The organism is Achromobacter sp. Bel (assembly GCF_012928505.1).
GTDB lineage: Bacteria > Pseudomonadota > Gammaproteobacteria > Burkholderiales > Burkholderiaceae_B > Achromobacter.
Genome location: NZ_JABBJN010000018.1, coordinates 55984 through 113123, shown reverse-complemented (window position 1 = coordinate 113123; position 57140 = coordinate 55984). Strand labels below are relative to the sequence as shown.

Sequence of the window (57140 nt, the reverse complement as noted above, 5' to 3'; positions counted from 1 at the left end):
GCGATAGACCCAGGAAGTGGGCGCGCGGGATGTCCAGGCTGTCCAGCAGTTCAAGGACGTCGCGGCCCAGCCGGTCCATCGAATAGGCGCCTGCCGGCACGCCGGATGCGCCGTGGCCGCGGGTGTCGTAGCGCAGCACGCGGAAGTGGCGCGACAGGGCGGGGATCTGGCCGTCCCACATGTGCAGCGTGGTGCCGATGGAGTTGGACAGCACCAGCACCGGCAGGCGGGCGTCGCCGTCGATGCGGTAGGCGATGCGCACGCCGTCGCCGGTGGTAAAGAAGGAGAGGTCTTGCATGGCGGGTCTGCCTGGTCGGGTGAAGATGAGGCAAATCGTAGTTGCGCGCCCATCCGGAAGAAACTACAAAGTTCTGACCATCATTGTCAGAAAAACAGACATCAGAGGCACGCATGAGCGACTTCACCCTGCACGACCTGCAGTGCTTCGACGCCGTGGCGCGGGCGGGCGGCTTCCAGGCCGCCGCCGCCGCGCTGCATCGTTCGCACCCCGCGGTGTTCGCGGCCGTGGCCAAGCTGGAGCGCCAACTGGATCTGGCCTTGCTGGACCGCAGCGGCTATCGCGTGCGGCTGACGCCGGCGGGGCAGTCCTTCCACCGCCGTGCGCAAGGCCTGCTGCGCGAACTGGAAGGCTTGCGCACACACGCCGCGCAATTGGCGATGGGCGAGGAAAGCGACCTCCATGTGGTGATCGGCGACTTCTGCCCGCGGCCGTGGATGCTGGCTGTGTTGAGCCGCTTTTCCGCGCAGTGCCCCGGCACGCGCCTGCATCTGCACTTCGAGGCCGTGGGCGGCCCGGCCGAACGCCTGCTCGATGGCGATGCGGACCTGATCCTGCATCGCGTGGACAGGCAGGATCCGCGCATCGAATGGCTGGACCTGGCCAAGGTGCCGTTCGTTCCGGTGGCGGCGCCGGGGTTCCTGCCCGCCCGGCGCGGCCGCGGCATCAGCTTCTCGCAATTGCGCGAGGCCACGCAATGCGTGATGCGCGACACGGCCCGCCATACGCCGCCGCGCGATTACTTCATGGTCGATGGCGCCCCGCAATGCACGGTGCCTGACCAGCTCATGAAGAAGGACGTCATTCTGCAAGGCATGGGCTGGGGCCATCTGCCGCGTTTCCTGATCGAAGACGAATTGCGCGACGGCCGGCTGGTGTCCATCGCCAGCCGCCATCTGCCCGGCAGCATCGAGGACCTTGTGGCCGCCCGGCGCAGCGACCGTCCGCAAGGCCCCGTCGCGAACCGGCTGTGGCTGGCTTTGCACGCGGCGTCCGCAGAAATTCGAAAGCCTTAGTCCCAAAATCGAAAGCCTTTTCGATTGCCCGCAATTCCTCCGTTGAAGATGATTATCAGTCTTATTTGAAGACGGATCGTCGGAGGGAATTGTGGGTATCAAGACAGGTGGGGGCCGGCCGGCCCGGCAGGGCGGGGCGCGCGCGGGGCGCGCGGTCTGGCTGGGACGCGGCGCCATGATGTTCGGTCTGGCCGCGGGAGCGGCCTGGGCGCAGACGGTGCCGGAGACCACCACGCTGGCGCCGGTGACGGTGCGGGGCGAGGAAGCTGGCGTGACCGAAGGCAGCGCGTCCTACACCGCGCCCAGCGTCACCATCGGCGGCAAACTGCCGCTGTCGCTGCGCGAGATCCCGCAATCGGTGTCCGTCATCACGCGCCAACGCATCGAAGACCAGAACATGACGTCGCTGGAAGACGCCATGGCGCAGACCCCCGGCATCACCACCGACCTGGCGGCCACCGCGGCCATTCCGCAGTTCTATTCGCGCGGCTTCCAGATCGAATACTTCCAGTACGACGGCGTGCCCATGCAGACGGGCGGCGCCTCCTGGGCGCAGCCCGACCTGTTCATGTTCGATCACGTGGAGCTGTTGCGGGGCGCCGCCGGCCTGTTCAACGGCGCCGGCCAGCCGGGCGGTGTGATCAACCTGGTCCGCAAGCGCCCCACGCGAGAATTCCAGTTCTCGGGCTCGACCAGCGCCGGCTCCTGGGACAACTACCGCGGCGAAGCGGACTTGTCTTCGCCGCTGAACGCCTCGGGGTCGGTGCGCGGCCGCGTGGCCGCCGCCTATGAAGACCGCAAATATTTCTACGACGTCGCCAACTCGCAGAAGCAGGCCTACTACGGCATCCTGGAAGCCGACCTGACGCCGGACACGCTGCTGACGTTGGGCGGCAGCTATCAGCAGCGCGATTGGCTGCCGTTCATGATGCAGATGCCGCGCTACAAGGACGGCGGCGATCTCGGGTTGACGCGTGGCACCTACCTGGGCGCCGACTGGAATCGGTGGGATTTCGAGAACACGCAAATCTTCGCGGAGCTGGCGCACCGCTTTTCGTCGGACTGGACGGTCAAGCTCAACGTCAACCAGGCCGAAGAGACCAGCAAGTTGAAGTACGCCTATGTGCGCGGCGCGGTAGACCGCGCAAGCGGGCTCGGCCCGCGCCTGTACGGCGGCGGCAACCAGTACCGCAACCGGCAACTAGGTGTCGATCTGATGGTGTCGGGCGCGTTCGAGGCGCTTGGCCGGCGCCATGAGCTGGTCTTCGGCGGCAACTGGTACGACCGCAGCGCGCGTTCGTACAACGCCTATTCGCTGCCGGGGTTTCCGCCGCAGCCGGTAGACGTCTTCCACTACGACGTCCGCGACTATCCCGAGCCTGGCGATCCGCAATGGGGCAGCCAAAGCGACGTGAAGACGCGTCAGTCCGGCGTCTACGCGATGGCCCGCCTGAAAGTGGCCGACCCGCTGACGCTGGTGCTGGGCACGCGCATGAGCTGGTGGCGCACGCAGAGCGAAAACCTGATGACGGACGTGACGGCCCCGGCCGTCACTGAACATGGCCGGATGACGCCGTATGCCGGTCTGGTCTACGACATCGACGACCACTGGAGCGCCTACGCCAGCTACGCCGACATCTTCCGCGTGCAAAGCGATCTGCGCACCGCCGACGGCGGTTCGCTGCCGCCCGTGGTGGGGTCGAACTACGAAGCCGGCGTGAAGAGCGAATGGCTGGACGGGCGCCTGAACACCTCGTTCGCGCTGTTCCGCATCACCGAACGCAACCGCGCGCAGAGCGACCCCAACTATCCGGAAGTCGGCGACTGCTGCTACCAGGCCAGCGGGCAGGTGCGGAGCCAGGGCTTCGAGGCGGAAGTATCCGGCCGGCTGGCGCCGGGCTGGGAAGTGGCGGGCGGCTACACCTTCAACACCACGCGCTATCTGAAGGATGCGGAGAACGGCGGCGCGCCGTTCCGCACCTTCACGCCCAAGCACCTCTTCCAGCTCTGGACGACCTATCAGCTGCCCAGCCAATGGAACCGCTGGAGCGTCGGCGGTGGCGTCAACGTGAAGAGCGGCGTCTATACCGAAAGCGCGGTGCAGGGCCCCGTCTCGGGCAGTTCGGTGCGCGTGTCACAGGGCGGCTACGCCATCTGGAACGCGCGGATCGGCTACCGCGTGAGCGACCACGTGTCGCTGGGACTGAATGTGAACAACCTGTTCGACAAGGTCTATTACCAGCGGCTGGGCAACGCCGACATGGGCAACGCCTACGGCGAACCGCGCAGCGTCATGCTGAACCTGCGCGTCAAGTATTGATCGAACCCTCAGGAGAAAAGCGATGAAGATTTCCTTGCAACAGGCGCTGCGCGCCGCTGCCTTCGGCGTTGCGTTGTGCGCGGGCTTGCCGGCGCAAGCCGCACCGGCTGCGCCCACCCCGCAGGCGGCCGCGGCGTCCCCCATCTTGTCTGCCGGCGAGTACCGCTGGACGATCGACGACGGTCAGGGAGAACCGCCCTACACCCTGCGTCTCTATGTGCAGCCGCTGCCCACGGGCGACTACGCGCTGACCGGCAGCCTGCTGCTGGACGACGCCGAGCTGGGCGCCTCCGGGTCGGCGCGGGTGCGCGACGGCAAGCTGGTGCTGGACCTGACTGCCAGCGGCGGCGTGCTGCAAGCGCCGATGGAAGACAGCAAGCGCGCCCTTTATCCCAAAGGCGGTGCCCCGGCGCGCGTGGACTCGGCGGGTTTCGCGACGATGCGCGCGCTGTTGGACCCCACGACGCTGGGTGGCGTCATGCAGCGTTATCAGACCAACGTCATGACCGGCCATCTGGTGCAAGGCCCGATGTACGCCAATAGCGTCATCCGCCGCCAGCCGTAGCGCGCAGGTGGGGCGGCGTTCACCTCAGGCGAAGGCCGCCCTCCAGATTGCAGAATAGGCATTTGCCCCCGCCGCGCCCACACTCTGTCTCCACAAGTTGATCAATCAATGATCACGTCGGGAGACAAGCATGTTGCACGCGCATCGCTGGCTGGCTGCCGGCGCGGTGGCATTCGCCCTGGCAAGCCAGGCCCATGCCGCCTGGCCTGAACGGCCGATCACCCTCATCGTTCCGGCCGCGCCCGGCGGCACTACCGACATCGCCGCGCGCCTGATCGCCGACAAGCTGGGCACCCGGCTGGGGCAGCAGGTCATCGTGGAAAACCGCGCGGGCGCCGCCGGCATCATCGGCGCCCAGACGATGGCGCGCGCCAAGCCCGATGGCTACACCTTGCTGATGGGCAACATCGGCCCCAACGCGATTAACTACGCGCTGTACAAGACGCTGCCCTACACGCCCGCCGACTTCGCGCCCGTGACGCTGGTGATTTCCGTGCCCAACGTGCTGGTCGTGAACGAAGCCTCGCCCGCTCGAACGGTCGCCGACCTGCTGGCCTTGGCCAGGAAGGACCCGGCCAAGGTGTCGTTCGGCAGTTCCGGCGCGGGGCAGTCGCCGCACCTGTCTGCCGAACTCTTCAAGCAGCGCGCCGGCATCCCTGGCACGCATGTGCCCTACAAGGGCGCGGGCCCCGCGGTGGCCGCGCTGCTGGGCCAGCAGTTCACGTTCATGATCGACAACCTGCCCAGCTCGATGCCGTTCATCCAGTCCGGCAAGCTGCGCGCGCTGGCCGTCACCAGCGATCGCCGGCTGGCCGAGCTGCCGGACGTGCCGACCATGGCCGAGGCCGGCGTGAAGGACATGGTGGTGACCGCCTGGTTCGGGCTGGTCGCGCCTGCCGGCACGCCGGAAGACGTCGTCGGCAAGCTCTACGCCGCCACGCGCGACGTCGTGCAGAGCCCCGAAATCAGCGACCGCTTCAAGGCCATGGGCGGGCAGGCGGGCGGCAACACCCCCGCCGAATTCGCAGCGTTCATCGGCAAGGAGCGCGCTCGCTGGAAACAGATCGTGGACACGGCCGGACTGGCGCAGGAGCAATAGACGTGATCGACAAGATCCAAGCATCCATGGCCGAGGCCGTGGCGGTGATTCCCGACGGCGCCTCCGTGCTGGTGGGCGGCTTCGGCGAAGCGGGCGTGCCTTACGAACTGCTGCAGCGCCTGGCGGAATCGGGCCGGCGCGACCTGACCATCATCTCGAACAACGCCGGCACGTTCGAGCGCGGCATCGCCGCACTGTTGATCCGCAAGCAGGTCCGCAAGATCATCTGCTCGCATCCGCGTCCGCCCAATTCCGATGCGTTTGCGCGCGCGTTCCGCGCTGGCGAGGTGGAGCTGGAATGCGTGCCGCAGGGCACGCTCGCCGAACGGCTGCGCGCCGCGGGCGCGGGGCTGGGGCCGTTCTACACGCCCACCGGCTACGGCACCGAGCTGGCCGCGGGCCGGCGCCAGGAAGTGATCGACGGCGTGGGCTATGTGCTGGAGCATCCCCTGCGCGGCGATTACGCGCTGATCCGCGCTCATCTGGGCGACCGCTGGGGCAACCTGATGTACCGGCACGCGGCGCGCAACTTCAACCCGGTGATGTGCATGGCCGCCGGCCACGCCATCGCGCAGGTCGACGAGGTCGTGCCGCTGGGTACGTTCGTGCCCGAGCAGGTCATGACGCAAGGCATTTTCGTGAAATCCGTGGTGCGGGTGGAGGCCTGACATGCAAGACATCACCGGCTTGACCCGCCAGCAGATCGCAGAGCTGCTGGCCAGCGACATCCCCGATGGCTCCATCGTCAACCTGGGCATCGGCATGCCGACGCTGGTGGGCGACTACCTGCCGACCGACAAGGACATCCTGCTGCATAGCGAAAACGGCATTCTGGGCATGGGTCCCGCCGCCAGCGGCGACAACGTGGACCCGGATCTGATCAACGCCAGCCGCCAGCCGATCACGCTGCTGGACGGCGCGTCCATCACCGAACACACCGTCTCGTTCGCGATGATGCGCGGCGGCCATCTCGACTACGCCGTGCTGGGTGCCTTCCAGGTGTCCGAATCCGGCGACCTGGCCAACTGGAAGACCGACGCCGCCGACGCCATTCCCGCCGTGGGCGGCGCGATGGATCTGGCCGTGGGCGCCAAACAGGTGCTGGTCACGATGGAGCACCGCGGCCGCGACGGCGCGCCCAAGGTGCTTCGGCAATGCACCTATCCGCTGACCGGCAAGGGCGTGGTGACGCGCATCTACACCGACCTGGCGGTGATCGACGTGACGCCCGGCGGCCTGAACGTCCACGCCATGAAGGCGGGCGTCAGCGCGGCCTTCCTGCGTTCCGTGACCGATGCGCCGCTGCACTTCCCGAAGACGCCGCGCGTCATCGTGCTGGACCCGGCGGGCGCCCCGCGCTACGCCTGACAGGTTGACGCCCGCCTTCGGGCCAAGGAGACCCCTGATGATCCGTTCCCTTCTGATCGCCGCGTCGCTCGGCGTCCTGTCCCCGGGCGCCGTAGCGGCCGCGCCCGTATACCCGGACAAGCCGGTCACGTTGCTGATCCCGTATCCGCCGGGCGGCAGCGCAGACATGCTGGCCCGGCCACTGGGCGCGGAACTGCAGAAAAAGTGGGGCCAGCCCGTGGTGCTGGAATACAAGCCGGGCGCGGGGGGCGCCATCGCGTCCGCGCAACTGGCCCGCGCCAAACCCGACGGTTATACCTTGCTGATGGTGTTGGCCGCGCACGCCATCAATCCCAGCCTGTACCCGTCGTTGCCCTACGACACCCGCCGCGACTTCGCGCCGGTCTCGCTGGTGGCGACGTTGCCCATGCTGGTGGCCGCTCCCTTGTCCACGCCGGCCAACACCATTTCGGAACTGATCGCCTACGGCAAGAGCCATCCCGGCAAGCTCAGTTTCGCCTCGGCGGGCAATGGCAATACCAGCCACCTGGCTGCCGAGATGTTCAAGCGCCAGACAGGCGTGGACATGATGCACGTGCCGTACAAAGGCAGCGGCCCGGCGGTCGTCGCCCTGCTGGGCGGCGAGGTGTCGCTGATGTTCGACAGCATCTCCACGTCGTTGCCGCAGGTGCAGGCGGGCAAGCTGAAGGCGATCGCGGTGACGGGCGAGCGCCGCTCGCCCTTGCTGCCCGAGGTGCCGACGGTAGCGGAAAGCGTGCCGGGCTTCGTGGTGAACGGCTGGTACGGGGTGCTGGCGCCGGCGGGCACGCCGCCCGACGTCGTCAACGCGTTAAGCCGCGCTATCGCCGACGCCGTGGCGCTGCCGGCGTTGAAGCAGCAACTGGCGGGCTATGGCTATGAAACCGTGGGTTCGACGCCGGCTGAGTTCGCCAGCCATATCGACCGCGAACTGGGCGCCTGGAAAAAAGCGGTGGATGCCTCGGGGGCCAAGGTGAATTGAACAGGGGCCGGCCGGCCCCTGTCCCAAGCCGCCGGCGGCGCCGCGCTACATCGTCAGCACGCAATCCAGCGCTTCGGGGGCGCGCAGTTTCGCGCGGAAGGCGCGCAGTTCGTCGCGGCGGAACACATGCACCGTCACGCGGTCGCCGGGTCGGTACTGCGCCAGCAGCAGGTCCAGGCCGGCGGGCGCATCCACCCGCAGGCCATCCACCGCCACCAGCACATCGCCCGCCGACAGACCGGCGTGGTGCCCCGCGCCGCCCTCCAGCACGGTGGCAAGCAGCAGCGAGTCGCCTTGCTTGCGCGTGCGCACGTCCAGCGACGGGATGTTGGCCGCCGTCTTCCATTGCATCGTGATGCCTTCGGCGGCCAGCAGTTCGGCCAGCGGCACATCGGCCGTGCCGTAGGCATGGCGCGCGATGAAGCGGCGGGTGTCCACGCCGGTGGCCTCCTGGATCAGCTTGGGCAAGGCGTCTTCGGGCAGGCCCTGCGGATGGCCTTGATAGAAGTCGCGCCCATAGCGCTCCCACAGCAGGCGCATCACGTCGTCCAGCGAGTGGCGGCCGGCGCTGTCGCGGCGGATCAGCAAGTCCAGGCCCAGCGCCACCAGCGCACCCTTGGTGTAGTAGCTGACCAGCGCGTTGGGTGAGTTCTCGTCCTGCTTGTAATAGCGCGTCCACGCGTCGAACGAGCTTTCCGCCACCGATTGCTTCGCGCGGCCCGGCGTGCGGGCCACACTGGTGATGGTCTTGGCCAGCAGGCGCAGGTAGTCGGACTGCGTGATCGCGCCCGAGCGCAATAGCAGCAGGTCATCGTAATAGGAGGTGAAGCCTTCGAACACCCACAGCAGGCGCGTCAGGTCGGGCTGGTCAAGGTGGTACGGGGCGAAGGCCTGCGGCTTGATGCGCTTGACGTTCCAGGTATGGAAGTACTCGTGGCTGACCAGGCCCAGAAAGCCGCGGTAGCCTTCCCCCTGGCCTTGCTGGCCCACCACTGGCAGGTCCTTGCGCGCGGTCATCAGCGCGGTGCTGGCGCGATGCTCCAGGCCGCCGTAGCCGTCGCCGGTCACCATGGTCATGAAGACGTAGCGGTCGGTGCTGTCCAGGAAGGGCGCGCGCTTGGTGCGGGGTTCGAAGAATTCGATCTGCGTTTCACAGATCTTCTTCACGTCGCCCGTGATGCGGGCCAGGTCCAGGTTCGGCGTCACGCCCGTGAACACCAGTTCGTGTTCCGCGCCGTGGGCGGTGAAGGTCGCCACATGCGGCGTGCCCATTTCCACGGGGTGATCGATCAGCGCGTCGTAGTCGGGCGCCAGGTACAGGCCGAACCCGTGGCGGCGGGCGGCGCCTCGGTGGCCGCGGGCTTCCGGCAGGCTGGTGTAGACCTTCCAGCCGTCCAGCCCGCGCGGCGGCGCCAGGTCCAGGAGGCAGGGCAGGTGGTCCTGGCCATGCACGCGCAGGAACACGCTGGTGCCATTGAAGAAACCGTGGCTTTCGTCCAGATGCGCGCCGCGCACCGACAGGTCCCAGGCGTAGACCTCGTACTCAATCCGAAGCGGCCCGTCGCAGGGCGCGGCCTGCCAGGTGTGGTTGTCGATTTTGTCGACATTCACGCGCCGCGTGCCGGCATGCGCCGACAGGGATTCGATCTGGCGCGAAAAGTCACGGATCAGGTAGCTGCCCGGAATCCACGCCGGCAGCGACAGGCGCTGGCCTTCCGGAGAGGGCGCGTCGACGGTTAGGGTTATCCGGTAGCGGTGTCCTGCCGGATCGAACGGCGCAAGGCGGTAAAGTATCGGAAAAGCGGCATCTGGTTTTTTCATGCTTCTATCTTATTACTGGAGACATTCAATGAGCGAGTCGTTTGTACTGGTCGAAACCCGGGGCCGCGTCGGCCTGCTGACGTTGAACCGCCCCAAGGCGCTCAATGCCCTGAACGATCAACTGATGGACGAGCTCGGCGCAGCGCTGCTGGCGTTCGAGGCGAACGCCGACATCGGCTGCGTGGTCATCACCGGCAGCGAAAAGGCCTTTGCTGCAGGCGCTGACATCGGCGCGATGAAAGACTGGTCGTACATGGACGTGTACGGCAGCGATTACATCTCCCGCAACTGGGAAACCTTGAAGCGCATCAGGAAGCCCGTGATCGCCGCGGTCGCCGGCTACGCCCTGGGCGGCGGCTGCGAACTGGCCATGATGTGCGACATCATCATCGCCGCCGACACCGCCAAGTTCGGCCAGCCGGAAATCAAGCTGGGCGTGATCCCGGGCGCTGGCGGCACGCAGCGCCTGCCGCGCGCGGTGGGCAAGGCCAAGGCCATGGACCTGGCGCTGACCGCCCGCATGATGGGTGCCGAAGAAGCGGAACGCGCCGGCCTGGTGTCGCGCGTGGTCGCCGCCGACAAGCTGATGGAAGAGGCGCTGGATGCCGCCACTGTCATCGCGTCGATGTCGCTGCCGTCCGTGATGATGGCCAAGGAATGCGTGAACCGCGCGTTCGAAAGCTCGCTGAACGAAGGCTTGCTGTTCGAACGCCGCGTCTTCCATTCGCTGTTCGCCACCGAAGACCAGAAAGAAGGCATGGCGGCCTTCACCGAAAAGCGCAAACCGGACTTTAAACACCGTTAAGCCTTGTTACGTCCGCGCAAGCGGCGTGTGCAAGTGCTGATCCACCCGACGCGCCCGGCAGGGCGCGTTTTTCATGGGCGCCGAATACGGGTTTTCCCGTTGCGCCTTGAAACGTCTGGGCAGCACCTTGTTGCAGACTTCTTCCCTATCCTGATTAGGCGTCATCAAGAGGTGCCGCGCCAGAGCGGCTTGCCCAACCTGGCAAGTCCCGCGCGGCGGCTCGCTTGCAAACAAAATCAAGAAGGAGCCTTGCATGCGTACTTTTATCGCCAATCGCCGGTGGTCCGCCGCGGTCCTTGCGGGAGCGCTGAGCGCCTGCTTCATGACCGCCACTCAGGCTCAATCGCCGCAGTCCACGCTGCGCCTGGTGTCCGAAACGCCTTATCCCGCCTCGACTGCCGCGCCGCAGATGAGCGAGCAGGAACTGCGCGACACGGCCATCGACGCCTATGTCTACGCCTATCCCATGGTGCTGATGGAACTGGCGCGCCGCAAGGCCACTGCCGTGCAAAGCCCGTTGGACGGCCGCGCCCCGGTGAACCAGTTCGGCCACAAGACGGCGTTCCCCGACCCGCGCGCCGCCGATACGCCGTGGCCCAGCGCCGACGCGCTGTACTCCAGCCTGTGGTTCGACGTGTCGCAGGCGCCGCTGATCGTGAACCTGCCCGACACGGGCGGACGCTATTCGGTGCTGTCTGCGCTGGATATGTGGAGCGATGTGTTCGCCTCGCGCGGCACCCGCACCAACGGCCCCGGCCCGCAATCCTTTGCCATCGTCGGCCCCAACTGGCAGGGCAGCGTGCCCGCCGGCATTGATGTGATCCGCAGCCCGACCTCGACCGGCTGGCTGATCGGCTGGACGCAGACCGGCGGTCCGCAGGACTACGCCGCGGTGAACCAGCTCCAGGCCGGCATGACCGCTGCGCCGCTGGTCGCGCAGACGGCCTCCACGCCGGTGCGCGGCGGTCGCTACAGCGGCAACGCGTATCCGCAGACCGGATCGGGCGTGGGCTCCGCCCCGATCGGCAGCGGCCTGCCGTTGCCGATGCCGGTGAACCTGCCCGACGGCACGCCGGCCGAGCAGGCGGCCAGCATGGACGCGGCCTCGTTCTTTACGCTGTTCTTCGACGTGTTGCGCAACAATCCGCCGCATGCCAACGATTCGCCGATCCTGGACCGCATGCGTCGCATCGGCCTGGATGGCCGCCAGCCGTTCTCCTATGGCCGCTTGAGCCCGGCCGTGCAGCAGGCCTTGGCCGACGCCCAGCCGCTGGCGGGCCGCCGCATCGCCGATGGCGTATCGCGCCTGGGCACGCCGATCAACAACTGGAACACGGTCCTGTCGGGCATCGGCACATACGGCACGGACTACGCGCGCCGCGCGGCCATTGCCTACGCGGGCCTGGGCGCACCGACGCCGGAAGACGTGCTGTACCCGGTGACCGTGGCCGATTCGAAGGGCCGCCCGCTGGATTCCAACGAAGACTATGTGCTGCACTTCGACAAGGGCCAGCTGCCGCCGGTCAACGCGTTCTGGTCGCTGCATGTCTATAACGACAAGCACGGCTTTGCCGACAACCCCGCCAACCGCTACGCGCTGCGCAGCACCGACGCGCTGAAGTACAACGCGGACGGATCGCTGGACATCTATATCCAGCGCCGCGACCCGGGCGAGAAGAAGCGTTCGAACTGGGTCAGCACGCCGGCCGCCGATGGCCCGTTCCTGCTGAGCCTGCGCCTGTACTGGCCGCAAGACACGGCGCTGGACGGTTTGTGGGCGCCGCCGCCGGTCAAGGAAGACTAAGCCAACGCAAGCGGTTGAAACCGCCTGCCGGAACAAAGCAGCCCCGATGTCGGGGCTGTTTTATTTGGTTGGGGGCGGCCCGTTGCGCAAGGCTTGCGCAGCCGGCCTCCGCAGCGCGTTCGCGTCCCTATTTTTGGTGCGTGCCTAGTACGCTCAGGCCGTTGTTTGCACCTTACAAACCGCCGAAAGTTCATTTGCTTGGGCAAAAAGAATCACGCTATACTCTGCGGGTTTGACGCTTGCGGGATAAGAACACGTGGCGGCTGGTAAGCAGTGGATGGACGCGGAATGCACGGTAGAGGGCGCTAGATAAGCGCATGCTGAAAAAGCAAAAGCTGGAAAGCGAATGCTGAAAAGCGAACCCGGGCAGGCTGAATCCAGGCACTAGCGCGTACTGAAAGCGGTGCCTTTGACCTATGTAGGGCCAAAGGATCAGGTTTCAAGTGCGGGCACGCCGGTTCTGATAGGGGCAAGAAGTACAGCGGGGAAGTTTGATGCAGCAGAACTCGATGCAACATGTGCAACAGGGTTTGTTGGACCAGGACGAGATGGATAGAGTTCTGGTTCTTAGCGACGCGGATCGCGCGGCGCTGAATGCTCAAGCTAGCCGCGGGCTCCTGTTGGCATTGGCGGCGCAAGGCGCCATGGGGCTCGCAGCGGCAGTAATTGCGGGGGTTGTCGGAGGGGCGGCGGCTGGTTGGTCGGCGCTGGCGGGGGCGGGAGCGTATTTCATACCCAATGCGTTGTTCGCATTGCGCCTGGTTGTCAGCGTTCGGGCCGGTAAAGCCAGTCCCTTTACCTTTCTCTCTGGTGAGTTGATCAAGTTGTTCGCAACGGCATTGCTGTTGTGGGGGCTTTCGCGTGTGGCGCAGGACACCCTGGTGTGGCCTGCCGCATTGCTCGGTCTGATACTCACATTGAAGGGCTACCTCCTGCTCTTGATGTTCCGCAAGTTGTCTTAGCGCCGAGTAGTAAGTAGCGGCAAACGTGATCGTGGAATCGTCCGGCTCGCAAGGGTTCGGGCATACAGCAAATAGGGTAGGATTCAAATGGCTGCTGCCAGCGACGTGTCGCCTCAGTCCGCGTATATTCAGCATCACTTGGTGCACCTGAACAATACCGGTGAGAAACAGAGCGCAATTGCTCAGTTCGACATCATCAATTACGACTCGTTGTTCTGGTCCGGCCTGATGGGTCTGATCGTGATTTTCTTCCTGTGGCGCGCTGCTCGCCGCGCCACCAGTGGCGTGCCGACCCGCTTCCAGGCTTTTGTGGAAATGATCGTCGACATGGTCGACGACCAGGCCAAGGGCATCGTCCACAACGCCAAGAGCCGTCTTTTCATCGCCCCGCTGGCGCTCACCGTGTTCCTCTGGATCATCCTGATGAACGCGCTGGACTTGCTGCCGGTTGACCTGCTGCCCTCCATCTGGCGCCTGACCGGCCTGGGTGCGGAACACGGCGATCCCCTCTATTACCACCGCATTCTGCCGACCGCCGACCTGAACGTGCCGATGGGCATGTCGCTGGGCGTGCTGCTGCTGATGTTCTACTACGGCATCAAGATCAAGCACCCGGGCGGCTTCGTCAAAGAACTGTTCACCGCGCCGTTCCATGCGCATGGCCTGGGCGCCGTCGTGCTGGCTCCGTTCAACCTGCTGCTGAACCTGATCGAATACGCCGCCAAGTCCGTGTCGCTGGGCATGCGGTTGTTCGGCAACATGTTCGCCGGCGAACTGATTTTCATGCTGATCGCCCTCCTGGGCGGCGCCTGGACCGGCTTCAACGGCGCCAGCATCGGCTTGGGAATCGGCCACATCCTGGCCGGCTCCATCTGGGCGATCTTCCACATCCTGATCGTTCTGCTGCAGGCCTTCATCTTCATGATGCTGACGCTGGTGTATCTCGGCCAGGCACACGAAGGCCACTGATCCCCCGAATTTCTTGCGCTGGCCTCCCGGCCAGCGTGGGATAGCAAGATTATCTTGCATTGAGCTGTACCCCTTATTTTTCAATTTTTGACTTCAGATTTCTAACCAAGGAGTTGTCATGACCAACGTCGCTTTCGTTGCCCTCGCTTGCGGTCTCATCATCGGTTTGGGTGCTATCGGCGCTTGCATCGGCATCGCACTGATGGGCGGCAAGTATCTGGAAGCTTCGGCTCGTCAGCCTGAGCTGATGAACGCTCTGCAAACGAAGATGTTCCTGCTGGCTGGCCTGATCGACGCGGCATTCCTGATCGGCGTGGGTATTGCCATGCTGTTCGCCTTCGCCAACCCGTTCGTCGGCTAAGGCAGCGCCCGCCGGCGAATAGGCGGGTCATGACGCTGGCGGCGATGTGGGTGCAAGCCCCGTCGCCGGTCAGCAAAGTATCGAGTGCTCCGTGACGCCCCTTTCCGGGTGCGGTCGGAGCCGCAAGGTGTTAAAGGAACGACCGTGAATCTGAACGCGACGATCATTTTCCAGATGCTCGTGTTCTTCGTTCTGGGCTGGTTCACGATGAAATTCGTGTGGCCTCCTCTGACGAAGGCGATGGACGAGCGCCGCCAAAAAATCGCCGACGGCCTTGCCGCCGCCGAGAAGGGCAAAGCCGACTTGGCTCAAGCCCAGGCGCGTGTCAGTCTTATCGAGGCTTCTGCCAAGTCCGAAAACCACGCCCGCATCATCGAGGCCGAAAAGCAAGCCGCCTCCCTGATCGAGCAAGCCCGCCGTGAAGCGGAAGCTGAACGCGCCCGTATCGTGGCTCAGGCAGCGCAAGATGCCGCGCAGGAAGTCCAGCGCGCTCGTGACTCGCTGCGCGACGACGTTGCCGCGCTGGCTGTCAAGGGTGCTGAACAGATCCTCAAGCGCGAGGTTGACGCCCGCGCCCACGCCGAGCTGCTGAACCAGCTTCGCGCGCAGCTTTAATCCGGGACCGTCATGGCTGAACTTTCCACTGTTGCCCGTCCCTACGCTGAAGCGCTCTTCAGCGCAGCGCGCGACGACAAGGCCGGCTTGCCGGCTTGGGCCGACCTGGTCAGCGAAATGTCGCAGGTCGCCTCCAACCCCGACGTGCGCGAGGCCATGGCCGATCCGCGTCTGGGCGACAAGCAGCGCGTTGAGCTGTTTTCCGGCCTGATCAAGGCCGAACTGCCGCAGGCCGCCCGTAATTTCATCGAGCTGCTGGTTGAAAACGACCGACTGCTGCTGCTGCCCGACATCGCCACGCAATTCGTGGTGCTGCGGAATCGTCACGAGGGCACGGCGCAGGCGGAAATCACCAGCGCGTTCGAACTGAGCGACGACCAGGTCAAAGAACTGGTTGCCGCGCTCGAACAAAAATTCGGCCTCAAGCTCAAGCCCAACGTCACCGTCGACAAGTCGTTGATCGGCGGCGTGCGCGTGGCTGTCGGCGACCAGGTGCTCGATACTTCCGTACAAGCCCAATTGGTCCGCATGCGCGATCAGCTCGCCGCTTAAGGCAACTAACAGGATTCCAGGAGTCAATATGCAACTCAATCCCTCCGAGATCAGCGAACTGCTCAAGAGCCGCATCGAGGGCCTGGGCGCTTCGGCTGATGTCCGTACTCAGGGCACCGTCGTGTCCGTGACCGACGGTATTACCCGCATCCACGGCTTGTCCGACGTGATGCAGGGCGAAATGCTCGAATTTCCCAACAACGTTTTCGGTCTGGCGCTCAACCTTGAGCGCGATTCCGTCGGCGCCGTTATCCTCGGCGACTACACCGGCATCTCCGAAGGCGACCAGGTCAAGACGACCGGCCGCATTCTGGAAGTCCCGGTCGGTCCGGAACTGAAAGGCCGCGTGGTCAACACGCTGGGCGAGCCGATCGACGGCAAGGGCCCGGTCAACGCCAAGGAAACCGACATCATCGAAAAAGTGGCGCCTGGCGTTATCGCCCGCCGCTCGGTGTCGCAACCGCTGCAAACCGGCGTCAAGGCTATCGACTCGATGGTGCCGATCGGCCGCGGCCAGCGCGAACTGATCATTGGCGACCGCCAGACCGGCAAGACCGCGGTCGCTGTCGACACGATCATCAGCCAGAAGGGCAAGGGCGTCACCTGCGTGTACGTCGCCATCGGCCAGAAGGCTTCCACGATCAACAACGTGGTCCGCAAGCTGGAAGAGCACGGCGCGATGGAATACACCATCGTCGTGGCCGCTTCGGCCTCCGACTCCGCCGCCATGCAATACCTGGCCGCCTACGCCGGTTGCACGATGGGCGAATACTTCCGCGATCGCGGCGAAGACGCCCTGATCGTTTATGACGATCTGACCAAGCAAGCCTGGGCCTATCGCCAAGTGTCGCTGCTGCTGCGCCGTCCGCCGGGCCGCGAAGCCTACCCGGGCGACGTGTTCTACCTGCACTCGCGCCTGCTGGAACGCGCTGCCCGCGTGAACGAAGACTACGTCGAAAAGTTCACCAACGGCGCCGTCAAGGGCAAGACCGGTTCGCTGACCGCGCTGCCGATCATCGAAACGCAAGCCGGTGACGTGTCCGCTTTCGTTCCGACCAACGTGATCTCGATCACCGACGGCCAGATCTTCCTGGAAACCGACCTGTTCAACGCCGGTGTCCGCCCCGCAATCAACGCCGGTATCTCGGTGTCGCGTGTGGGTGGCGCTGCGCAGACCAAGGTCGTGAAGAAGCTGTCCGGCGGTATCCGTACCGACTTGGCGCAGTACCGTGAACTGGCCGCCTTCGCGCAGTTTGCTTCCGACCTGGACGACGCGACCCGTCGCCAGCTGGAACGCGGCAAGCGCGTGGTGGAACTGCTCAAGCAGCCGCAATACCAGCCGCTGCAAGTGTGGGAACTGGCCGTCACGCTGTACACGGTCAACAACGGCTACCTGGATGACGTGGACGTGGCCCAAGTGCTGTCGTTCGAGAAGTCGCTCAAGGATCAACTGAAGGCCAAGCATGCGGCCATGATCCAGCGCATCGAAGACACCAAGGAACTGTCCAAGGACGACGAGGCCGAATTGGCCACCGCCGTTCAGGAATTCAAGAAGCACGGTGCTTTTTAAGAAAGTGATGGGTTAGGCGTCTGCGACGCCTCACCCATCCTTACCGGATGGTTGAGGCGTCTAGCGGAACCCATCGGCCAGTCTTCACAGGAAAGCGCAATGCCCGGAATTAAGGAAATCCGAACCAAGATCAAGAGCGTGCAAAACACGCGCAAGATCACCAAGGCGATGGAAATGGTCGCCGCATCCAAAATGCGCAAGGCGCAGGAACGGATGCGTGCTGGTCGTCCGTACGCCACCAAGGTGCGCGAGATTGCTGCGCACCTGATGCAGGCCAACCCCGAGTACAGCCACCCGTACCTGGTCGAACGCGAAATCAAAGCGGTCGGCGTGGTCATGGTGACGACTGACAAGGGTTTGTGCGGCGGCTTGAACACCAACATCACTCGCGTGACGTTGGGCAAGCTGAAAGAGTTCGAGAAAAACGGCATCGCCGTGCAAGCGACCGCTTTCGGCAATAAGGGCGTGGGTGTGCTGACCCGTATCGGCGCCAAACTGGTTTCCCAGGAAGTGCAACTGGGCGACAAGCCGCAACTGGACCGCCTGCTGGGCGCGATCAAGGTGCAGCTGGACGCCTACCTGGAGGGCCGCATCGACGCGCTGTACGTGGCATCGACCCGCTTCGTCAATACGATGAAGCAGGAGCCGCTGTTCTTGCGTCTGCTGCCGTTGGCCAGTGGTTTGGAAGATCCGTACCAGACGGGTGCTGATAGCCTGGCCAAGACGTCGGAAGTGAAGTCGGACTACAGCTGGGATTACATCTACGAACCCGACGCCCGTAGCGTGATCGACGACCTGCTGCAGCGTTACGTTGAAGGCCTGCTGTATCAAGCCGTGGCCGAGAACATGGCTTCGGAGCAGTCGGCCCGGATGGTCGCCATGAAGGCGGCGTCGGACAACGCCAAGAAGGTCATCGGAGAGCTGCAACTGGTCTACAACAAGACCCGTCAGGCCGCGATCACCAAAGAAATTTCGGAAATCGTAGGGGGCGCTGCCGCCGTTTAAGGCAGGCAGCTCCCATCTAAAGCTATCAAGCAAGGAATCGACATGAGCAACGGAACCATCGTTCAGTGCATCGGCGCCGTGGTGGATATTCAGTTCCCCCGCGATCACATGCCCAAGATCTATGAAGCGCTTACCCTGGCCGACGACGAGACCTCCTCGTTTGCCGAAAAGGGCCTGACGCTGGAAGTGCAGCAACAGCTGGGCGACGGCGTGGTGCGTACCATTGCGCTGGGCTCCAGCGACGGCCTGCGCCGCGGCATGAAGGTCACCGGCACGGGCGCCCCGATCTCGGTGCCGGTCGGCACCGGCACGCTGGGCCGCATCATGGACGTGCTGGGTCGTCCTATCGACGAAGCCGGCCCGATCCAACACGAAGAAAAGCGTGGCATCCACCAGAACGCCCCCCGCTTCGACGAACTGTCGCCGTCGGTGGAACTGCTGGAAACCGGCATCAAGGTTATTGACTTGGTGTGCCCGTTCGCAAAGGGCGGCAAGGTCGGCCTGTTCGGCGGCGCCGGCGTGGGCAAGACCGTGAACATGATGGAACTCATCAACAACATCGCCAAGCAGCACAGCGGTTTGTCGGTGTTTGCCGGTGTGGGTGAGCGTACCCGCGAAGGCAACGACTTCTACCACGAAATGGAAGAGTCGAACGTTCTGGACAAGGTCGCGATGGTGTTCGGTCAGATGAACGAACCCCCGGGCAACCGTCTGCGCGTGGCGCTGACCGGCCTGACGATGGCCGAGAAGTTCCGTGACGAAGGCCGTGACATCCTGTTCTTCGTGGACAACATCTACCGCTACACGTTGGCCGGTACGGAAGTGTCCGCACTGCTGGGCCGTATGCCGTCGGCCGTGGGCTACCAGCCCACGCTGGCTGAAGAAATGGGCAAGCTGCAAGAGCGCATCACCTCGACCAAGACGGGCTCGATCACCTCGATCCAAGCCGTGTACGTCCCTGCGGATGACTTGACCGACCCGTCGCCTGCCACGACCTTCCAGCATTTGGACTCGACCGTCGTGCTGTCGCGTGACATCGCTTCGCTGGGGATCTACCCGGCCGTGGACCCGCTGGATTCGTCCAGCCGTCAGCTGGACCCGCAAGTCGTGGGCGAAGAGCACTACGCGGTTGCCCGCGGCGTGCAGCAAACGCTGCAGCGCTACAAGGAACTGCGCGACATTATCGCGATTCTGGGTATGGACGAACTGTCGCCCGACGACAAGCAGGCCGTGGCCCGCGCTCGCAAGATCCAGCGTTTCCTGTCGCAGCCGTTCCACGTCGCTGAAGTGTTCACGGGCTCGCCCGGCAAGTACGTTCCGCTGGCTGAAACCATCCGTGGTTTCAAGATGATCGTGAACGGCGAGTGCGATGCCCTGCCGGAACAGGCCTTCTACATGGTCGGTTCGATCGACGAGGCCTTCGAGAAGGCCAAGAAACTGCAATAAGGAACCGATATGGCTACCCTGCATGTGGATGTCGTCAGCGCAGAGGAAGCGATCTTCTCCGGTGAGGCGAAGTTCGTGGTGCTGCCTGGCGAAGCGGGTGAACTGGGCATTCTGCCTGGCCACACCCCGCTGATTTCGCGCATACGCCCCGGGACGGTCAAGATCGTTCGTGCCGACCAAGGCGAGGAAAACATCTTCGTCGCCGGGGGCATTCTGGAAGTGCAGCCGGGCAGCGTGACGGTTCTGGCCGACACGGCTATCCGTGCCTCCGACCTGGACGAAGCCCGTGCCCTGGAAGCGCGCAAGAAGGCCGAAGAGGCCCTTGCGAACGCCAAGGACAAGGCTGACATCGCTGTTGTCGAAGCGGAACTCGCCATGCTGGCTGCGCAGGCCATCGCGGCGCGCAAGCTGCGCCAAGGCGGTCGTTCGCACTAAGCGGCAACGCAGTGCCCCGGGGCTTGCCCCGGACTGAAAAAAGCGGCCAATGGCCGCTTTTTTCATGCCCGCGCGCTTTGCGCCGGCAGGCAAGTGCCCCGTGCCTGGCGGGCCGCCGCAATGCGTTCTATACGAATGGCGATGCAGACGCCACGGCAGTAGCCTTCAACTTTGCCTATACAGCCAAAGGGGGGAAGCGTGCGAGAAGTCCTGGATTGCGGGGTTCTGCTGGCGCCCGGCCACGAAGGCGCCATGCGGGATTGGGTAGCCCGGCATCAAGCCCGGATGGCACGGGTCCGGTTGCACCTGGTGCCGCTTGAGGGGGCCGGCCCGTTCTCCGGTCCGGATCCGCTGCCATCGCCGCGCCAGGACGTCCTGGCGCTGGCGCGTATGGCGGTGTCGCTCCGGCGGTATGACGGTTGCATCCTGCCTGTCACGCCCTCCACGGTCGCCTGGGCGCGCATGGCCCTGGCCCAGGCAGGCCCCGCGCTGACAACCCCGGTGCTGCTGCTGATGGACGACATGAAGGCCCCCGCCATCGAAGACCTGCTGGGATTGGGCGTGGCGGACTTCATCGCGCAACCCGCCTGCCTGGAAAGCGTCAGGGTCCGCTTGGGCCGGATGGCGCGGCGGGTGGCATGGCGCCACCCCGCGCACGCGGGCGTGCAGGAGACCGCGGCCCGCTATCCGGAAGCCGACGGGCGGGCGGCACACGCGCCGACGCGGCCGCGCGTGCCGGCGGAATTCGTCGACCAGGCGCTGGCGTGCATGCGGGACCACCGGGATTCCAGGGACAGGTGGGACGCCCGGGAAACCCGGGATCCGCAGAATACGAAGACGCCCTGGGCGACACGGGGTGCCCGGGATATGCGACGCCTGCCGGCGCAGGAGTCCTTCCGCGTGGCGAAATCGCTGGTCGTGGACGGCTTCGAGCGGGACTACATCCGCCACGCGTTGTCTCGCCATGGCGGCAATGTGGCTCAGGCCGCGCGGGCGTGCGCCAAGCACCGGCGTGCGTTCTGGGCGCTGATGCGCAAGCACGGTATCGAGGCTGCGCCCTACCGCCAGGCAGCGCTGGCGCGCAGGATGGAGGATTGAACTGCCGCTGACTTGCGCCCAGACAAGCCCGGCTTGCCCGCCGCGCGCGCCTTGTCAGCTTGGGGAAGTAAAATCACGGCTTCCGATCATCGAGGATAGTCGTGTCTGCTTCCAGTTTGAAGAACGATGTGTTCTTGCGCTCGCTCCTGCGCGAGCCCGTGCCCTACACCCCGATCTGGCTGATGCGCCAGGCGGGTCGCTACCTGCCCGAGTACCGCGCCACGCGCGCCCGGGCGGGCTCTTTCATGGGCCTGGCTCAGAATCCGGACTATGCGATGGAAGTCACGTTGCAGCCGCTCGAGCGTTTCGACCTGGACGCAGCCATCCTGTTTTCGGACATTCTGACGGTGCCGCACGCAATGGGCCTGGGCCTGGACTTCGCCGAAGGCGAAGGCCCGCGCTTCGCCCGTCCGGTGCGGACCGAGGAAGACGTGGCGCGCCTGGCCGTGCCCGACATGGACAAGCTGCGCTACGTGTTTGACGCAGTCAGCGTGATCCGCCGCGAACTGGACGGCAAGGTGCCGCTGATCGGCTTTGCCGGCAGCCCGTTCACCATTGCCTGCTACATGGTCGAAGGGCAGGGCAGCGACGACTACCGGCTGATCAAGACGATGCTGTATTCGCGTCCGGACCTGCTGCATCGCATCCTGGAAATCAACGCCGAAGCCACGCTGCAATACCTGAACGCGCAGATCGCCGCCGGCGCGCAAGCCGTCATGCTGTTCGACAGTTGGGGCGGCGTGCTGGCTGACGGCCTGTTCCAGCAGTTCTCGCTGGCGTACACGAAGAAAGTCGTGGCCGGCCTGACTCGCGAGCACGAAGGCCGGCGCGTGCCGGTCATCGTCTTTACCAAGGGCGGCGGCCAGTGGCTGGAGCAAATCGCGGCTTGCGGCTGCGACGCGGTAGGCCTGGACTGGACGGTGGACCTGGCCGCGGCCCGCCGCCGCACGGGCGATTCCGTGGCCTTCCAGGGCAACCTGGACCCGATGGCGCTGTTTGGCGGCGCGTCCGCCATCCGGACGGAAGCCCGCCGCGTGCTGGACGCCTTCGGCCCGGTCGGCAAGGGTGGCCACGTGTTCAACCTGGGCCATGGCATTTCGCGTTTCACGCCGCCGGAAGCGGTAGCGGAATTGGTCGACGAAGTCCACCAACATAGCCGCTTGCTGCGGGGGTAAGTGAGTGGACGCTTCGGTCCGAAGGGCCGAAGTTTGAGGGCCCCGGCAAGCACTTGTGCACAGCAAGATTTTGCTCGGGGAAAACCCTTTATAAGCTAGTTTACAATCTTGGAAGCTTGCATAAGTATTTGTTTTTAAAAACAAAAATCGAGTTTTCCACCGGATTGCAACAGCGTGCGCAATCCAGGCTTATTCCAAATCTTGACATTGCTCCAGCCTTTTCCCCAAAGTTATCCACAGGCGCGGCTGGAGCAAGCCAGCCCATCGGGGCGACAATTGCCCCGCAGCGCGCGCCCCTAGCACTCTCCCGCCATCCAGGTCTTATCCGCCCCATGCTCCGTCCAAGTCCCCATGTCTGAAGTGCCGCCGATTACGACTCCCGCTGCGGTTTGCTGGGTGCGCGTGGCGCTGGATGTGCCCTTGCCCGGCCCCTTCGATTACCGCAGCGACGCGCCCGTGCCGGTCGGGTTGCGGGTGATCGTGCCGTTCGGGCGGCGCAAGATGATCGGGGTCGTGGTGGAGAACCCGGCCGAGCCGTCTTTCGACCCCAAGAAGATCTTGCCTATCGAACAGGTCCTGGACGACTTGCCGCCGTTTGACGAGGACTGGCTGCGCCTGGCCCGGTTTGCCGCCGACTATTACCAGCGGCCGTTGGGCGAGGTGATGCTGCCGACGTTGCCACCGCCCTTGCGCAAACCCACCGCGTACCAGGGCAAACGGTCGGCGGGCGGACCGGTGGCGCGGTTGGACAACCGCAAGCGCAAGGCGGCGCGTGCGCCGGTCAAGGCCGACCAGCCGCCCGAACTGAACGAGGCCCAGGCCGCCGCCGTGGACGCCATCGGCGCGTTGGCCGGGTTCAAGCCCGTGTTGCTGCACGGCGTGACGGGCAGCGGCAAGACCGAGGTGTATCTGCGGGCCGCGGAGCGCGTGCTGGCCAAGGGGCGCCAGGTGCTGCTGATGGTGCCCGAAATCAACCTGACGCCACAGTTGGAAGGCGCGCTGCGCGCGCGGCTTGAGGCCCTGGTGGGCCCGGACGGGCTGGCGGTCATGCACAGCGGCTTATCCGACGGCGAACGCCTGCAGGCGTGGGCCCGCGCCCAGCGCGGCGATGCGCGCATGCTGCTGGGTACGCGTATGTCGATCTTCGCGCCCTTGAGCAAGCTGGGCCTGATCGTCGTGGACGAAGAACACGACGCGTCCTACAAGCAGCAGGACGGCCTGCGCTATTCGGCGCGCGACCTGGCCGTGTGGCGCGCCCACGACCTGGATATCCCCGTGGTGCTGGGGTCGGCCACGCCGTCGCTGGAAACCTGGCAGCACGCCGAGCGCGGCCGCTATCTGCGCCTGACGCTGCCCGGGCGGGCGCGGTCCAGCAGCCTGCCGTCCATGCGGCTGGTGGACACGCGCCGCCTGCAGATGAAGCACGGCATGTCGCCGCACCTGTTGGAGGCCATCGGGCAGCGGCTGGAACGCAAAGAGCAGTCGCTGATCTTCCTGAACCGGCGCGGCTACTCGCCGGTGCTGCACTGCCAGTCGTGCGCCTGGGTCAGCAATTGTCCGCGCTGCACGGCCTTTACCGTGCTGCACCGCACCGAGGGCCGGGGCCATCGCCTGCAATGCCACCATTGCGGCTATCAGGCGCCGGTGCCGCACGCGTGCCCGGAATGCGGCGACCAGGACCTGGCGCCGATGGGCCGCGGTACGCAGCGCATCGAAGAGCACCTTGCCGAGCTGTTTCCCGGCGCGCGCATCTTGCGCATCGATGCCGACAGCACGCGCAAGAAAGGCAGTGCCGAGGCGCTGTTCGCTTCGGTGCATGCGGGCGAGGTGGACATCCTGGTCGGCACGCAGATGGTGGCCAAGGGCCATGATTTCGCGCGGCTGGGGCTGGTGGGCGTGTTGAATTCCGATTCGATGCTCTTCGCGCACGACTTCCGCGCGCCCGAGCGCCTGTTCGCTCAGTTGATGCAGGTGGCGGGCCGCGCTGGGCGTCACCAGGGCAACGGCGAGGTGCTGATCCAGACGGGCTACCCCGAGCAACCCGTGTATCAGGCGCTGCTGCGCCACGACTACGCGGGCTTTGCGCGGCACGCGCTGCACGAACGCGAAAGCACCGGCTTGCCGCCCTTTGTCTACCAGGCGCTGCTGACGGCCGAGGCGCGTGAGCTGAAGGTGGCGCAAGCCTTCCTGGAACGCGCGCGGGTGCTGCCGGAAGGCGAATGGGCGGCGGACTTCCCGGGCCTGGACGCGATCATGCTGTACGACCCGGTGCCGTTGCGCGTGGTACGGGTGGCCAATATCGAACGCGCGCAGTTGCTGGTGGAAAGCAGCAGCCGGCCGGCCTTGCAGGCGTTCCTGGCGTCGTGGTCGCATCACCTTCCCTACATCGCCAACGAGGCGCGCGTGCGCTGGCAACTGGAAGTCGATCCGCTGGAGATCTGACCCCTCGGCATCCGCCGATGCGTCATCCATCCGATTGTTCTATGATCGTCTTCCTCTATCGCGCTGGCGCGGCAGGCCCGCATCGGCGGCTGCGCCCGTCCCCATTTTCTCGCGTAGTACCGGCCCGCTGACGGGCGGCCGCAGGCCCTGTGCCTGGCGGCCGCATCCGCATTGCGGCGAGCGCGATGCATGACGATCCAACTCAAAATGTCCGCAAGCGAATCTATTGGTCAAGGCATGAATCCCGCCCAGAAAGAGGCGGTGCTTTACCTGGACGGCCCGTGCCTGGTGCTGGCCGGCGCCGGTAGCGGCAAGACGCGCGTGATTACGCAGAAGATCGCGTATCTGCTGCGTGAATGCGGCTACATGGGCCGCAACGTGGTGGCGCTGACCTTCACCAACAAGGCCGCGCGCGAGATGGACGAGCGCGTGAAGACGCTGGTGGACCGCAAGCTGTCCAAGGGACTGATCATCAGCACCTTCCACTCGCTGGGCGTGAAGATGCTGCGCGAAGAGGCGCGCAACGCGGGCCTGAAGCCCACGTTTTCGATCCTGGACGCCGACGACGCCATGTCCATCATCCAGGAACTGCTGGCCACCACCGACAAGGCCCGCCTGCGCCACGTGCAGGGCATCATCTCGCTGTGGAAGAACGCGCTGCTGGAGCCGGACGACGCCGCGCGCGAAGCCGTCACGCCGGGCGACGTGGAAGCGGCCAACATCTACCGCAGCTACGCCGCCACGCTGGCCGCCTATCAGGCGGTGGATTTCGACGACCTGATTCGCATCCCCGCCTTGCTGCTGGCCAGCAACGAAGAAGTGCGCACGCGCTGGCAGAACCGCGTGCGCTACCTGCTGGTGGACGAATACCAGGACACCAACGTGTGCCAGTACCGGCTGGTGCAGCTGCTGACCGGGTCGCGCGCCATGTTCACGGCGGTCGGCGACGACGACCAGGCGATCTACGCCTGGCGCGGCGCCACGATCGAGAACCTGGCCAAGCTGACGACCGACTACCCCAACATCAAGCTCATCAAGCTGGAGCAGAACTACCGCTCGGTGCAGCGCATTTTGGCGGCCGCCAACCAGGTCATCGAGAAGAATCCCAAGCTGTTCGAGAAGAAGTTGTGGTCGGACCTGGGCGTGGGCGAACCGATCCTGGTGTCGGCGATGGACGGCGAAGAGCAGGAAGCGGAATCCATCGCGATGAAGGTGTCGGCCTCGCGCTTCGAGCGTCAGGCGCAGTGGAAGGATTTCGCCATCCTGTACCGCAGCAACCATCAGTCGCGCATCCTGGAGCAGGCGCTGCGCAACCTGAAGATCCCGTACACGATATCGGGCGGGCAGAGCTTTTTCGACAAGACCGAAGTGCGCGACGTGCTGTCGTATCTGCGCCTCCTGGCCAATGACGACGACGACCCCGCGTTCATCCGCGCGGCCACCACGCCCAAGCGCGGCATCGGCCAGGCGACCTTGCAGGTGCTGGGACAGTACGCCGCCTCGCGCGAGATCTCGCTGCTGGCGGCGGTGGCCGAGACGGGGCTGGAAAGCCAGTTGGCGCCGCGCCAGCTGGACCCGCTGCGCACCTTCGCCGAGTTCATCCGCCGCATGCAGTGGCGCGCCGGGCGCGGCGCGGCCTCGGGCAAGGACGCGGCGCCCGCCGAACCCGCGGGCGTCATCCTGGACGACCTGGTGGAAGCCATCCAGTACGAACGCCACCTGTTCGAGCTGTTCGAGGAACGCCCGGCGCAGACGCGCTGGCAGAACGTGCTGGAACTGACGGGCTGGCTCAAGCGCAAGGCCGAAGAAGACAACATGACGCTCTTTGACCTGGTGCAGCACGTGGCGCTGGTCACCATGCTTGAGCGCGGCGAAGAAGACGAGCCCGATGCCGTCAAGATGTCGACGCTGCACGCGTCCAAGGGGCTGGAGTATCCGCACGTGTACCTGGCCGGCGTGGAAGAAGGGCTGCTGCCCCACCTGGGCAAGGACGACGAAGTCGGCGACCCCGCACGCGCGGCCGAAAACTTGGCGACGCGCATCCAGGAAGAACGCCGCTTGATGTACGTGGGCATCACGCGCGCGCAGCGCAGCCTGAACCTGAGCTGGTGCAAGCGCCGCCGCCGCGCCCGCGAAGACCTGGTGCGCGAACCGTCGCGCTTCATCGAAGAGATGGGGCTGGGCGACGTGCGGGTGCAGGAAGACGAAGCCACGGCCGCCATGAATCCCAAGGAGCGCATGGCGATGCTGAAGGCGCTGCTGAAGAAGTAGCGCCGGAGCCGATGCCATGAAAGACGACGTCCGATATCACCCGGTGCCGGGCACGCCGGGGCTGGTACTGGGCCAGGCGCGGTTCAGCGAGTTCCAGTTCGACCGCCACTACCATGTCGACTATCACATCGGCCTGGTCACGCAGGGGGTGCAGCGCCAGTGCTTCCGTGGAAAAAGCATCTTGCTGGGCCCCGGGGGCGTCGCCCTGATGCCACCCGGCGAGATCCACGACGGCGCGGGCGTCGGCGATTACGGCGCGTCTTATACGTTGAAGACATTTCGCCTGTCGGCCGAACTGATGCGCGGCTTCATCGAAGAGGTGTCGGGCGCGGCGGCCGATGAGCGCTTCTTCGGCACGCTGGTGGAGGACGCCGCGCTGGCCGCCCGTTTCATGGCGCTGCACAGCGCGTGGATGAGCGGCGCGCCTGCGGAACCGCTGGCGCAGGAATCGCAATCGTTGGCGCTGATGGGCACCTTGTTCGCGCGAACGGGCGCCGTGCGACCCGAAGCCGTCAAAGGCGGCTTGTCGGCCGTGCATCTGCGCGCGGTGCGCGACTATTGCCAGGCGCACCTGTGCGAGAAGATCGCGCTGGACGATCTGGCCCGGTTGTGCGGGCTGAGCCGCTTTCAGTTCCTGCGGCGCTTCACGCATTCCGCGGGCCTGACGCCGCACGCGTGGCTGGTGCGGTTGCGGCTGGAGCGCGCCTGCGCGGCGCTGGCCACCGCGCAAGGGTCGGTGGCCCAGGTGGCGGCGGATGTGGGCTTCTACGATCAGAGCCACTTCAACCGCGCGTTCCGCACGGCTTACGGCGCGCCGCCTTCGGCCTACTTGCCCGCGGCGTAAATCGTCGGCGGGCGCTTCGGCAAAGGCTTCAGGACACCCGTGCGCGCAGCGCGGACAGGAAGTGGTCCACGTCCTGCGCCTGCGTGGCGAACGAGGTCACCAGGCGCACGACGCCGGGGCCCCAGCGGTCGTGATAGAAGCGGAAGCCATCTGCCAGCAGGCCCTCGATGGCGTGGGCCGGCAATTGGCAGAACAGGATGTTGGCATCGGCCGTGCCCTGCAATGCCACGCCGGGCAGCCCTTGCATGCCGGCCGCCAGGCGCGCGGCCATGGCGTTGGCCTGGCGCGCATTGCGCAGCCACAGGTCGTTGTCCAGATACGCTTCCAATTGCGCCGACAGCAACCGCATTTTCGAGAACAGATGGCCGCCGCGCTTGCGCCGGAATTCCAGTTCCCGGGCGCGATCCGGGTTGAACAGCACGATGGCCTCGGCGCCCAGCACGCCGTTCTTGGTGGCGCCGAACGACAGGATTTCGACGCCCGCCTTCCATGTTATTTCCGCCGGGGTGCAATCCAGGCTGACCAGCGCATTCGCAAACCGCGCGCCGTCCATGTGCAGGGGCAGGCCGGCATCGCGACAGACGCCGCCGATGGCGGCGATCTCGTCTTGCGTGTAGACAGCGCCGGTCTCGGTGGCCTGGGTGATGCTGACGCACGATGGCTGGACGGAGTGCACGTCGCCCACTTTGCGGCGGGCTTCGACGGCCAGTTCCGCGGGATCGATCTTGGCGGCTTCGCCGCCCAGCAGCTTGAGCCGCGCGCCGTGGGTGTAGAACTCGGGCGCGCCGCATTCGTCATTGGCGATATGGGCCTGCGCGTGGCACAGCACCGCGCCCCAGGGCGGGGTCAACGCGGACAGGCTGATCGAATTGGCGGCGGTGCCGGTGGGCACCAGCAGCACGTCCACGTCGCGTTCGAAGATGTCGGCCAGCTTGCGCTGCACGCGCAAGCTGCTGTCGTCCGCGCCATAAGCCGGCGCCTGGCCCGCGCCGGCGCGCATCAGGGCTTCAAAGACTTCCGGGCTGGCGCCCGCGATGTTGTCGCTGGAAAAACCCTGTTGCAGGGCGGGGACGGATGAGGGCGTAGTCACGGGCAGGTTCCGGCTGATACTGGGAAAAGACCACTATGCCCCGGCCCGGGCGTGCAAGCTTGTAGAAAATTGCGGGTCGCTCCTACACTGGGCAAGACTGTCTTGAAGGAGCGCATCATGTGTCGTTGGCTGGCTTATACCGGTAAACCCCTCCAGATGGAGAGTGTGCTGTTCAAGGCGAAGCACTCCCTGATCGACCAGAGCCTGCATGCGCGCCTGGGCGCCACCACGACGAACGGAGACGGTTTCGGGCTGGGCTGGTACGGACGCGCCCCGGATGGCCGGCCTGCGGATGGCCGGCCCCCGGATGGCCGGCCCCCAGAGCCGCCGTTCCGCTACCGCAGCGTGCATCCGGCCTGGAACGACCGCAATCTGCGCGAAGCGGCGCGCGCAATCCATGCGCCCTTGTTCGTGGCGCATATCCGCGCGGCCACCGATACGCCCGCGCAGGAAACCAATTGCCATCCGTTCCGGCACGGGCAGTGGCTGTTCGTGCACAACGGCGTGATCCGCGACTATCCGCTCTTGCGCCGCGATCTCATGCTGATGATCGCGCCCGCGTATTTCGGATCGCTGGAAGGGTCCACCGATTCCGAGGTGATGTTCCTGCTGGCGCTGACGTTCGGCCTGGAGGACGACCCGATCCCGGCGCTGGCACGCATGGTGGGCGCGGTGGAAGAGACCGGACGGCGCCATGGTGTGGCGCATCCCATCAATATGACCGTTTGCGCGCTGGACGGCGAACGCCTGATTGCGGTGCGCTATTCCAGCGAAGCCGATTCGCGCACGTTGTTTCACAATACCTGCGTGCGGCATCTGCGCGAGCTCTATCCCGACGATCCGCAGATCGCCGCGCTGGACGAAGACGCCTTCCTGCTGCTGTCCGAGCCGCTGTCCGAGATGCCGGGCGCCTGGGAAGAGGTGCCTGAGGCCACGGCGATCATCGCCGGGCGCGGCGACGTGGCGCACTATCCGTTCGAGCCGATTCCGCCGGGCGCGTGACCACCAGGTGAACAGGCCGTGAAAACGCCGAAAAGCGCGATAAGCAGGCCCCACGCCGCGCAAGCGGCCCGGCGATAAAAAGGGTCATCAAGCACGTATTCCTCATATGGGGGAGAATGCGTGTCGCATGACTTTGCGACGTCCTGGGCCGCGAAAGCACCCTAACTGAATAAGGAAGTTGCATGACTAATAGCAAAACCCCGCAGGCCTCTGACGCATTGGCGGTGTTTACGCACACGGGGAGCGCCCCGGTTCGCTTTGAATTGCATGACAAGGGCGTGGTCAGCCAGCAGGGCGACACGCGCCAATACGCCGCTTTCGCGGATATCCAGGATCTCTGCCTGTTCGCCTCCGGGCCGGACGCCGCAGCGGGCCCGGTCAACAGCCTGGCCTACCGCACGGACACGGCAGAAGACTGGACCGTGGTGCCCAGCGGCACCAGCGAATTTCCCGTGTTTATGGACGGATTCCGTTCGCGCTACGTCGAGCAGCGCCTGCCGGTGCTGGAAGCGATGATCGCCAATGGCACGCGGGTTCCGTTCCGCTATGTGAAGGCCGGCGAATTCCCCGGCCTGCAAACGCAAGAACTGGCCCTGTCGGCGGAAGGCCTGCACGTCGGCGGCGCCACCTGGCCTTACGAGTCGCTCAAGCGCATCGACCTGAATGACTGGACCGAGACGGTCACCCTGCAAGACGAAAGCGGCAAGACGGTGTTCTCGTGCCTGGCCACGCGCATCCTGAGTTCGGACCTGTTGGTCAACCTGGTGTACGACCAGTTGGGGCAGACGGCGGAATACGCCTGAGCGGGGCGCCGTCCCAGGCGGCCTGTCACGGCCCCTGACGGCTCTGCGGCGGCGCCGGGCGCGCCGGCTGTTCCCGGATGAAGAAAGGGCCGCTCACACAGCGGCCCTTTTCCATTCAATGCCCCGCGTGCAGCGCGGGGTTCAAGGCGCCCCAGGCGGCGGTGCGCACCAGGCATTCGACCACGCCGGTCTGCGAGTTGCGGCGGAACAGCAGGCCATGCTGGCCCGCCAGCGACACGGCTTTCACCACGGCGCCTTCCGGCGTCAGCACGCGCGTGCCGGCGGTGACGTAGCAGCCGGCCTCGACCACGCAATCATCGCCCAGCGAGATGCCCAGGCCGGAGTTCGCGCCCAGCAGGCAGCGCTTGCCGATGGACACCACCTGTTTGCCGCCGCCGGACATGGTGCCCATGATGGAGGCGCCGCCGCCGATGTCGCTGCCGTCGTCGACGATGACGCCCGCGCTGATGCGGCCTTCGACCATGGACGCGCCGAGCGTGCCGGCGTTGAAATTGCAGAAGCCTTCATGCAGCACGGTGGTGCCAGGCGACAGGTGCGCGCCGAGGCGCACGCGCGCGGTGTCGGCGATGCGCACGCCGCCGGGTACGACGTAGTCGGTCATGCGGGGAATCTTGTCGATGCCGCGGATCTCCAGGGTCTGGCCGATGGCGCGCAACTGCCAGCGCAAGGCGTCGACCTGGTCGATGGCGCAGGGCCCGACGGACGTCCACGCGACGTTGGCGAGCACGGCAAACAAGCCGTCGAGGTTGGCGTCGTGGGGGCGGATCAGCCGATGGCTGAGCAGATGCAGCCGCAGATAGGCGTCATGCGCGTCGGCAGGCGGTTCGGCAAGCGAGGGGATCGCGGTACGGACGGCGACGATGTCAACCTTGCGGCGAGTGTCCCGGATGAGGGCCGTGGGAACGTGCTCACCCAGCGCGGCGCGCGCTTCTTCAGGCGTCAGATGCCGGGTGCCGCCGGCAGGGGTGTGATCGGCCAGCGACGGACGTGGATACCAGGTATCAAGAATGGTGCCGTCGGCGGCAAGAGTGGCAAGGCCATAGGCGATGGCGCTTTGAGGTGCGGGGGCGGCGGACATGGCGGGGAGTTCTGGACTGGAATTGGGAGGATTCTAGGCGATTGAGGGTTTTGGCGGTGTTTGATGGCCGTTCGTAGGCATCGGCGGAGCTTCGTCGGTTACGTCTCGGGTCTTCGTAGGTCACCCATCGGCGCTGTCGGCGTGCCGGCGCGCGCCCACGATTGCGGTCCGGAGCCTTCGCTCCGGACTGCCCCGTCCTCATCCTCGTCCGCCTTCGGCTCCCTTCGGATTCCCTCGGGCGCATCAAGGTTGCGCGCCATCACGCCGACAGCGCCGACGGGCTACGGAAGTCTTGGATCGCGGCGCTGTTAGGTATCTGTTTACTAACGAGTGCTGCGTGGCCCGCCTCAAGCGACCGCGCAGGCGGTCGCATTCGGCATACGCATTGTCGAGGCGTCGGGGCGGTGATCGCTTACGCGCCGGTGGTGAGCAGTTTGCTAATGATCCCCGCAGTCACGGGGTAGGGCGGAGTGACGGGTGGCGCGCGGCAGATGGCGGTTTGCGTCGCCAGACCTGCGCGCGCGCCACCCGTCTAATAGGGAGACTGTCGATGCGCTTCGGCGCGGTCGTTCTTCTTGCTAGCTGATCGTGAGTCGTAGATCAACGACATTAGGACGTCCATTCCCTCAGGCCGCTCGCGCGAGATTCTTCGAACTGGAACCAACCTCGAAAAGAAACCGCACAACGCACCCACACGCGAAGCCAACGCCATGACGACGCAAGACGATGCGTAAGCTCCCCGAGGCCGCCCGCGCGGCCGGCCGGGAGCGGGCCCCGCAAGATCCTCCACCACTCAAAATTGTTGGCGAGAACGCAAGCACACGGTTCTCCCCAGCGACGGTGAGATTGCCGCCGCCAGAGCCCGTCGCGGCGGTCCCGCGGGGCGTGCGGGGAGTCGATAAGCCCGAGGGAATCTGAAGGCCGCCGCCGCAGGCGGCAACGAAGATGACGACGGGAACGTCCGGAGCGAAGGCTCCGGACCGCAATCGTTGACCCGCACGCCCCGCGGGACCGCCGTGACGGGCGTCTAAAGAACTATCAACGCAAAAAAACTACGCCAATTCCCGAAGCAACAATTCCCAAAACTTCAACCGCTGTTCCAACGTCGACACCAGGATGTATTCATTCAACGTATGCGCTCCGTCGCCGTCGGCGCCCAGACCGTCCAACGTCGGAATCCCCATCGCCGACGTGAAGTTCGCGTCGCTGCCGCCGCCGGTCATCGGGGCGTCTTCCAGCAGGAAGCCTGCCCGGTCCGCGTAGCCTTGCACCAGTGCCAGCAGGTCTGCCGCGGCTTCTGTCTTCACCATCGGCGGACGGTTCAGTTCCACGTTGATGTCCAGTTCCACATCGGGACCCACCGCGCACAGCTCGCGCATGCGGCGCAGCACGTCTTCCGCGGCCCCCATGTCCGGCACGCGGAAATCCACCACGCAACGGCACAGGGCCGGCACCGTGTTGGTGACGGTGCCGCCGGCGATCGTGCCGACGCTGACCGTGATGCCGCGGTCGTAGTCGGTCATCGCTTCCAGCGCCAGCACCTGGTGCGCCATTTCGCGGATCGCGCTGCGGCCCTTTTCGTGCTGCATGCCGGCGTGGGCCGGACGGCCCTTGACGTTCAGGTTCAGCATGCCCGTGCCTTTGCGCGCGGTCACGCACTTGCCGCCGTTGGGACGGGCAGGTTCGCAGACCAGCGCGTACTTGGCGTTGGCGGCGAAGCGTTCGATGTGCACGCGGGAGGCGTGGCTGCCGGTTTCTTCGTCGGGCACCACCAGGAAGTCCACGGGCAGCTGCGTCGCGCCCGGGCGCGCCACGCCGGCCAATGCCGTCAGCGCCAGGTAGATGCCGGCCTTCATGTCATAGCTGCCGGGGCCGTAGAGGCGGTCGCCGTCGATGCGCACCGGGTTCTCCAGCAGCGTGCCGACCGGATGCACCGTGTCCATGTGCGCCAGGATCAGGATGCCGGGGCGGGTGTCGCCGGGGGCGCGGTTGGTGGCGTACAGCAGCGGGCCCGTGGTGGGGCCCAGCGACGACAGTTCCACCGTCAGGCCGGCGGCGGCCGCGTAGTCGGCGATGATGCGCGCCATCGCGGCGATGCCTTCCGGAAAGTTCGACGGCGATTCGCATTGCAGCCAGCTTTGGATGCCGGCGACGATCTGTTCAGTGCTCTGAGTGTTGGACATGGCGGTATCGGTAATCAGCAACGGGAATGGGGGAAAGCGGTCAGGCGACCTGCTGGCCAGCCAGGCGGGCCAGTTCGGCGGCATCCGGCATCTTGCCGTCGAACCACAGGCTGGCGCACACGGCCGACATGGCACGGCCGTCGTGGCCGATGCCGGGCACCACTTGCAGGGTCCAGCCGAACGGCACGCCGCGGCGTTCCGCTTCTTTCTTGCCGAACTCGTAGTAGTTCTGCGCACGCGCAAAGCGGTGCGGGCCCTGGCGCATGGCGGCCGGCTCGGACGGCAGGTTGGGGTCGTCGGTCGCGATGTCCTGGTCGCCCGCCAGGATGGTCATCGGGTAGGCCAGCAGCTTGACCAGATGTTCTTCGGTCAGGCCGACGCCGTCCATGCCTTCCGGGAACGGGAGGTCGAAGGTGGGCAGCGTGTACCAGCCCGGATTGCCGGCCGCGACGGCTTTGAACGGCGCATGCGACTGGCTGCTCATCAGGCGGTGCACGAACTGGCCGCCGGCCGAATGGCCGAACAGGTAGATGTTCTGGCCGTCGGTGATTTCGCCGTCGATCATGTCGCGGATTACATTGCCGACCAGCGCGTAGGTCCAGCCGTCGATGTGGCGCGGATTGCCGCCGGCCGAGAACACGCGACCGTTGTTGTAGCTTTCGACGCCGGGCCAGATCTCGTTGGAGAACGTCAGCGCCACGATCAGCAGCTTGTGCTTGTCGGCGGCCTCGACCCAGAAGTCGCGGTATTCGTCGCCGTTGCGCAGCACGCCGTGCTGCACGATGACGACCGGGCGGTCGGGCGTGTAGCCGTACGGGCGGTACGTCTGCAGCTTGAAGGGGCGATCGGAATTGCGGTCTTCATCCACGTACAGGATGGCGTTGCGGCCCGCATGGCCCATTTCGATGGCGATGCGGTCCACGTTGGACATGTCGGAGGGTTTCATCAGGCGCTCGCTTCATTCAGGTGACAGGCCGACCAATGGCCCGCCGAGATTTCTTTCAGGACCGGCGCCTGCTCGCGGCAACGCGGCATGGCGTGGGGGCAACGGGGGTTGAACGTGCAGCCCGGCGGGGGATTCAGCGGCGACGGGATCTCACCCTTGATCGGCGTGAACTTGCGGCCGCGGCGGGCCACGTCCGGCACTTCGGCCATCAGGGCCTGGGTGTAGGGGTGGTTGGCGCGCGCGAAGATCTCGGCCGACGTGGAGATCTCCACGATCTTGCCCAGGTACATGATCGCGACGCGGTCCGAGATGTGCTTGACCACGCCCAGGTCGTGGCTGATGAACAGGTAGGTGAAGCCGTGCTGCTCACGCAGATCCATGAACAGGTTGATCACCTGCGCCTGGATCGACACGTCCAGCGCGGCGACCGGTTCGTCGCAGACCAGGAACTTGGGCGCCACCATCAGCGCGCGGGCGATGCCGATGCGCTGGCGCTGGCCGCCCGAGATCTGGTGCGGGAAACGGTCGCGGTATTCGGCGTCCAGGCCCACTTCCTTCAGGGCCTGGTCGATGCGGCCGGGAATCTCGGCCGGCGGGGCCAGCTTGTGGACCTTGAGCGATTCGCCCAGGATCTGGCGCAGGCGCTGACGCGGGTTCAAGGACGCCTGCGGGTCCTGGAAGATCATCTGCACGCCCAGCGTGTAGGCCAATTTTTCAGCGCCGCGCAGGCGCACGGCGTCCTGGCCCTGGTACAGCAGCTCGCCTTCGCTCTGGCGGTGCAGGCCGGCCACGACGCGGCCCAGCGTGGACTTGCCGCAGCCGGACTCGCCCACCAGCCCGACGACTTCGCCGCGCTTGATGGACAGGTCCACGCCGTTGACGGCATACACGGTGCGGCGGTCGATGGGACGGCCGGTCAGGGCCAGGATGCGTTGGGCCAGGTCGGGACGTTGCTCGAAGCGCTTGTGGACGTTCTTGAGCTCGATGACGGGGGTATCGGCTTGGCTCATGCTTCTTGTGCCTCGCGGGCTATCGGCACGTAACAGCGGTAGCTGCGCGGACCTTCGGTGGTAACGGTGGGGGCTTGTTCGGTGCACCGCGGGATCACCCGGGTGCAGCGTGGGCGGAACGCACAGCCCGACGGGCGGCCGGCCAGGCTGGGCGCCATGCCGTTGATCTGGTGCAGGCGCGCGCCGGGCTGGGTGGCGCCGGGCATCGAATCCAGCAGGCCCTTGGTGTAGGGGTGGCGCGGCGATTCCAGCACTTGCTCGACCGGGCCGCTTTCAACGATACGGCCGGCATACATCACCGCCACGCGGTCGGCCAGTTCGGCCACCACGCCCAGGTCATGGGTGATCCAGATCAGTGCGGTGTTGTGCTCGCGGCAGATCTCCTGCATGCGGTAGAGGATCTGGCCCTGGATGGTGACGTCCAGCGCGGTGGTGGGCTCGTCGCAGATGATCAGGTCGGGCTTGTTCAGCATCGCGATCGCGATCGCCACGCGCTGGCGCATGCCGCCCGAGAACTCGTGCGGGTAGCTCTTCAGGCGCTTTTCCGGCGACGGGATGCCGACCATGGCCAGCGCCTCGCGGCAGCGTTCTTCCGCTTGCGCGCGCGACACGTTCTCGTGCGTCAGGATGGCTTCCATCATCTGCTCGCCGATGCGCAGCACCGGGTTCAGCGTCATCAGCGGGTCCTGGAAGATCATGGCGATGCGGTTGCCGCGCAACTGGCGCATCTGCTCTTCCGTGAGCTTGCGCAGGTCGGTGCCCTTGAACTTCACTTCGCCGTCCACGACTTCCCCGGGCGGGTCGATCAGGCCCAGCAGCGAGAAGCCCGTGACGGATTTGCCGGAACCCGATTCGCCGACCAGGCCGACGATCTCGCCGCGGCGCACCGTCAGGTCGACGCCGTCGACCGCCAGATACGCGCCGGCCTCGGTATGGAATGCGGTGCGCAGTCCGCGCACATCAAGAAGGATTTCGCTCATTTCAGTTGTCCATTGCGCCACTGGCAGCGCGTGCAACGGGCGCCGCCCGATCGGGATGCCGCGGAGCCGGCTTTGCCGGTCCGCAGGCATGCCCCCTTGAGGGGGAAGCGCGTAGCGCTTCGGGGGTGGGCGTCATCGTTTGGGGTCCAGGCTTTCACGCAGACGGTCGCCCACGATGTTGATGGAAAGGATCAGGACCAGCAGGGCGATGCCCGGGAACAGGCTGATCCAGTAGTCGCCCGACAACAGGTATTGGAAACCGTTGGAGATCAACAGGCCCAGCGACGGCTCGGTGATCGGCACGCCGACCCCCAGGAAGGAAAGCGTCGCTTCCAGCGCGATCGCGGTGGCGATCTGGATGGTGGCGAACACCATGACGGGGCCCAGGCAGTTGGGCAGCAGGTGGTAGACCATGATGCGCCAGGCCGGGTACCCCAGGTTGGCGGCGGCTTCCACGTATTCCTTGCGGCGTTCCTGCAGCGCGCGGCTGCGCATGATGCGGGCGTAGTGGCCCCATTGCACCAGCACCAGCGCCAGGATCACCTTGTCGACCCCGCGGCCCAGCACCACCAGCAGCACCAGCGCTACCAGGATGGTCGGGAAACCCAGGATGAAGTCGACGATGCGCATCAGCACGGTATCGACCAGGCCGCCGACATAGGCGGCGACCAGACCGACCGCGCCGCCGACGGCGGTGGCCAGCACGACGGCGGACAGGCCCACCATCAGGCTGATGCGCAGGCCATACAGGATGGCGCTGAGCATGTCGCGGCCCTGGTCGTCGGTGCCGAGCCAGGCGATGCTGCCGTCCATCAGCGCCTGGCGCGGCGCCAGGCGGCCGTCCATCAGCGACAGGTTGGCCAGGTCATACGGGTTCTGCGGCGCGAAGTAAGGGGCGAAGATCACCAGGACCACCAGGATGGCCAGCGCGATCGCGGAGCCGCGCACCGTTGGGCGCGCGCGCAGTTTCTTCAGGATGGAGGCGCGTTGCGGCGTCTCAGCCAGAGGCTGGACGGTGCGGGTGCGGCCGGGATTGGGAGAGTTAGCCATGGCGGATTATTGAGCGGGGGTCACGAGCTGCACGCGCGGGTCGAGCGCGGCGTACAGGATGTCCACAACCAGGTTGATGACCACGAAGATCAGGGTGACCAGCATCACGTACGCGACCACCACGGGGCGGTCCAGCTGGTAGACGCTGTCGATCAGCAGCTTGCCCATGCCCGGCCACGCGAACACGGTTTCGGTGATGGTGGAGTAGGCGATCAGGCTGCCGAATTCCATGCCGATCACGGTCACGACCGGGATCAGGATGTTGCGCAGGATGTGGCGGCGCACGATGCGGCCCGGTTTCACGCCCTTGGCGCGCGCGAACTTCACGTAGTCCTGGCTGCGGGCCTCGACCACGCCGGAGGCGGTCAGGCGCAGCACCAGCGCGATGTTCGCCAGCGCCAGGTTGATGGCCGGCATGATCAGGTGCGACCAGCCGTCGGCGGTCAGGATGGACAGACGCACGCCCAGCACGGTAACGGTGTCGCCGCGCCCGGTGGCCGGCAGCCAGCCCAGCCAGACGGCGAACAGCAGGATCAGCATCATGCCCTGCCAGAAGTTCGGCAGCGAAAAGCCCAGCACGGACGACGCCATGATGCCGCGGCCCAGGTAGTCGTCGCGGTACAGGCCGGCGACCAGCCCCAGCGGGATGCCGATCACACAGGTCAGCATGATGGCCACGAAGACGAGTTCGAACGTGGCGGGGATGCGTTGCACGATCAGTTCGACAGCGGGAATGCCGTGCACGAAGGAGGTGCCCAGGTCGCCGTGCAGCGCGCGCCACAGGAACCCGGTGTACTGCTGCCACACGGGCAGGTCCAGGCCCAGGCGGGCGATCATCGCCTCGCGGGCGGCCTGGCTGGCTTCGGGGCTGACCAGCAGTTCGATCGGGTCTCCCACGGCGTACACCGCGAAGAAGACGACGACCGATACGGCCAGCAGCACGAACAGACTCTGGATCAGTCTGCGTAGGATGAACAAGGCCACGTGATAATTTCCTTGGTGGGCTCAGGGGTTGCGGGCGCCGCGTGTTACTTGGCGGGCTTGGCCGACATGGCCAGGGTGTACTGATCGGCCCGGCCTTCGTAGGCCAGTCCCTTCTTGAACGCCCAGATACTGCTTTCGAAGTGCAGGGGGATGCTGGGCAGGTCGGCCAGTGCAAGGGTCAGGGACTGTTGCAGCAGCTTTTCCCGCTCGGCCGGATCCACCGTCACCAGCGCGCGCTTGAACACGCCGTCGAACTCGGGGTTGTCGTAACCACCGTAGTTGCTGGTGCCCAGGCCCTGCGCCTTGTCGAACCGGGTAACCCAGTATTGTAGGAAAGACGAGGCCTCGCCGGTCTCGGACGACCAGCCGCCCATCGCGAAGCTGAATTCGCGTTTGGCGCGCTTGGGGAAATACACCGAACGCGTCATGGCGTCCACCGTCGTCTTGATGCCCACCCGCGACAGGTACTGCGCGACGGCCTGCGAGATCTGGGCGTCGTTGATGTAGCGGTCGTTGGTGGACGAAACGGCCAGTTCGAAGCCATTGGGATAGCCGGCCTCGGCCAGCAGCTTCTTGGCGCCCTCCGGGTCGTACTTCAGTTCGGGCGGGTGGGGCAAGGTGCCGAACATGCCGTCGGGCAGGAACTGGTTGGCGGGCGTGGCGGCGCCGTCCATGATGCGGGCGGCGATGGTCTTGCGATCGATGGCCATCGAGATGGCGCGGCGCACGCGTACGTCCTGCAAGGGATTCTTGCCGTCGGCGGCCTTGACCGTCGGGCTGGGGCTGCGGGCCACGTCGAACTGGAAATACACCACGCGCACGGATGGCGTGATCACGTAGCCGAAGCCCGGGGTTTCCGAAATGCGCTTCACGTCGCGCGCGGCGGGGTTCTCGATCAGGTCGAAATCGCCGGCCAACAGGCCCGTCAGGCGCGGGCCCGCGGCGGGCACCGGCACCAGCTTGACGGCCGGCCAGGCCGGCTTGTCGCCCCAGTAGCCGTCGTTGCGGGACAGTTCGATGGCGGTGCCTTTCACGTAGGACGTCAGCGTGTAGGGGCCGGTGCCGATCACGTCGCGGCCGCCGTTGAAGTCGGCCACCGTCGGCCAGGGACCCGTCACGCCGCACTTGTTCTTCAGGTCGAACGTAATGGGGCCGTGTTCGACAATGCCGCTCCACAGCATGGCGGTGCGGGTCAGGTCGTTGGGCAAGAGCGGGTAGGGCTTGTGCGTCTTGATGACCAGCGTATTGCCGTCGCGCGCCGCGACATCGGCAAACTTCTGGACGACGGCCGGGTATGAGCCGCCGATGGACTGCTCGTTGTTCATCACGCGGCAGAACGTAAAGATCACGTCCTGCGCCGTGAAGGGCTGCCCGTTTGCGAACTTCACGCCGTCGCGCAGCTTGAATTCCCAGGTGGTGTCGTCGACCGCCTTCCAGGCTGTGGCCAGCCGCGGAATCAGGTTCATCTTGGCGTCCTGCCCCACCAGCGTCTCGAACATGTGCGAGGTCATCGCGTCGTTCGGCGTGGCCTGGTGGTAGTGCGGGTCCATCGACGTGGGCTCGGACGACAGGCCGATCTTCAGGGTGGAAGGCGGGGTCTGGGCCTGGACGGCCGCCGTACAGGCGGCAAGCGTACAGGCCAGCAATGCGCTGCGGGTGAATACCTGGGCTGACATGTTTTTTCCCTAATTGTTATGGGTAGTGCCGGTCGTGCTGAAAGGCGCCTCTTTGGCGGGCGCTGCTCTCGTGTTGAATCAGGGCTGCGGTTCAGGCGATAGGCTGGGCCAGACGGACGACCGTCACGCCGGGCCGCAGGTTCGCGGTGGACGGCATGATCAGCACGCAGTTGTCGTAGGGGGTGGTGACGGCTTCGCCCTCGGACCAGCCGATCACGGTGCCGGCGGCGGCCAGTGTTTCCAGGCCCTTCCAGGGCTCCGCGAAACGGAAGTCGGCGCTCTTGGCGGCGACCGCGTGCGTCACGCGTAGCGCGCGCTGTGCGGGGGCGCCGGGCGCGACCCACCCGGCCGGGATATCCGCGGCGTCGACCGTGCCCGCCTTCAGCAGAAAGCGCGCCATCTGGTCGACGGCCACGCCGCGCGCCTCGGGCGCGCCATGGAAGCCGCATTCGATCAACAGGGAACGGGTGCCGTTGTCGCCGGCTTCGCCGAAGCGGCCGTAGTCGCGCATGCGCACGCCCGCGGCATGGCCGGCGTCGGCGATGAGGGTGGCGGGGTTGCCCAGCGCAAGCGCCAGGTCGATATTGCGCTGCTCCATGCCGGTCAGCTGCAACGGCACGTCGGAATTGCTCATGGAATGGAAGTCCAGCAGCCAGTCGGCCTGTTCCACCCAGGGGCGGATTTCCGCGGCGCGGCGGCGTTCCTGGCTGATCGGCAGGGCCAGCTTGTCATCGCTCCAGACGCGGTTCATGTCTTCGTCGACAAAGCGCGCGGGGGCATAGTTGGCGGTGTCGAAGCGGTCGAACGCGGCCAGGTTGCAGAACGCCAGCGTCAGCGATCCGCGTCGCGGCCGCAGGCCGGCGGCCAACGCTTCCTTCAGTGCCCAGGCGCCGCATAGCTCGTTGCCGTGGATCAGTGCGCTCAGCATGACGCGCTTGCCCGGCACGCCCGAATCGAAATGCCAGACGCCCGGGGTATCCGTATTGCCCAGGCGTTCGGCTGACAGGTCGGGACAGGCAAGCAGGAAAGGACGCGGACGGGGCGCGGATGAGGACGTGGGCATGGGAACTCCGATGAAGCGAGGGGATTGTATAGGGGTTGGGGCCAGGCGAGCTTCATTCGCGCATCGGTGCGATGCGGTCCCCGCGAATTCTAGGAGTTTGGCAGCTTTCTCTACAATTAGAATATTTATCGGCAGCTTTGCTGAAAAGGCAAAGGTCTGCGGTTGGCAACGGGGCTGAACATGCACGGAATCGCCTTGAAGTACTTTCTGGAGGTCGCCCAAGCGGGCAGCCTGAGCGGCGCCTCCGAGCGCCTGCATGTGGCGGTGTCGGCGATCAGCCGTCAGATCGCCAAACTGGAAGAGGAGGCGGGCGCGCCGCTTTTCGAGCGCGCCGCCCGGGGCATGGTGCTGAGCCAGGCGGGCAAGCTGCTGCTGGCGCACGCCCGGCGCACCATGCTGGAGGCCGAATCGGTCCTGCAGGAGATCGCGGCTGCCAAGGGCACGGCGCGCAACGAGATCCGGGTGGCCGCGGTCGAGGGCGTGGCGCGCATTTTCGTGCCTTCGGTGATGGCGCGCTTCCACCAGGAACGGCCGAACATCCGCTTCGACCTGTTCGTGGGATCCCCCGCCGAGGTCAGCCGCCGCGTGGCCGAAGGCGGGGCGGAGTTGGGCATGACGTTCATCGCCGAACGCGTCAACGGGGTCAGCGTGCGGTATTCGCGCCGCGCGCCGGTGCACGCCGTGATGGCGTCCAACCATCCCCTGGCCGGCCGCCGCAGCGTCAGCCTGCAGGACCTTGGCCGCTATCCCCTGGCGTTGACCGGCCAGGGCACCACCACGCGGCAGCTCTTCGAAATGGGTTGCGCGCTGGAATCGGTGCAACTCGACCCGGTGCTGACCTGCAACGACTCTTCGCCCCTGCACGGCTTCGTGTTCGGCACGGACGCCATCATGCTCAGCGGATACATCTCGGTGGCATGGAGCCTGCGGCGCGACGAATTGGTGGCGGTGCCGATTTCCAACGCGGAACTGCAGTCACGAACGCTGCAGATCCAGGTGATGCCGGGGCGGGTGCTGCCGCCCAAGGCGGAAGCGTTCATCGAGCTGCTGTCCCGGGAACTGGACCACGCGCTGGCAGCCGGCCCCGCGATGCGGCCATAGGAAAGCGTCCGGGCCCGCCCTTGCGGCCCGGCGATAAAAAAGCGGCTGCCCGAAGGCAGCCGCTTTTCATTCAGACCGACCTGATCACTTCTTGTCGGGCGTGACCGAGGTGGCCAGCGTGTACTGGTCGCGGCGGCCTTCGTAGGTGATGCCCTTGCGGAAGGCCCAGATGCTGCTTTCGAAGTGCAGCGGGATCAGCGGCACATTGTCCAGCGCAATCTGGGTGGATTCCTGCAGCAGCTTTTCGCGCTTGGGCGCGTCCACCGTCACGATGGCCTGCTTGTACACCTTGTCGAAATCGGCGTTGGAGAAGCCGCCGTAGTTACTGGTGCCCAGGCTCTTGGGCGAATCCAGGGACGCGACCCACAGCTGGAAAAGCGCCGAGGCTTCACCCGTTTCCGCCGGCCAGCCGCCCATCGAGAAGCTGAACTCGCGCTTGGCGCGCTTGGGGAAGTAGATAGAGGCCGTCATGGCGTCCACGTTGGTCTTGATGCCGACGCGGGCCAGGTATTGGGCCACGGCCTGGGCCACCTGGCCGTCGTTGACGTAACGGTCGTTGGTGGACGACAGCGTCATTTCAAAGCCGTTCGGGTAGCCGGCTTCGGCCAGCAGCTTCTTGGCGCCTTCCGGGTCGTACTTGATTTCCGGGGCCTTGGGCAGCGCGCCGAACATGCCGTCGGGCATGAACTGATAAGCCGGGGTGGCCATGCCGTCCATGATGCGGGCGGTGATCGTCTTGCGGTCGATGGCCATCGAAATAGCCTTGCGCACGCGCAGGTCCTGCAGCGGGTTCTTGCCGTCGGTCGTCTTGACGAACGGGCTCGGGTTGCGGCCCACGTCCGGCTGGAAGAACACCAGGCGGGTGGAGGGCGTGGCCACGAAGCCGAACTTCGGGTTGTCCTTCAGGCGCGGCAGGTCGCGGGCGGCCGGGTTTTCGATCATGTCGAAGTCGCCGGACAACAGGCCGGTCAGGCGCGGGCCGGCGGACGGCACCGGCACGAACTTCACTTCCTTCCAGTACGGCTTGTCGCCCCAGTATTGTTCATTGCGGACCAGTTCGATGCCGGTGCCCTTGACGTAGGACTTCAGCGTGTACGGGCCGGTACCGATGGCATCCTTGCCGTTGTTGAAGTCGGCCACCGTGGGCCAGGCGCCGGTTACGCCGCAGCCCTTCTTCGGGTCGAACGTCAGTTTGCCGTGCTCGACGATGCCGTTCCAGACGATGGGCAGCGAACGGGCCAGTTCGGCGGGCATCAGCGGGAAAGGCTCGCCGGTCTTGATGATCACGGTGTGTGCATCCGGCGTCTGGACGTCGGTGATGCGCTTGGTCATGTCCATGTAGGACTGCGACACGTTGGTTTCGTTGTTCAGCGTGCGGCAAATCGTGAACAGCACGTCTTCGGACGTGAACGGCTTGCCATTCGAGAACTTGACGTCGTCGCGCAGCTTGAATTCCCAGGTCAGGTCGTCCAGGTTCTTCCACGACGTGGCCAGCTGGGGCGTCAGTTTCATGTCGGCGCTGCGGCCCACCAGCGAACTGTAGACGTGCGCGGAGAACGCGTCGTTCTGCGTCATCTTGTGATAGTGGGGGTCCGCCGAAGTGGGTTCGGCCGACAGGCCGATCTTCAGCGTCTGGGCTTGGGCGGCTGCCAAGGGGATGGCGGCGGCCACAAGGGCCAGGGTGGTGCGCAACTTCATGGTGACAACTCCGGATGGATAACGAACCGGATCGTGCCTGAAGAACCACCGGGCGCGCCGGGCGGACAGCGGGTGCCGGCCGGGGGGGCTTACGGTGTTTTGGCGCCAGGCACGACGGCAAGGGGCCGATTATCGGTAGGGGCTTCGCGCGCTGTCAATGAAGAACGGCGAATCGGGCGCTAGGGAAAACGCCGAGAGCAGGGGGGCGGCAGCAAGGCCAGGAGGGCGTCGCGGGGGCTCCCAACAGCATGAATGGGAGCCGGCGCGGCGCGATGGCGCCGGTGAGGGGCGGGCGCCGAAATCCGCCGCACGGGGTGCCTGGACCGGCCAGGCAGGCCATTGCGACGGCAGCGCGCCGGGCGGAATCGCGGGAGATCGGTCGCGATTCAGTCCAGCGCAGCTGGTCTTACCACTGAGAGCCGGAGAAGCGCGAGCTGGCGGCGCGGGCCTTGTTCATCGATTCGTTCACTTCGTCGATGAAGGCAAACACGCTGGCGACAGCGGCGATCACGGTTTGGCCAGCCTTCTTCAGGTTGGTCAGCGGGTGGGAATTCGGTTGGTTCTCGAGAGCGCCGCGGAGCAGGTCGCGCTCCAGCGCGTCGGTCAGGCGGGCAGTGCTATTCAAGGTCAGTTCGCTCATGGTCTTCTCCAGTCCGTTTCGTCTTGGGGTAAACCATTATAGGGATAACCCTAAATTAAAAGCAACGACCTTTTAGGGGAAAACCCTAGTATGTTGTAAAAATGTTTATTCCACGGGGACTTAGCGCCGTTTTGGCTCCGTTCGCGCTTCTCAGCCGCCGTTGCGCAGGGCGCGCGCGGCGTTCGCCAGTTCACCCGCCGTCAGTCCGATCGGACCGATCCCCTGCGTGACCAGCGCATCGGCCGCGGCGCCATGCAACCAGACAGCGCCGGCCACCGCTTGCTCGAACGGCAGCTTCTGGGCGATCAGCGACCCCAGCATCCCGGCCAATACGTCCCCGGTTCCCGCGGTGGCCAGGCCGGGGTTGCCGCTGGTGTTGGTCCGCCGGCTTCCGTCTGGCGAGCAGACGATGGTACCGGCACCTTTGAGCACCACCCAGGCATTGAAACGTTGCGCCAGTTGCCAGGCCGCGCCCCGCCGGTCCGCCTGCACCTGCGCGGCTGTCAGCCCCAAGAGGCGGCCAGCTTCGGCGGGATGCGGGGTCAGCACGACAGGGCCGGGCCCCCAATTGGGCTGGATGTCGCCGTTGGCCAGCAGGTTCAGGCCGTCGGCATCCAGCACCAGCGGGGCTGCATGTCGTAGCACGAACAGTTCCGACAGTATGTTGGCCGCCAGCGCGCCCGTGCCCATGCCGCAGCCGGCGACCCAGGCCGTGATGCCCCAGTCTTCCTCCAGCAGCGACCGGGCGTCGCGCAGCATCAGTTCGGGTTGCAGCGGGTCGCAGGCCAGGGGCGCGGCGTCCTGGGCGAAGCCGACCAGCACCTTGCCGGCGCCCACCTTCAGCGCGGCGCGGCCCGCAAGCAACACCGCGCCCGTCATGCCCGGGCCGCCGCCCACCACGCCCACGGTGCCGAAACTGCCTTTGTGCGTGTCCACACCCCGTGGGGCGAATAGAGCGGGCAGGCTGGCGCGGTCGATGGGGGCGCCGGCGGACGGGGCGGGGGTGTTCATGGGGTGAGGCTCCTTCAGGCTGTCGGCGGGTGGACGCCGATGTATCCACTATAGTTCGCAAAAACGCGCCGGCCTCAGGCTTGCCCCATTGCTAAAGACAACGCGGAGAAGACAATGACTGATATCACGCTGCAACACTATTCGGCCTACGAGTCCCTGAAACTGCGCCGGCATCCCAACGGCGTGCTGGAACTGATCATGGGCGCCAAGGGCGGCGTGCCGGGCAAGCTGTCCACGGCGGACGACCGCATGCACCGCGAACTGGCCGATATCTGGCGCGATATCGACACTGACCCCGACACCCGGGTGGTGGTGATCCGCGGCGAAGGCAAGGGCTTTTCCGGTGGCGGCGACCTGGACCTGGTGCAGCAGATGGCGGACGACTTCGACGTGCGCACCCGCGTCTGGCGCGAAGCCCGCGACCTGGTCTACAACATCATCAACTGCAGCAAGCCTATCGTGTCCGCCATGCACGGCGCGGCCGTGGGCGCGGGGTTGGTGGCCGGGCTGCTGGCCGACATCTCGATCGCGGCGCGCGACGCGCGCATCATCGACGGCCACACCCGCCTGGGCGTGACGGCGGGCGACCACGCCGCCATCGTCTGGCCGCTGTTGTGCGGCATGGCGCGCGCCAAGTACTACCTGATGCTGTGCGAAACCGTCACCGGCGAGGAAGCCGAGCGGATCGGGCTGGTGTCGCTGTGCGTGGACGAAGCCGAACTCATCACCCGCGCCTTCGAGGTGGCCAACAAGCTGGCCGCCGGCTCGCAGACCGCCATCCGCTGGACCAAGTATTCGCTGAACAACTGGCTGCGCATGGCGGGTCCCACCTTCGACACGTCGCTGGCGCTGGAATTCATGGGATTCGGCGGGCCGGACGTGAAGGAAGGGGTCAAATCCCTGCGCGAACGTCGGGCACCCAATTTCCGGCCCGACTCGCCGTTCTGAGTCGATGGGTTGCGCCTGCGGGGCTACCGCGCGCAACCCACCTTCGCGCCGCTATTTCTTGAAGAACTTCGCGAATGCCGCCTGCGCCTCGTCGGTCTGCAGGCGGGCGCGGAATTGCTGGGCTTCGTAGTCCAGCGTTTCCTGGATGGCCTGCCGGTCGGCGCGCTTCATCATGGCTTTGGTCAGGCGCAGCGCGGCCGGCGGCTGGCGCGCCAGGTCGGCGGCGGTGGCTTGCGCCGCCGTGAGTGCCTGGCCCTTGGGCGCAACCGACGTCGCCAGGCCGGCCTCGTGCGCGTCGAGGGCGGAAAACGCCTTGCCCTGCAACAGCCATTCAGCGGCCCGCCGGCCCGCCAGACGGGGCATCAGCAGGCTGGACGCGCCTTCCGGGCACAGGCCCAGCGCCACGAACGGCATGCGCAAGGTGGCGCCTTCGCCGATATGGACGAAATCGCAATGCTGCAACAGGGTCACGCCGATGCCGATGGCGTAGCCCTCGACTGCGGCAATCACCGGCACGTCCGCCGAGGTCAGCGCCCGAAGGAACGTCAGGCCGGCGCTGTCGCCCGCGCCGCGTTCCGCCTGGAAGTCGCGCAGGTCGTTGCCGGCCGTGAAGTGTTCGCCCGCGCCGGTCAGGATCACCGCCGACACCGATGGGTCGCCCGAGGCCAGCGATATCTGCTCGGTCAATGCGGCGTAAGTGGCCGTGTCCAGCGCGTTGCGGCGGTCCTGGCGGTCGATGGTCAAGGTCAGGACGGCGTCCTCGCGGACGACTTTCAGGCCCGCGCTCATGCGTAGGACCTGCCTGCCAGTTGCGCTTTCGCGTCTTCGTACTCGCGGCGCAGCGTGTCGACGATCTTGCGCGTGGGTTCGACGCTGGCGATGCCGCCCACGCCCTGGCCCGCGCCCCAGATGTCTTTCCACGGTTTGACCCGCGACGATCCGAAATTGGACGCGCCGCTATCGGGCTGCGGCAGGTTGGCCGGGTCCAGCCCGGCGGCCGCGATGCTGGCCTTCAGGTAGTTGCCGGGGATGCCGGTGAAGAACGGGGTGTACAGGATGTCGGAGGCGCTGGCGTCGACGATGGCGGACTTGTAGCCTTCGCTGGCGTTGGCTTCCGCGCTGGCGATGAAGCGCGTGCCCATATAGGCGAAGTCCGCGCCCATGGCCAGCGCGGCCAGCACGTGCGCACCGGAGGTGATGGCGCCCGACAGGATCAGCGGGCCGTCATAGAAACGGCGCACTTCGGACACCAGCGCGAAGGGGCTCAGCGTGCCCGCATGGCCGCCTGCGCCCGCGCAGACCAGGATCAGCCCGTCCACGCCCGCTTCCAGGGCCTTTTCCGCGTGGCGGATCGTCGTGACGTCGTGGAATACCTTGCCGCCCCAGTCGTGCACCCCTTTGACCAGGTCGCCGGGAGCGCGCAGGCTGGTGATGATCAGCGGCACGCGGTGGCTGGCGCAAACGGCCAGGTCCTGCTCGAGGCGGTCGTTGGACTGGTGGATGATCTGGTTCACGGCGAACGGCGCCACGGCGGCGCCCGGATTCGCTTCACGATACGAGGCCAGGCCGGCCTGCACTTCGTCCAGCCAATCGGTCAGCAGGCTTTGCGGGCGGGCGTTCAGGGCGGGGAACGACCCCACGATGCCGCTGGTGCACTGGGCAACCACCAGCGTCGGGTTGGAGACGATGAACATGGGGGCGCTGATGACCGGCAGGGACATCTGGCCATACAAATCTGTCACGAGAGAGTGGGGCATAGCGTCGTCGCGTTGTGTTCAGGGTCAGTCCAGATGGGGGCGCCAGCATGCAGGCTTGAGTCCCCGAGGCGGATGTGCCTATAATTACCTACCGACCGTCCGGTAATTAATTAATCTTTATTTAACGGCATGCGCCGAACCGCTGTCAATGGAGGCCCACCCGGCCCCTTGGCCGCCTGCGGCGCAGCCCCTTTGAAAGGCTGCCATGGCGACCTCCGCTCCTCCGGTCCCGAAACGCCCTCGCGCCGGCCGGCCCCCCACGCTGGCGGCCCCGCGCGAACGCATCCTGGAAGAAGCCGCCAAGCTTTTCGCCCAAAGCGGTTACGACGGCAGCTCCGTGTCGGACCTGGCGGCCGCCATCGGCGTGTCCAAGGCGGCCATCTACCACTACTACACCACTAAGCAGGACATCTACGACGCCATCATTCTGGGCGTGTTGAGCGGGCTGACCCAGAACGTGGGCCAGGACGTCGACCGCGCCGAGGGCGCCGCCGCCCGGCTGCGCGCGTTCATGGTCGGCCACGCCCGCTACTTTGAACACCACCACGCCGAATTCGTGACGATGCTGATCGGTTATTCCGGCATGGCCCTGCCTGAACGCGAAGACGCGGCCCGGTTGCGCGATGGTTACGAGAAGCGGCTGCGCGAACTGATCGCGCAGGGCGTGGCGGACGGCACGTTCCGCACGCTGGACGTGGCCGCCACCGGCCGGGCCGTGCTGTCCATGCTGAACTGGATGGTGCGCTGGTACAAGCCGGGCCAGGGCGATAGCGCGGAAACCATCGCCGCCGGCTACTTCGACCTGCTTCTAGGCGGCATGCGCGCCTGAGCGCTGCCGGCCGCAATCCGCGCGATCCCGACATCAAATCCCGCATCAAATTCCCATACCGCATCCCCGCACCGCCTTCTTCTTGAGACTCCCATCATGGCCCTTGACACCGAAACCCTGACCCTGCTGCTGGACGCCGTGCGCCGCTTCGTGCACGAACGCCTGATCCCCGCCGAAGATGAACTGGCTACCAGCGGACAGGTTCCGCCCGACATCGTCAACGAGATGCGTGAACTGGGTCTCTTCGGCCTGTCGATCGCGCCGGAGTTCGGCGGCCTGGGCCTGACGATGGAAGAAGAAGTGCGCGTGGTGTTCGAACTGGGCCAGACTTCGCCCGCGTTCCGTTCGCTGGCGGGCACCAACATCGGCATCGGTTCGCAGGCCATCGTGCTGGCCGGCACGGACGATCAGCGCGCCCGATACCTCCCCAAGCTGGCCAGCGGCGAACTGATCGGCTCTTTCGCGCTGACCGAGCCCGATGCCGGCTCCGACGCGATGGCGCTGCGCCTGTCCGCCGAACGCGATGGCGACGGCTATGTGCTGAACGGCACCAAGCGCTACATCACCAACGCGCCCATTGCCGGCCTGTTCTCGGTCATGGCGCGCACCGCGCCCGAGCGCCGCGCCAATTCGATTTCGTGCTTTCTGGTCGAAGCCGGTACGCCCGGCCTGAGCATCGGCAAGCCCGACAAGAAAATGGGCCAGGCCGGCGCCCTGACCAGCGACGTGGTGTTCGACAACTGCCGCGTGCCCGCCAGCGCCTTGCTGGGCGGCGAAGAAGGCAATGGCTTTCGCACGTCGATGCGCGTGCTGGACAAGGGCCGCCTGCATATCTCGGCGCTGTGCGTGGGCATCGCCGACCGCTTGTTGTCCGACGCCGTCAAGTACGCGATGGAACGCAAGCAATTCGGCCAGCCGATCGCCGAGTTCCAGTTGATCCAGGCCATGATCGCCGACAGCCAGGCCGAGCTCTACGCCGCCCGTTGCATGGTGCTGGATGCCGCCCGCATGCGCGACCGCGGCGAGAACACCACGATGCAGGCCGCCTGCGCGAAGCTGTTCTCGACTGAAATGGTGGGCCGCGTCGCCGACCGCGCCGTGCAGATCCACGGCGGGGCGGGCTACATGTCGGAATATGCGGTGGAACGCTTCTACCGCGACGTGCGCCTGTTCCGCATCTTCGAAGGCACGTCGCAGATCCAGCAGTTGGTGATCGCCCGCGAAACGATCAAGGCCCATTCCTGATGCCAAGCCGGCAGGGGGCGCGTGCGGCTGCGGGTGCCAGCACGCCACCCCTGCCGTACGCGCCCGCGTCCGTGCGCCGGCCGCCCGGCCATGCCGGCGACCGGCCCGGGGCGTGAACGGCTAATATCCCATATGACGCGCTGGCGGCCTGGCCCGCTGGCATGACGGACTCCAGTCTGGCTTGCGCTGGCCGCCAGCCAGACGTTTTCATTTCCCATCTAGCGAAAAGAACACTGATGTCGCAACGTCCCGCTCCCCTTACCGGCATACGCGTGCTGGATCTCACCCGCGTACTGGCGGGCCCCTGGTGCACCCAGAACCTGGCCGACCTTGGCGCCGAAGTGATCAAGATCGAACGCCCCGGCGCCGGCGACGACACGCGCGCCTGGGGTCCCCCCTACCTGAAGGACGAAGCGGGCAACGACACCACGGAAGCCGCTTATTACCTGTCCGCCAACCGCAACAAGCTGTCGGTGGCGCTGGACATCGCGTCGCCGCGCGGCGCCGAGCTGGTGCGTGAGCTGGCGCTGCAAAGCGACATCCTGGTCGAGAACTTCAAGGTGGGCGGGCTGAAGAAATACGGCCTGGACTACGAAAGCCTGAAGGCCATCAACCCGCGCCTGATCTATTGCTCGATCACCGGCTTCGGCCAGACGGGCCCGTATGCCAGCCGCCCCGGCTACGACTTCATGATCCAGGGCATGGGCGGGCTGATGAGCATCACCGGCGAACGCGACGACCTGCCCGGCGGCGGCCCGCAAAAGGCCGGCGTGGCGGTGGCCGACCTGATGACCGGCATGTATTCCACCGTGGGCATCCTGGCCGCGCTGCTGGAACGCGCCAACAGCGGCCTGGGGCAGCACATCGACATGGCGCTGCTGGATTGCCAGGTTTCGATGCTGGCCAACCAGAACCTGAACTTCATGACCTCGGGCGTGGCGCCCAAGCGCGCGGGCAATGCGCACCAGAACCTGGTGCCCTACCAGGTGTTCGCGGCGGCCGACGGCCATCTGATCGTGGCGGTCGGCAACGACAGCCAGTTCCGCAACTACTGCGGCGCGATCGGCCTGCCCGAACTGTCGGCGGACCCGCGTTTCTCGACCAATCCGCAGCGCGTGAAGAACCGCGCGGAGCTGGTGCCGCTGCTGACCGAACGCATGGCCACCGGCGCGCGCGACCACTGGCTGGCCGCGCTGGAAGCCGTGGGCGTGCCGGCAGGCCCCATCAACACGCTGGACCAGGTCTACGAAGATCCGCACGTGTTGGCGCGCGCCATGAAGCGCGAACTGCCGCACCCGGCCGCCGGCCGCGTGCCCATGGCGTCCAGCCCGCTGAAGTTCTCGGACAGCCCGGTCGAGTACCGTCGTCCGCCGCCCATGCTGGGCGAACACACCGCGCAGGTCCTGGCTGAAAAGCTGGGGCTGTCGGCTGAAGACATCCAGGCGCTGGCCCAGAGCCAAGCTTGAGCGGAGGCGGAGCGGCGTAGCGCCGCTCCGTTCTCCCTGCGCCCCGCCATGCCGCGGCGCACACGATCCATTCCAATAAAGGCAGGAGAAAGTTGATGACGGAGATTCAAACCATCGGCGTCGTGGGCGCCGGGGCCATGGGGCGCGGCATTGCGCAGATCGCGGCACAAGCCGGTTTGCGCGTGCGCTTGTACGACACTAGCGCCGACGCCGTCGCCGCCGCGCGCGAGTCGCTGCGCCAGACGTGGGACAAGCTGGCCCAGAAGGGCAAGATCACCGCCGCCGACGCGCAAGCGTCGCTTGAGCGCGTGGAATCCGCCACGGCGCTGACCGATATGTCGGCGTGCCAGTTGGTGGTGGAAGCCATTGTCGAGCGCCTGGACGTCAAGCGCGATCTGTTCGCGGCGCTGGAAGGCGTCGTGTCGGAAGACTGCATCCTGGCGTCGAACACGTCGTCGCTGTCCATCACCGCCATCGCCGCCGCCTGCAAGCGTCCGCAGCGCGTGGTGGGTTACCACTTCTTCAACCCGGTGGCGTTGATGAAGGTGGTGGAAGTGATCGACGGCCTGCGCAGCGCGCCCGAAGCCGGCGACGCGCTGGCCGCGCTTGCCCGCCGCATGGGCCACACGCCCGTGCGCGCCAAGGACATGCCCGGCTTCATCGTGAACCACGCCGGCCGTGGCATGAACACCGAAGGCCTGCGCGTGGCCCAGGAGGCCGTGGCCACCTTCGCCCAAGTCGACGCCGTCATGCGCGAGCAGGCCGGCTTTCGCATGGGCCCGTTCGAACTGCTGGACCTGACCGCGCTGGACGTGTCGCACCCGGTGATGGAGTCCATCTACCGCCAATTCTTCGACGAGCCGCGTTTCCGCCCGTCGCCGATCACCACGGTGCGCCTGGCGGGGGGCCTGATCGGCCGCAAGGCTGGCGAAGGCTTCTATGTCTACGCCGATGGCCAGAAGCAAGTGCCCGCCGAACCGCCCGTGCCGGCGCTGCCGGAAGGCCTGAAGGTGTGGGTCAGCCCCAAGCACGCGGAAGGCTACGCACGCGCCTCGGCGCTGGTCGAGAAGCTGGGCGCGACGCTCGTGACGGGCGCCACGCCCGACGCCGATGCGCTGATCATCGTCACGCCGTTCGGCGACGATGTCTCGACGTCGGTGTCCGCGCAGGGCCTGAACGCCGCCCGCACGGTCGGCCTGGACACGCTGTACGCGTTCGACGGCGCCAAGCGCCGCACGGTCATGGTGTCGCCAGCGACCGAAGGCAAATGGCGTGACGCCGCCCACGCGCTGCTGGCCGCCGACGGCGTGCCGGTGACGGTGATCGAGGACTCGCCGGGCTTCATCGCCCAACGCATCGTGGCCATGATCGTCAATATCGCCAGCGATATCGCGCAGCAGCAGATCGCTACGCCGGAAGACATCGACCAGGCCGTGACGCTGGGCCTGGGTTATCCGGTGGGCCCGTTGGCGCTGGGCGACAAGCTGGGCGCCGACCGCATCCTGGAAATTCTGAAGAGCATGCAGCGCGTGACGGGCGACCCCCGCTATCGCCCCAGCCTGTGGCTGCAGCGCCGCGTGCAACTGGGCTTGTCCCTGCTGAAGTCGTCGGCGGAATAAAACCCTACGGGATGCCGGCAAAAAATGCCGCAAAAAAAGCCCCTTGAGCGATCAAGGGGCTTTTTCCTGGGCGCGCCGGAATTACTTGGCCGCGTCCACCATGTATTGCACGGCCGCGCGGATGTCGTCTTCCGAGGCGTTGGCCGCGCCGCCCTTCGGGGGCATCGGCGGTTTGCCTTGCATGGCGACCTTTACCATGGCGTCCATGCCGGTCTTGATGTACGGATCCCAGGCGGCCTTGTCGCCGAACTTGGGTGCGTTCGCCACGCCGGTGGCGTGGCAGGCGAAACAGACGCTCTTGTAGAGCTTTTCGCCAGCCGGGTTGACGGCGGCGGCCTGAGGCGCGGCGGGCGCGGCAGCGGGAGCCGCAGCAGCCGGTGCCGCAGCAGCCGGGGCAGCCGCGACGGCCGGTGCGGCCGCAGCAGGTGCTGCTGCGGCAGGCGCGGGCGCGGCAGCAGGTGCCGCATCCGCTTCCTTCTTCGCGCCTTCCTCGGCGGGAGCCGCAGGTTCGGGCAGCGAAGCGCCGGACTTGTTGGCCATGTAGACGACCGCGCGTGCGACTTCGTAGTCGGACAGCGTGGGGTTGCCGCCCTTGGCGGGCATGCCGCCCTTGCCGTGCAGGGCCACGTTCAGCATCGTGTCGTAGCCGGACTTGATGAACGGCGCCCAGGCCGCGTTGTCGCCCATCTTGGGTGCGCCGGCGATCCCGGCGGTGTGACAGGCCGTACAGACCGCGGCAAACACCTGTTCGCCCGTCTTGAACACCTTGGGCGCGTTGGCGTCGACCAGCGCAAAACCCGCGACCGGCGCGATGCGCTTGGTGACGGCTTCTTCAGTCAGGGTATCGGACCCGGCGCCGACCTTGGTGCCGGAGACCACCATGTTCACCAGGAGGATGATGATGGCGATTGGGATCACGAAAGATAGGACGATCGTGACGACCAGTTGCTTGGGGGTCTTGATGGGGGAGGCGTGCTCTTCTATGTGTTCCTGCTCGTTGCTCATGACCAAATCCTGCTAACGGGTGGGGCGCCTGGCGGCGGCAACAGAAAATCAGTAACTGCACAAATCGGCGAACCCGTGACGCATCCGCCTGCAAGCAAACGCTGGATTATATAACGGTGTCAGGGACCCTCGTCCAATGACTGTCCCGGGGTTTTCGATGAGATTGGCGGAAGATTTGATCCACTTCATGCACGCTATTGAAAACTAGGTACAATGTCGCCTCCTTGCGCTGCGCCCGTAGTTCAATGGATAGAATGAGAGTTTCCGAAGCTCTTGATACAGGTTCGATTCCTGTCGGGCGCGCCAACAAATCAAAGACCTACGTTTTTTTGGGCCCCCTTTGGGCCCAAACCGCGCAAATTAGCGCGAGTTCTTTGGAGTGCTCTACGCCTCCGAAGTTGGCAAATGGCCGGCATACAGAGCAGCCATTTTCGCCTTCCCCCCCTGGTTGGATTCGCCGTCGATCCACTTGGCGTAGACGCGGAAGAGCATCTGCGCGTTCTTGTGACCCATCTGGCGGGAAAGATACCCAGGATTCATTCCGGCATGCAGGCCGAGCGTGGCATACGTATGCCGGGTTTGGCGTGCGTCTCGATCCCGGATTCCGAGGGCGGAGAGCGTTGGGCGACGTCTCGCAAGTGCGCGGTCCATCCGGATTTGTTGTTTACCATTAGCGCATGGTAAGCCGTAGCACCGCTGACTCAAGTACTCGGCCGGTGATCTGGGCTGCCGGGGTACTGGTAGACGTGAGCTCGGATGTCGGCCGGGCGTTGCTACGGTATCAGCGCCGGGCTTCGATCAGGTGACGGGTCGAGTGCGCCACGAAAGGCCGCCCTTCACGCATCTGGCGATCCAGCGCCTGCAAGGCATCACGGTACTTCTCTACCGAAAAGTCCGGCACCCACCACACACACTTGCGAAGAATCCAGACAACCGCGCCCACGTCATGGAATACCATGCGGCAGCGTGCCGTGCGCAAATCCGTCACGGTCAGCCCTGCGGCTTGGGCGGCTGCGGCTTCTTCCTGCGGATCGCGCTGGCGCCTTTCGCGCGGCAGCGGTCCCAGGAAATGCTCGATCAACTCAAATGCCGACGCCGGCCCCACGTGCTGCCCAAAGTAATGTCCGCCCGGCTCCAGCACACGATGGATTTCTCCCCAATGGGGGAGCACGGGATGGCGCGACGTGACCAGCGCAAACGATGCATCAGCGAAAGGCAGCGCGGCATCGCTCGCTACCTCCACCACCTGCACGCCACGAGCGCCGAGCCGTTCACGTGCCTTTTGCACATTGGGTAGCCAGGCTTCGGTCGCCACCATACGTGGCGGAAATCGCTCGGCCTCGGCCAGTACCTCACCGCCGCCAGTGTCAAGGTCAAGCGCGGACTCCACGCTGGCCAGCCGCTGCGCAAGCAGCCGGGCATAGCCCCAAGACGGGCGCTCCTCGCTGGCCCGCCTGGACAGCCAATCGAAGCCCCAGCCGCTCACGTCTGCCGCTTTGGCTTCAGCCACCAAGGCTTCAAAGGGTTTCATTCACTCTCCCGGTTCGATGCGACCAGCCGACAGAGGCGGCGCGCTCTGCTCAGTTTACTGGCCGATGCGCTCGCATCAGACACTTTCCTCATCTTCTAGTAATGCGTGCTGCGCGCATGATGGCTTTCATGATCTGGCGATCCGTCAATCGCGACTACGTCGTCCTGTAGACCTCCTCAACGAGAAAAGTCCCCTGTCTGACGACAGCGCTGATGCGCGGGAATTACCTATGGAGCAACGCAAGCAGCAATAAAAACTCGGAATCGTCCGGGTGTTTTTCGCACGGCAAAAACATAAGCTTCGTCCTCACAACATTCCCCGTAACCCCGCAGGCTTGATCATCGGGTGAATGTTGTGCCGGCCACAATTTCAGCCGACTGCCTTTAATCCCACACCCCAAGGAAGTACATTCATGAAGCGCAAAATTCTCTCGGCAATCATTGTTGCCGGTATGGCGACCGGGACGCATACTGCTTTCGCGTCGGACGGAACCATCAACTTCACCGGCAATATCACCGCGCAAACCTGCACAATCGCTAGCAGCATCGGCGGCAAGGATTTCA

51 protein-coding genes and 1 tRNA gene (2 of these 52 only partly in view) are annotated in these 57140 nt (G+C 65.8%); 33 read left to right on the top strand and 19 right to left on the bottom strand.

All coding sequences use genetic code 11. The annotated features are described in order from the left end of the window. Nucleotides 1-298 carry the 5' portion of an alpha/beta fold hydrolase gene (locus tag HG262_RS13680; protein ID WP_169271537.1) on the bottom strand. It extends 500 nt beyond the left edge of the window, so 298 of the gene's 798 nt are visible here — the first part of the coding sequence; the start codon lies at nucleotides 296-298; the stop codon falls past the left edge of the window. 113 nt (nucleotides 299-411) lie between these two features. Between HG262_RS13680 and HG262_RS13675 the strand changes: the two genes are divergently transcribed. The 7 genes from HG262_RS13675 (at nucleotide 412) to HG262_RS13645 (ending at nucleotide 7666) form a co-directional block, all read left to right on the top strand. Next, a complete protein-coding gene (locus HG262_RS13675; RefSeq protein ID WP_169271536.1) occupies nucleotides 412-1314 on the top strand; it encodes a LysR family transcriptional regulator in 903 nt (300 codons plus the stop codon). Nucleotides 1315-1405: 91 nt separating this feature from the next. Next, on the top strand, nucleotides 1406-3634 hold the full coding sequence (locus HG262_RS13670) for a TonB-dependent siderophore receptor (RefSeq protein WP_169271535.1): 2229 nt from the start codon (nucleotides 1406-1408) through the stop codon (nucleotides 3632-3634). A gap of 22 nt (nucleotides 3635-3656) precedes the next feature. Continuing rightward, nucleotides 3657-4199, top strand: coding sequence for a hypothetical protein (locus HG262_RS13665; RefSeq protein ID WP_169271534.1), 543 nt, complete (start codon nucleotides 3657-3659; stop codon nucleotides 4197-4199). A 130-nt stretch (nucleotides 4200-4329) separates the two neighbouring features. Beyond that, nucleotides 4330-5298, top strand: a complete 969-nt coding sequence (locus tag HG262_RS13660; RefSeq protein WP_169271533.1) for a tripartite tricarboxylate transporter substrate binding protein — start codon at nucleotides 4330-4332, stop codon at nucleotides 5296-5298. 2 nt (nucleotides 5299-5300) lie between these two features. After that, nucleotides 5301-5966 carry a 3-oxoacid CoA-transferase subunit A gene (locus HG262_RS13655; protein WP_169271532.1) on the top strand — a complete coding sequence of 222 codons (666 nt, stop codon included), beginning with the start codon at nucleotides 5301-5303 and terminating at the stop codon, nucleotides 5964-5966. A gap of 1 nt (nucleotide 5967) precedes the next feature. After that, complete coding sequence (locus HG262_RS13650; RefSeq protein ID WP_169271531.1) at nucleotides 5968-6666, top strand: 3-oxoacid CoA-transferase subunit B; 699 nt, start codon at nucleotides 5968-5970, stop codon at nucleotides 6664-6666. A 37-nt stretch (nucleotides 6667-6703) separates the two neighbouring features. Then, nucleotides 6704-7666: a tripartite tricarboxylate transporter substrate binding protein gene (locus HG262_RS13645; RefSeq protein ID WP_169271530.1), complete on the top strand. Its 963-nt coding sequence runs from the start codon at nucleotides 6704-6706 to the stop codon at nucleotides 7664-7666. A 45-nt stretch (nucleotides 7667-7711) separates the two neighbouring features. On the opposite strand, the gene HG262_RS13640 is transcribed toward HG262_RS13645, so the two are convergent. Next, complete coding sequence (locus tag HG262_RS13640; RefSeq protein WP_169271529.1) at nucleotides 7712-9487, bottom strand: PDZ domain-containing protein; 1776 nt, start codon at nucleotides 9485-9487, stop codon at nucleotides 7712-7714. Between the two features lie 28 nt (nucleotides 9488-9515). Here HG262_RS13640 and HG262_RS13635 point away from each other — a divergent pair, with 28 nt between their 5' ends. The 16 genes from HG262_RS13635 (at nucleotide 9516) to HG262_RS13560 (ending at nucleotide 27841) form a co-directional block, all read left to right on the top strand. Next, nucleotides 9516-10292 carry an enoyl-CoA hydratase gene (locus HG262_RS13635; RefSeq protein ID WP_169271528.1) on the top strand — a complete coding sequence of 259 codons (777 nt, stop codon included), beginning with the start codon at nucleotides 9516-9518 and terminating at the stop codon, nucleotides 10290-10292. 253 nt (nucleotides 10293-10545) lie between these two features. Then, complete coding sequence (locus HG262_RS13630) at nucleotides 10546-12096, top strand: DUF1254 domain-containing protein (RefSeq protein ID WP_169271527.1); 1551 nt, start codon at nucleotides 10546-10548, stop codon at nucleotides 12094-12096. 548 nt (nucleotides 12097-12644) lie between these two features. Beyond that, a complete protein-coding gene (locus HG262_RS13625; protein WP_169271547.1) occupies nucleotides 12645-13058 on the top strand; it encodes an ATP synthase subunit I in 414 nt (137 codons plus the stop codon). A gap of 87 nt (nucleotides 13059-13145) precedes the next feature. Continuing rightward, on the top strand, nucleotides 13146-14027 hold the full coding sequence (gene atpB / locus HG262_RS13620; RefSeq protein WP_006227276.1) for a F0F1 ATP synthase subunit A: 882 nt from the start codon (nucleotides 13146-13148) through the stop codon (nucleotides 14025-14027). A 118-nt stretch (nucleotides 14028-14145) separates the two neighbouring features. Beyond that, nucleotides 14146-14388: a F0F1 ATP synthase subunit C gene (atpE, locus tag HG262_RS13615; protein WP_003815363.1), complete on the top strand. Its 243-nt coding sequence runs from the start codon at nucleotides 14146-14148 to the stop codon at nucleotides 14386-14388. A gap of 144 nt (nucleotides 14389-14532) precedes the next feature. Next, on the top strand, nucleotides 14533-15003 hold the full coding sequence (locus HG262_RS13610; RefSeq protein ID WP_006227275.1) for a F0F1 ATP synthase subunit B: 471 nt from the start codon (nucleotides 14533-14535) through the stop codon (nucleotides 15001-15003). Nucleotides 15004-15015: 12 nt separating this feature from the next. Continuing rightward, nucleotides 15016-15555: a F0F1 ATP synthase subunit delta gene (locus HG262_RS13605; protein ID WP_006227274.1), complete on the top strand. Its 540-nt coding sequence runs from the start codon at nucleotides 15016-15018 to the stop codon at nucleotides 15553-15555. A gap of 28 nt (nucleotides 15556-15583) precedes the next feature. Beyond that, nucleotides 15584-17125 carry a F0F1 ATP synthase subunit alpha gene (gene atpA / locus HG262_RS13600; protein WP_006217061.1) on the top strand — a complete coding sequence of 514 codons (1542 nt, stop codon included), beginning with the start codon at nucleotides 15584-15586 and terminating at the stop codon, nucleotides 17123-17125. A gap of 99 nt (nucleotides 17126-17224) precedes the next feature. After that, complete coding sequence (gene atpG / locus HG262_RS13595) at nucleotides 17225-18130, top strand: F0F1 ATP synthase subunit gamma (RefSeq protein ID WP_169271526.1); 906 nt, start codon at nucleotides 17225-17227, stop codon at nucleotides 18128-18130. Between the two features lie 42 nt (nucleotides 18131-18172). After that, nucleotides 18173-19576, top strand: a complete 1404-nt coding sequence (gene atpD, locus HG262_RS13590; protein WP_169271525.1) for a F0F1 ATP synthase subunit beta — start codon at nucleotides 18173-18175, stop codon at nucleotides 19574-19576. Nucleotides 19577-19585: 9 nt separating this feature from the next. Then, the gene (locus tag HG262_RS13585; protein ID WP_105559610.1) at nucleotides 19586-20011 is read left to right on the top strand and encodes a F0F1 ATP synthase subunit epsilon; all 426 of its coding nucleotides are present in this window, start codon (nucleotides 19586-19588) and stop codon (nucleotides 20009-20011) included. 198 nt (nucleotides 20012-20209) lie between these two features. Then, nucleotides 20210-21109, top strand: a complete 900-nt coding sequence (locus HG262_RS13580) for a helix-turn-helix domain-containing protein (RefSeq protein ID WP_348984388.1) — start codon at nucleotides 20210-20212, stop codon at nucleotides 21107-21109. A gap of 101 nt (nucleotides 21110-21210) precedes the next feature. Further along, nucleotides 21211-22284: a uroporphyrinogen decarboxylase gene (gene hemE, locus HG262_RS13575; protein WP_169271524.1), complete on the top strand. Its 1074-nt coding sequence runs from the start codon at nucleotides 21211-21213 to the stop codon at nucleotides 22282-22284. A 351-nt stretch (nucleotides 22285-22635) separates the two neighbouring features. After that, entirely contained in the window at nucleotides 22636-24726 is a 2091-nt protein-coding gene (locus tag HG262_RS13570) for a primosomal protein N' (protein ID WP_169271523.1), read from the top strand. Nucleotides 24727-24933: 207 nt separating this feature from the next. Next, nucleotides 24934-26997, top strand: a complete 2064-nt coding sequence (locus tag HG262_RS13565) for a UvrD-helicase domain-containing protein (RefSeq protein ID WP_169271545.1) — start codon at nucleotides 24934-24936, stop codon at nucleotides 26995-26997. Between the two features lie 16 nt (nucleotides 26998-27013). Then, nucleotides 27014-27841, top strand: a complete 828-nt coding sequence (locus tag HG262_RS13560; RefSeq protein WP_169271522.1) for an AraC family transcriptional regulator — start codon at nucleotides 27014-27016, stop codon at nucleotides 27839-27841. Between the two features lie 28 nt (nucleotides 27842-27869). Here HG262_RS13560 and HG262_RS13555 read toward each other — a convergent pair whose 3' ends face one another. Then, nucleotides 27870-28931, bottom strand: a complete 1062-nt coding sequence (locus tag HG262_RS13555) for a low specificity L-threonine aldolase (RefSeq protein WP_169271521.1) — start codon at nucleotides 28929-28931, stop codon at nucleotides 27870-27872. A gap of 117 nt (nucleotides 28932-29048) precedes the next feature. On the opposite strand from HG262_RS13555, the gene HG262_RS13550 reads away from it, so the two are divergent. Next, on the top strand, nucleotides 29049-29933 hold the full coding sequence (locus HG262_RS13550) for a class II glutamine amidotransferase (RefSeq protein WP_169271520.1): 885 nt from the start codon (nucleotides 29049-29051) through the stop codon (nucleotides 29931-29933). Nucleotides 29934-30115: 182 nt separating this feature from the next. Continuing rightward, nucleotides 30116-30736, top strand: coding sequence for a hypothetical protein (locus HG262_RS13545; protein WP_169271519.1), 621 nt, complete (start codon nucleotides 30116-30118; stop codon nucleotides 30734-30736). A 115-nt stretch (nucleotides 30737-30851) separates the two neighbouring features. Here HG262_RS13545 and dapD read toward each other — a convergent pair whose 3' ends face one another. The 9 genes from dapD to HG262_RS13500 form a co-directional block, all read right to left on the bottom strand. Next, a complete protein-coding gene (gene dapD / locus HG262_RS13540) occupies nucleotides 30852-31835 on the bottom strand; it encodes a 2,3,4,5-tetrahydropyridine-2,6-dicarboxylate N-succinyltransferase (RefSeq protein WP_169271518.1) in 984 nt (327 codons plus the stop codon). A gap of 1052 nt (nucleotides 31836-32887) precedes the next feature. Next, nucleotides 32888-34018 carry a M20 family metallopeptidase gene (locus HG262_RS13535; protein WP_169271517.1) on the bottom strand — a complete coding sequence of 377 codons (1131 nt, stop codon included), beginning with the start codon at nucleotides 34016-34018 and terminating at the stop codon, nucleotides 32888-32890. A 40-nt stretch (nucleotides 34019-34058) separates the two neighbouring features. Next, nucleotides 34059-34964 (bottom strand): alpha/beta hydrolase, encoded by a 906-nt coding sequence (locus tag HG262_RS13530; protein WP_169271516.1) that lies wholly within the window; start codon nucleotides 34962-34964, stop codon nucleotides 34059-34061. Then, complete coding sequence (locus HG262_RS13525) at nucleotides 34964-35974, bottom strand: oligopeptide/dipeptide ABC transporter ATP-binding protein (RefSeq protein ID WP_169271515.1); 1011 nt, start codon at nucleotides 35972-35974, stop codon at nucleotides 34964-34966. Before HG262_RS13525 ends, HG262_RS13530 begins: the two co-directional genes overlap by 1 nt. Beyond that, nucleotides 35971-36954 (bottom strand): ABC transporter ATP-binding protein, encoded by a 984-nt coding sequence (locus tag HG262_RS13520; protein WP_169271514.1) that lies wholly within the window; start codon nucleotides 36952-36954, stop codon nucleotides 35971-35973. The genes HG262_RS13525 and HG262_RS13520 overlap by 4 nt, the downstream gene beginning before the upstream one ends. Before the next feature lie 132 nt (nucleotides 36955-37086). Then, the gene (locus HG262_RS13515; protein WP_169271513.1) at nucleotides 37087-38004 is read right to left on the bottom strand and encodes an ABC transporter permease; all 918 of its coding nucleotides are present in this window, start codon (nucleotides 38002-38004) and stop codon (nucleotides 37087-37089) included. Nucleotides 38005-38010: 6 nt separating this feature from the next. Continuing rightward, nucleotides 38011-38988, bottom strand: coding sequence for an ABC transporter permease (locus HG262_RS13510; protein WP_169271512.1), 978 nt, complete (start codon nucleotides 38986-38988; stop codon nucleotides 38011-38013). Between the two features lie 44 nt (nucleotides 38989-39032). Beyond that, the gene (locus tag HG262_RS13505; RefSeq protein WP_169271511.1) at nucleotides 39033-40664 is read right to left on the bottom strand and encodes an ABC transporter substrate-binding protein; all 1632 of its coding nucleotides are present in this window, start codon (nucleotides 40662-40664) and stop codon (nucleotides 39033-39035) included. 91 nt (nucleotides 40665-40755) lie between these two features. After that, nucleotides 40756-41727 carry a succinylglutamate desuccinylase/aspartoacylase family protein gene (locus HG262_RS13500; RefSeq protein WP_169271510.1) on the bottom strand — a complete coding sequence of 324 codons (972 nt, stop codon included), beginning with the start codon at nucleotides 41725-41727 and terminating at the stop codon, nucleotides 40756-40758. Between the two features lie 180 nt (nucleotides 41728-41907). Between HG262_RS13500 and HG262_RS13495 the strand changes: the two genes are divergently transcribed. Continuing rightward, the gene (locus HG262_RS13495) at nucleotides 41908-42828 is read left to right on the top strand and encodes a LysR family transcriptional regulator (protein ID WP_169271509.1); all 921 of its coding nucleotides are present in this window, start codon (nucleotides 41908-41910) and stop codon (nucleotides 42826-42828) included. An 84-nt stretch (nucleotides 42829-42912) separates the two neighbouring features. On the opposite strand, the gene HG262_RS13490 is transcribed toward HG262_RS13495, so the two are convergent. From HG262_RS13490 to HG262_RS13480, 3 genes are all read right to left on the bottom strand, one after another. After that, on the bottom strand, nucleotides 42913-44526 hold the full coding sequence (locus tag HG262_RS13490; RefSeq protein ID WP_169271508.1) for an ABC transporter substrate-binding protein: 1614 nt from the start codon (nucleotides 44524-44526) through the stop codon (nucleotides 42913-42915). Between the two features lie 406 nt (nucleotides 44527-44932). Next, nucleotides 44933-45166 (bottom strand): hypothetical protein, encoded by a 234-nt coding sequence (locus HG262_RS13485; protein WP_169271507.1) that lies wholly within the window; start codon nucleotides 45164-45166, stop codon nucleotides 44933-44935. Between the two features lie 150 nt (nucleotides 45167-45316). Beyond that, the gene (locus HG262_RS13480) at nucleotides 45317-46177 is read right to left on the bottom strand and encodes an NAD(P)H-hydrate dehydratase (protein ID WP_169271506.1); all 861 of its coding nucleotides are present in this window, start codon (nucleotides 46175-46177) and stop codon (nucleotides 45317-45319) included. Nucleotides 46178-46291: 114 nt separating this feature from the next. On the opposite strand from HG262_RS13480, the gene HG262_RS13475 reads away from it, so the two are divergent. Continuing rightward, nucleotides 46292-47125: an enoyl-CoA hydratase/isomerase family protein gene (locus HG262_RS13475; RefSeq protein ID WP_169271505.1), complete on the top strand. Its 834-nt coding sequence runs from the start codon at nucleotides 46292-46294 to the stop codon at nucleotides 47123-47125. Nucleotides 47126-47176: 51 nt separating this feature from the next. On the opposite strand, the gene HG262_RS13470 is transcribed toward HG262_RS13475, so the two are convergent. Together HG262_RS13470 and HG262_RS13465 are read right to left on the bottom strand one after the other, a co-directional pair. After that, the gene (locus HG262_RS13470; RefSeq protein WP_169271504.1) at nucleotides 47177-47914 is read right to left on the bottom strand and encodes an enoyl-CoA hydratase-related protein; all 738 of its coding nucleotides are present in this window, start codon (nucleotides 47912-47914) and stop codon (nucleotides 47177-47179) included. Next, complete coding sequence (locus tag HG262_RS13465; protein WP_169271503.1) at nucleotides 47911-48882, bottom strand: nitronate monooxygenase family protein; 972 nt, start codon at nucleotides 48880-48882, stop codon at nucleotides 47911-47913. The genes HG262_RS13470 and HG262_RS13465 overlap by 4 nt, the downstream gene beginning before the upstream one ends. A gap of 205 nt (nucleotides 48883-49087) precedes the next feature. Here HG262_RS13465 and HG262_RS13460 point away from each other — a divergent pair, with 205 nt between their 5' ends. The 4 genes from HG262_RS13460 (at nucleotide 49088) to HG262_RS13445 (ending at nucleotide 54041) form a co-directional block, all read left to right on the top strand. Then, nucleotides 49088-49711, top strand: coding sequence for a TetR/AcrR family transcriptional regulator (locus tag HG262_RS13460; RefSeq protein WP_169271502.1), 624 nt, complete (start codon nucleotides 49088-49090; stop codon nucleotides 49709-49711). A gap of 96 nt (nucleotides 49712-49807) precedes the next feature. Next, nucleotides 49808-50956, top strand: a complete 1149-nt coding sequence (locus tag HG262_RS13455; protein WP_169271501.1) for an acyl-CoA dehydrogenase family protein — start codon at nucleotides 49808-49810, stop codon at nucleotides 50954-50956. A 236-nt stretch (nucleotides 50957-51192) separates the two neighbouring features. Then, nucleotides 51193-52422 (top strand): CaiB/BaiF CoA-transferase family protein, encoded by a 1230-nt coding sequence (locus tag HG262_RS13450; RefSeq protein ID WP_169271500.1) that lies wholly within the window; start codon nucleotides 51193-51195, stop codon nucleotides 52420-52422. A 65-nt stretch (nucleotides 52423-52487) separates the two neighbouring features. Beyond that, nucleotides 52488-54041, top strand: coding sequence for a 3-hydroxyacyl-CoA dehydrogenase (locus HG262_RS13445; protein WP_348984390.1), 1554 nt, complete (start codon nucleotides 52488-52490; stop codon nucleotides 54039-54041). Nucleotides 54042-54122: 81 nt separating this feature from the next. On the opposite strand, the gene HG262_RS13440 is transcribed toward HG262_RS13445, so the two are convergent. Then, nucleotides 54123-55046 carry a c-type cytochrome gene (locus HG262_RS13440; protein WP_169271498.1) on the bottom strand — a complete coding sequence of 308 codons (924 nt, stop codon included), beginning with the start codon at nucleotides 55044-55046 and terminating at the stop codon, nucleotides 54123-54125. Nucleotides 55047-55277: 231 nt separating this feature from the next. On the opposite strand from HG262_RS13440, the gene HG262_RS13435 reads away from it, so the two are divergent. After that, nucleotides 55278-55352 (top strand) — tRNA-Arg (locus tag HG262_RS13435). Nucleotides 55353-55827: 475 nt separating this feature from the next. On the opposite strand, the gene HG262_RS13430 is transcribed toward HG262_RS13435, so the two are convergent. After that, entirely contained in the window at nucleotides 55828-56577 is a 750-nt protein-coding gene (locus HG262_RS13430; RefSeq protein WP_169271497.1) for a class I SAM-dependent methyltransferase, read from the bottom strand. A 412-nt stretch (nucleotides 56578-56989) separates the two neighbouring features. Here HG262_RS13430 and HG262_RS13425 point away from each other — a divergent pair, with 412 nt between their 5' ends. Then, nucleotides 56990-57140: the 5' portion of a fimbrial protein gene (locus HG262_RS13425; RefSeq protein ID WP_169271496.1), read on the top strand. The gene runs 383 nt beyond the window's last position; 151 of the gene's 534 nt are visible here — the first part of the coding sequence; it begins with the start codon at nucleotides 56990-56992; its stop codon lies beyond the right edge, outside the window.

Coding starts and splice junctions, on each gene's coding strand:
- HG262_RS13675 (WP_169271536.1), top strand. CDS start 412: ATGAGCGACTTCACCCTGCACGACCTGCAGTGCTTCGACGCCGTGGCG.
- HG262_RS13665 (WP_169271534.1), top strand. CDS start 3,657: ATGAAGATTTCCTTGCAACAGGCGCTGCGCGCCGCTGCCTTCGGCGTT.
- HG262_RS13660 (WP_169271533.1), top strand. CDS start 4,330: ATGTTGCACGCGCATCGCTGGCTGGCTGCCGGCGCGGTGGCATTCGCC.
- HG262_RS13650 (WP_169271531.1), top strand. CDS start 5,968: ATGCAAGACATCACCGGCTTGACCCGCCAGCAGATCGCAGAGCTGCTG.
- HG262_RS13645 (WP_169271530.1), top strand. CDS start 6,704: ATGATCCGTTCCCTTCTGATCGCCGCGTCGCTCGGCGTCCTGTCCCCG.
- HG262_RS13640 (WP_169271529.1), bottom strand. CDS start 9,487: ATGAAAAAACCAGATGCCGCTTTTCCGATACTTTACCGCCTTGCGCCG.
- HG262_RS13635 (WP_169271528.1), top strand. CDS start 9,516: ATGAGCGAGTCGTTTGTACTGGTCGAAACCCGGGGCCGCGTCGGCCTG.
- HG262_RS13630 (WP_169271527.1), top strand. CDS start 10,546: ATGCGTACTTTTATCGCCAATCGCCGGTGGTCCGCCGCGGTCCTTGCG.
- HG262_RS13625 (WP_169271547.1), top strand. CDS start 12,645: ATGGATAGAGTTCTGGTTCTTAGCGACGCGGATCGCGCGGCGCTGAAT.
- atpB (WP_006227276.1), top strand. CDS start 13,146: ATGGCTGCTGCCAGCGACGTGTCGCCTCAGTCCGCGTATATTCAGCAT.
- atpE (WP_003815363.1), top strand. CDS start 14,146: ATGACCAACGTCGCTTTCGTTGCCCTCGCTTGCGGTCTCATCATCGGT.
- HG262_RS13605 (WP_006227274.1), top strand. CDS start 15,016: ATGGCTGAACTTTCCACTGTTGCCCGTCCCTACGCTGAAGCGCTCTTC.
- atpA (WP_006217061.1), top strand. CDS start 15,584: ATGCAACTCAATCCCTCCGAGATCAGCGAACTGCTCAAGAGCCGCATC.
- atpG (WP_169271526.1), top strand. CDS start 17,225: ATGCCCGGAATTAAGGAAATCCGAACCAAGATCAAGAGCGTGCAAAAC.
- atpD (WP_169271525.1), top strand. CDS start 18,173: ATGAGCAACGGAACCATCGTTCAGTGCATCGGCGCCGTGGTGGATATT.
- HG262_RS13585 (WP_105559610.1), top strand. CDS start 19,586: ATGGCTACCCTGCATGTGGATGTCGTCAGCGCAGAGGAAGCGATCTTC.
- HG262_RS13570 (WP_169271523.1), top strand. CDS start 22,636: ATGTCTGAAGTGCCGCCGATTACGACTCCCGCTGCGGTTTGCTGGGTG.
- HG262_RS13565 (WP_169271545.1), top strand. CDS start 24,934: ATGTCCGCAAGCGAATCTATTGGTCAAGGCATGAATCCCGCCCAGAAA.
- HG262_RS13560 (WP_169271522.1), top strand. CDS start 27,014: ATGAAAGACGACGTCCGATATCACCCGGTGCCGGGCACGCCGGGGCTG.
- HG262_RS13550 (WP_169271520.1), top strand. CDS start 29,049: ATGTGTCGTTGGCTGGCTTATACCGGTAAACCCCTCCAGATGGAGAGT.
- HG262_RS13545 (WP_169271519.1), top strand. CDS start 30,116: ATGACTAATAGCAAAACCCCGCAGGCCTCTGACGCATTGGCGGTGTTT.
- dapD (WP_169271518.1), bottom strand. CDS start 31,835: ATGTCCGCCGCCCCCGCACCTCAAAGCGCCATCGCCTATGGCCTTGCC.
- HG262_RS13535 (WP_169271517.1), bottom strand. CDS start 34,018: ATGTCCAACACTCAGAGCACTGAACAGATCGTCGCCGGCATCCAAAGC.
- HG262_RS13530 (WP_169271516.1), bottom strand. CDS start 34,964: ATGAAACCCTCCGACATGTCCAACGTGGACCGCATCGCCATCGAAATG.
- HG262_RS13525 (WP_169271515.1), bottom strand. CDS start 35,974: ATGAGCCAAGCCGATACCCCCGTCATCGAGCTCAAGAACGTCCACAAG.
- HG262_RS13520 (WP_169271514.1), bottom strand. CDS start 36,954: ATGAGCGAAATCCTTCTTGATGTGCGCGGACTGCGCACCGCATTCCAT.
- HG262_RS13515 (WP_169271513.1), bottom strand. CDS start 38,004: ATGGCTAACTCTCCCAATCCCGGCCGCACCCGCACCGTCCAGCCTCTG.
- HG262_RS13505 (WP_169271511.1), bottom strand. CDS start 40,664: ATGTCAGCCCAGGTATTCACCCGCAGCGCATTGCTGGCCTGTACGCTT.
- HG262_RS13500 (WP_169271510.1), bottom strand. CDS start 41,727: ATGCCCACGTCCTCATCCGCGCCCCGTCCGCGTCCTTTCCTGCTTGCC.
- HG262_RS13495 (WP_169271509.1), top strand. CDS start 41,908: ATGCACGGAATCGCCTTGAAGTACTTTCTGGAGGTCGCCCAAGCGGGC.
- HG262_RS13490 (WP_169271508.1), bottom strand. CDS start 44,526: ATGAAGTTGCGCACCACCCTGGCCCTTGTGGCCGCCGCCATCCCCTTG.
- HG262_RS13485 (WP_169271507.1), bottom strand. CDS start 45,166: ATGAGCGAACTGACCTTGAATAGCACTGCCCGCCTGACCGACGCGCTG.
- HG262_RS13480 (WP_169271506.1), bottom strand. CDS start 46,177: ATGAACACCCCCGCCCCGTCCGCCGGCGCCCCCATCGACCGCGCCAGC.
- HG262_RS13475 (WP_169271505.1), top strand. CDS start 46,292: ATGACTGATATCACGCTGCAACACTATTCGGCCTACGAGTCCCTGAAA.
- HG262_RS13470 (WP_169271504.1), bottom strand. CDS start 47,914: ATGAGCGCGGGCCTGAAAGTCGTCCGCGAGGACGCCGTCCTGACCTTG.
- HG262_RS13465 (WP_169271503.1), bottom strand. CDS start 48,882: ATGCCCCACTCTCTCGTGACAGATTTGTATGGCCAGATGTCCCTGCCG.
- HG262_RS13460 (WP_169271502.1), top strand. CDS start 49,088: ATGGCGACCTCCGCTCCTCCGGTCCCGAAACGCCCTCGCGCCGGCCGG.
- HG262_RS13455 (WP_169271501.1), top strand. CDS start 49,808: ATGGCCCTTGACACCGAAACCCTGACCCTGCTGCTGGACGCCGTGCGC.
- HG262_RS13450 (WP_169271500.1), top strand. CDS start 51,193: ATGTCGCAACGTCCCGCTCCCCTTACCGGCATACGCGTGCTGGATCTC.
- HG262_RS13440 (WP_169271498.1), bottom strand. CDS start 55,046: ATGAGCAACGAGCAGGAACACATAGAAGAGCACGCCTCCCCCATCAAG.
- HG262_RS13430 (WP_169271497.1), bottom strand. CDS start 56,577: ATGAAACCCTTTGAAGCCTTGGTGGCTGAAGCCAAAGCGGCAGACGTG.